Source organism: Nitratidesulfovibrio sp. D1, from assembly GCF_051133415.1.
Taxonomy (GTDB): Bacteria; Desulfobacterota; Desulfovibrionia; order Desulfovibrionales; family Desulfovibrionaceae; genus Cupidesulfovibrio.
Map to the genome: position 1 here is coordinate 113,914 of NZ_JBPGNZ010000008.1, position 57,671 is coordinate 171,584.

General features: G+C 68.9%; 47 protein-coding genes (2 of these 47 only partly in view). 24 read left to right on the forward strand and 23 right to left on the reverse strand.

Features of this window, described 5'->3' with window-relative positions; translation table 11 throughout:
- On the reverse strand, positions 1–149 hold the beginning of the coding sequence (rpsI, locus tag ACR4XJ_RS15285; protein ID WP_434756016.1) for a 30S ribosomal protein S9. Its footprint begins 244 nt before the window's first position; 149 of the gene's 393 nt are visible here — the first part of the coding sequence; the start codon lies at positions 147–149; its stop codon lies off the left edge, out of view.
- A 22-nt stretch (positions 150–171) separates the two neighbouring features.
- Complete coding sequence (gene rplM / locus ACR4XJ_RS15290) at positions 172–606, reverse strand: 50S ribosomal protein L13 (protein ID WP_333506384.1); 435 nt, start codon at positions 604–606, stop codon at positions 172–174.
- A 510-nt stretch (positions 607–1,116) separates the two neighbouring features.
- Between rplM and ACR4XJ_RS15295 the strand changes: the two genes are divergently transcribed.
- Both ACR4XJ_RS15295 and ACR4XJ_RS15300 read left to right on the forward strand, forming a co-directional pair.
- Positions 1,117–2,376 carry an HD domain-containing protein gene (locus ACR4XJ_RS15295; protein WP_434756017.1) on the forward strand — a complete coding sequence of 420 codons (1,260 nt, stop codon included), beginning with the start codon at positions 1,117–1,119 and terminating at the stop codon, positions 2,374–2,376.
- A 639-nt stretch (positions 2,377–3,015) separates the two neighbouring features.
- Positions 3,016–3,513 carry a CBS domain-containing protein gene (locus ACR4XJ_RS15300; RefSeq protein WP_333506382.1) on the forward strand — a complete coding sequence of 166 codons (498 nt, stop codon included), beginning with the start codon at positions 3,016–3,018 and terminating at the stop codon, positions 3,511–3,513.
- 115 nt (positions 3,514–3,628) lie between these two features.
- Here ACR4XJ_RS15300 and ACR4XJ_RS15305 read toward each other — a convergent pair whose 3' ends face one another.
- Both ACR4XJ_RS15305 and pyk read right to left on the reverse strand, forming a co-directional pair.
- Positions 3,629–4,675 (reverse strand): HD-GYP domain-containing protein, encoded by a 1,047-nt coding sequence (locus ACR4XJ_RS15305; protein WP_434756018.1) that lies wholly within the window; start codon positions 4,673–4,675, stop codon positions 3,629–3,631.
- Between the two features lie 91 nt (positions 4,676–4,766).
- Positions 4,767–6,179: a pyruvate kinase gene (gene pyk, locus ACR4XJ_RS15310; RefSeq protein ID WP_434756019.1), complete on the reverse strand. Its 1,413-nt coding sequence runs from the start codon at positions 6,177–6,179 to the stop codon at positions 4,767–4,769.
- A 559-nt stretch (positions 6,180–6,738) separates the two neighbouring features.
- Here pyk and mraZ point away from each other — a divergent pair.
- The 16 genes from mraZ to ACR4XJ_RS15390 all read left to right on the forward strand — a co-directional run bounded on the left by mraZ (position 6,739) and on the right by ACR4XJ_RS15390 (position 25,369).
- A complete protein-coding gene (gene mraZ / locus ACR4XJ_RS15315; RefSeq protein WP_434756020.1) occupies positions 6,739–7,188 on the forward strand; it encodes a division/cell wall cluster transcriptional repressor MraZ in 450 nt (149 codons plus the stop codon).
- Between the two features lie 39 nt (positions 7,189–7,227).
- Complete coding sequence (gene rsmH, locus ACR4XJ_RS15320; RefSeq protein ID WP_434756021.1) at positions 7,228–8,313, forward strand: 16S rRNA (cytosine(1402)-N(4))-methyltransferase RsmH; 1,086 nt, start codon at positions 7,228–7,230, stop codon at positions 8,311–8,313.
- The gene (locus tag ACR4XJ_RS15325; RefSeq protein WP_434756022.1) at positions 8,310–8,597 is read left to right on the forward strand and encodes a hypothetical protein; all 288 of its coding nucleotides are present in this window, start codon (positions 8,310–8,312) and stop codon (positions 8,595–8,597) included. Before rsmH ends, ACR4XJ_RS15325 begins: the two co-directional genes overlap by 4 nt.
- A gap of 14 nt (positions 8,598–8,611) precedes the next feature.
- Complete coding sequence (locus ACR4XJ_RS15330; RefSeq protein WP_434756023.1) at positions 8,612–10,732, forward strand: penicillin-binding transpeptidase domain-containing protein; 2,121 nt, start codon at positions 8,612–8,614, stop codon at positions 10,730–10,732.
- Positions 10,733–10,744: 12 nt separating this feature from the next.
- The gene (locus ACR4XJ_RS15335) at positions 10,745–12,256 is read left to right on the forward strand and encodes a UDP-N-acetylmuramoyl-L-alanyl-D-glutamate--2,6-diaminopimelate ligase (RefSeq protein WP_434756024.1); all 1,512 of its coding nucleotides are present in this window, start codon (positions 10,745–10,747) and stop codon (positions 12,254–12,256) included.
- 126 nt (positions 12,257–12,382) lie between these two features.
- Positions 12,383–13,459 (forward strand): phospho-N-acetylmuramoyl-pentapeptide-transferase, encoded by a 1,077-nt coding sequence (gene mraY, locus ACR4XJ_RS15340; RefSeq protein WP_434756025.1) that lies wholly within the window; start codon positions 12,383–12,385, stop codon positions 13,457–13,459.
- Positions 13,460–13,474: 15 nt separating this feature from the next.
- Positions 13,475–14,824 carry a UDP-N-acetylmuramoyl-L-alanine--D-glutamate ligase gene (gene murD, locus ACR4XJ_RS15345; protein WP_434756026.1) on the forward strand — a complete coding sequence of 450 codons (1,350 nt, stop codon included), beginning with the start codon at positions 13,475–13,477 and terminating at the stop codon, positions 14,822–14,824.
- Positions 14,821–16,020: a putative lipid II flippase FtsW gene (ftsW, locus tag ACR4XJ_RS15350; RefSeq protein WP_434756027.1), complete on the forward strand. Its 1,200-nt coding sequence runs from the start codon at positions 14,821–14,823 to the stop codon at positions 16,018–16,020. Before murD ends, ftsW begins: the two co-directional genes overlap by 4 nt.
- 52 nt (positions 16,021–16,072) lie before the next feature.
- A complete protein-coding gene (gene murG, locus ACR4XJ_RS15355; RefSeq protein ID WP_434756028.1) occupies positions 16,073–17,221 on the forward strand; it encodes an undecaprenyldiphospho-muramoylpentapeptide beta-N-acetylglucosaminyltransferase in 1,149 nt (382 codons plus the stop codon).
- A 312-nt stretch (positions 17,222–17,533) separates the two neighbouring features.
- Positions 17,534–18,901, forward strand: a complete 1,368-nt coding sequence (gene murC / locus ACR4XJ_RS15360; RefSeq protein ID WP_434756029.1) for a UDP-N-acetylmuramate--L-alanine ligase — start codon at positions 17,534–17,536, stop codon at positions 18,899–18,901.
- A gap of 1 nt (position 18,902) precedes the next feature.
- Entirely contained in the window at positions 18,903–19,823 is a 921-nt protein-coding gene (gene murB / locus ACR4XJ_RS15365; RefSeq protein WP_434756030.1) for a UDP-N-acetylmuramate dehydrogenase, read from the forward strand.
- Positions 19,814–20,653 (forward strand): cell division protein FtsQ/DivIB, encoded by an 840-nt coding sequence (locus tag ACR4XJ_RS15370; RefSeq protein WP_434756031.1) that lies wholly within the window; start codon positions 19,814–19,816, stop codon positions 20,651–20,653. Before murB ends, ACR4XJ_RS15370 begins: the two co-directional genes overlap by 10 nt.
- Positions 20,654–20,723: 70 nt before the next feature.
- Positions 20,724–21,950, forward strand: coding sequence for a cell division protein FtsA (gene ftsA, locus ACR4XJ_RS15375; protein ID WP_333506366.1), 1,227 nt, complete (start codon positions 20,724–20,726; stop codon positions 21,948–21,950).
- Between the two features lie 43 nt (positions 21,951–21,993).
- On the forward strand, positions 21,994–23,286 hold the full coding sequence (gene ftsZ, locus ACR4XJ_RS15380) for a cell division protein FtsZ (RefSeq protein ID WP_434756032.1): 1,293 nt from the start codon (positions 21,994–21,996) through the stop codon (positions 23,284–23,286).
- Between the two features lie 313 nt (positions 23,287–23,599).
- Positions 23,600–24,427, forward strand: coding sequence for a DUF4851 domain-containing protein (locus tag ACR4XJ_RS15385; protein WP_434756033.1), 828 nt, complete (start codon positions 23,600–23,602; stop codon positions 24,425–24,427).
- A gap of 147 nt (positions 24,428–24,574) precedes the next feature.
- Complete coding sequence (locus ACR4XJ_RS15390; protein ID WP_434756034.1) at positions 24,575–25,369, forward strand: DUF4851 domain-containing protein; 795 nt, start codon at positions 24,575–24,577, stop codon at positions 25,367–25,369.
- Between the two features lie 50 nt (positions 25,370–25,419).
- Here ACR4XJ_RS15390 and ACR4XJ_RS15395 read toward each other — a convergent pair whose 3' ends face one another.
- From ACR4XJ_RS15395 to ACR4XJ_RS15440, 10 genes are all read right to left on the reverse strand, one after another.
- Positions 25,420–25,845 carry a PaaI family thioesterase gene (locus tag ACR4XJ_RS15395; protein ID WP_333506362.1) on the reverse strand — a complete coding sequence of 142 codons (426 nt, stop codon included), beginning with the start codon at positions 25,843–25,845 and terminating at the stop codon, positions 25,420–25,422.
- 137 nt (positions 25,846–25,982) lie between these two features.
- The gene (locus ACR4XJ_RS15400) at positions 25,983–26,840 is read right to left on the reverse strand and encodes a zinc metalloprotease HtpX (protein WP_434756035.1); all 858 of its coding nucleotides are present in this window, start codon (positions 26,838–26,840) and stop codon (positions 25,983–25,985) included.
- Between the two features lie 233 nt (positions 26,841–27,073).
- The gene (locus tag ACR4XJ_RS15405) at positions 27,074–28,081 is read right to left on the reverse strand and encodes a 4Fe-4S binding protein (protein WP_434756036.1); all 1,008 of its coding nucleotides are present in this window, start codon (positions 28,079–28,081) and stop codon (positions 27,074–27,076) included.
- 274 nt (positions 28,082–28,355) lie between these two features.
- Positions 28,356–29,201 (reverse strand): EamA family transporter, encoded by an 846-nt coding sequence (locus ACR4XJ_RS15410; RefSeq protein WP_434756037.1) that lies wholly within the window; start codon positions 29,199–29,201, stop codon positions 28,356–28,358.
- 656 nt (positions 29,202–29,857) lie between these two features.
- Complete coding sequence (locus ACR4XJ_RS15415; protein ID WP_434756038.1) at positions 29,858–30,652, reverse strand: phosphoribosylanthranilate isomerase; 795 nt, start codon at positions 30,650–30,652, stop codon at positions 29,858–29,860.
- The gene (locus ACR4XJ_RS15420) at positions 30,649–32,319 is read right to left on the reverse strand and encodes an ATP-binding cassette domain-containing protein (RefSeq protein WP_434756039.1); all 1,671 of its coding nucleotides are present in this window, start codon (positions 32,317–32,319) and stop codon (positions 30,649–30,651) included. Before ACR4XJ_RS15420 ends, ACR4XJ_RS15415 begins: the two co-directional genes overlap by 4 nt.
- Positions 32,320–32,535: 216 nt before the next feature.
- Positions 32,536–33,360 carry a histidinol-phosphatase gene (locus ACR4XJ_RS15425; protein ID WP_434756040.1) on the reverse strand — a complete coding sequence of 275 codons (825 nt, stop codon included), beginning with the start codon at positions 33,358–33,360 and terminating at the stop codon, positions 32,536–32,538.
- A gap of 81 nt (positions 33,361–33,441) precedes the next feature.
- Positions 33,442–33,732, reverse strand: a complete 291-nt coding sequence (locus ACR4XJ_RS15430) for a late competence development ComFB family protein (RefSeq protein ID WP_434756041.1) — start codon at positions 33,730–33,732, stop codon at positions 33,442–33,444.
- Between the two features lie 225 nt (positions 33,733–33,957).
- A complete protein-coding gene (gene gltA / locus ACR4XJ_RS15435) occupies positions 33,958–35,403 on the reverse strand; it encodes an NADPH-dependent glutamate synthase (protein WP_434756042.1) in 1,446 nt (481 codons plus the stop codon).
- Between the two features lie 4 nt (positions 35,404–35,407).
- Positions 35,408–36,256 carry a sulfide/dihydroorotate dehydrogenase-like FAD/NAD-binding protein gene (locus ACR4XJ_RS15440; protein WP_167123006.1) on the reverse strand — a complete coding sequence of 283 codons (849 nt, stop codon included), beginning with the start codon at positions 36,254–36,256 and terminating at the stop codon, positions 35,408–35,410.
- A gap of 246 nt (positions 36,257–36,502) precedes the next feature.
- Here ACR4XJ_RS15440 and ACR4XJ_RS15445 point away from each other — a divergent pair, with 246 nt between their 5' ends.
- Positions 36,503–36,988 (forward strand): hypothetical protein, encoded by a 486-nt coding sequence (locus tag ACR4XJ_RS15445; protein ID WP_434756043.1) that lies wholly within the window; start codon positions 36,503–36,505, stop codon positions 36,986–36,988.
- Positions 36,989–37,118: 130 nt separating this feature from the next.
- On the opposite strand, the gene ACR4XJ_RS15450 is transcribed toward ACR4XJ_RS15445, so the two are convergent.
- Complete coding sequence (locus ACR4XJ_RS15450; protein ID WP_434756044.1) at positions 37,119–39,527, reverse strand: DUF3536 domain-containing protein; 2,409 nt, start codon at positions 39,525–39,527, stop codon at positions 37,119–37,121.
- A 151-nt stretch (positions 39,528–39,678) separates the two neighbouring features.
- Here ACR4XJ_RS15450 and ACR4XJ_RS15455 point away from each other — a divergent pair, with 151 nt between their 5' ends.
- Positions 39,679–40,542: a tetratricopeptide repeat protein gene (locus tag ACR4XJ_RS15455; RefSeq protein ID WP_434756045.1), complete on the forward strand. Its 864-nt coding sequence runs from the start codon at positions 39,679–39,681 to the stop codon at positions 40,540–40,542.
- 115 nt (positions 40,543–40,657) lie between these two features.
- Here the strand turns inward: ACR4XJ_RS15455 and ACR4XJ_RS15460 are convergent, their stop codons facing one another.
- The 5 genes from ACR4XJ_RS15460 to ACR4XJ_RS15480 form a co-directional block, all read right to left on the reverse strand.
- Positions 40,658–41,497: a DmsC/YnfH family molybdoenzyme membrane anchor subunit gene (locus tag ACR4XJ_RS15460; protein ID WP_434756046.1), complete on the reverse strand. Its 840-nt coding sequence runs from the start codon at positions 41,495–41,497 to the stop codon at positions 40,658–40,660.
- Positions 41,498–41,499: 2 nt separating this feature from the next.
- Positions 41,500–42,087 (reverse strand): 4Fe-4S dicluster domain-containing protein, encoded by a 588-nt coding sequence (locus tag ACR4XJ_RS15465; protein ID WP_434756047.1) that lies wholly within the window; start codon positions 42,085–42,087, stop codon positions 41,500–41,502.
- A gap of 10 nt (positions 42,088–42,097) precedes the next feature.
- Complete coding sequence (locus tag ACR4XJ_RS15470; RefSeq protein WP_434756063.1) at positions 42,098–44,329, reverse strand: molybdopterin-dependent oxidoreductase; 2,232 nt, start codon at positions 44,327–44,329, stop codon at positions 42,098–42,100.
- Between the two features lie 101 nt (positions 44,330–44,430).
- Entirely contained in the window at positions 44,431–45,240 is an 810-nt protein-coding gene (locus ACR4XJ_RS15475) for a TorD/DmsD family molecular chaperone (RefSeq protein ID WP_434756048.1), read from the reverse strand.
- Between the two features lie 262 nt (positions 45,241–45,502).
- Complete coding sequence (locus ACR4XJ_RS15480) at positions 45,503–47,038, reverse strand: LuxR C-terminal-related transcriptional regulator (RefSeq protein WP_434756049.1); 1,536 nt, start codon at positions 47,036–47,038, stop codon at positions 45,503–45,505.
- Between the two features lie 217 nt (positions 47,039–47,255).
- Between ACR4XJ_RS15480 and ACR4XJ_RS15485 the strand changes: the two genes are divergently transcribed.
- The 4 genes from ACR4XJ_RS15485 to rnr all read left to right on the forward strand — a co-directional run bounded on the left by ACR4XJ_RS15485 (position 47,256) and on the right by rnr (position 52,936).
- The gene (locus ACR4XJ_RS15485; RefSeq protein WP_434756050.1) at positions 47,256–47,822 is read left to right on the forward strand and encodes a hypothetical protein; all 567 of its coding nucleotides are present in this window, start codon (positions 47,256–47,258) and stop codon (positions 47,820–47,822) included.
- A gap of 246 nt (positions 47,823–48,068) precedes the next feature.
- The gene (locus ACR4XJ_RS15490) at positions 48,069–48,776 is read left to right on the forward strand and encodes a Bax inhibitor-1/YccA family protein (protein WP_333506345.1); all 708 of its coding nucleotides are present in this window, start codon (positions 48,069–48,071) and stop codon (positions 48,774–48,776) included.
- A 237-nt stretch (positions 48,777–49,013) separates the two neighbouring features.
- Positions 49,014–50,147 (forward strand): tetraacyldisaccharide 4'-kinase, encoded by a 1,134-nt coding sequence (gene lpxK, locus ACR4XJ_RS15495; RefSeq protein WP_434756051.1) that lies wholly within the window; start codon positions 49,014–49,016, stop codon positions 50,145–50,147.
- A gap of 131 nt (positions 50,148–50,278) precedes the next feature.
- Positions 50,279–52,936: a ribonuclease R gene (gene rnr / locus ACR4XJ_RS15500; RefSeq protein WP_434756052.1), complete on the forward strand. Its 2,658-nt coding sequence runs from the start codon at positions 50,279–50,281 to the stop codon at positions 52,934–52,936.
- A gap of 93 nt (positions 52,937–53,029) precedes the next feature.
- On the opposite strand, the gene ACR4XJ_RS15505 is transcribed toward rnr, so the two are convergent.
- From ACR4XJ_RS15505 to ACR4XJ_RS15515, 3 genes are all read right to left on the reverse strand, one after another.
- A complete protein-coding gene (locus ACR4XJ_RS15505) occupies positions 53,030–54,571 on the reverse strand; it encodes a hypothetical protein (protein WP_434756053.1) in 1,542 nt (513 codons plus the stop codon).
- Positions 54,572–54,683: 112 nt separating this feature from the next.
- Complete coding sequence (locus ACR4XJ_RS15510) at positions 54,684–56,321, reverse strand: DNA repair protein RecN (RefSeq protein WP_434756054.1); 1,638 nt, start codon at positions 56,319–56,321, stop codon at positions 54,684–54,686.
- Between the two features lie 13 nt (positions 56,322–56,334).
- A protein-coding gene (locus tag ACR4XJ_RS15515) for a glycosyltransferase family protein (protein ID WP_434756055.1) crosses the window boundary here: on the reverse strand, positions 56,335–57,671 show its 3' portion. Its footprint extends 439 nt past the window's final position; the window shows 1,337 of its 1,776 coding nt (coding positions 440–1,776); the start codon falls outside the window, past its right edge; its stop codon occupies positions 56,335–56,337.

Here is a 57,671-nt window from a genome sequence, read left to right on the forward strand (position 1 = left end):
TGGCGGATGATCATTTGCAGCGACTTGCGCGGGAAGTAGTCTTCGAACGGACGGCCGTTCACCACGATCTGGCCGGAACCGGCGTACAGACGGGTACGGGCCGTGGCGGTCTTGCGGCGACCGGTGCCGTAGTTGAATTCGTTGGTCATGATTCTCTCCGGCTCGATCGGGTTAGTACTTGATGACCAGCGTCTGCGGGTTCTGGGCGGCATGCGGATGCTCGGGGCCAGCGTAGACCTTGAGCTTCTTCAGCATGGCGCGACCGAGCCGGTTCTTGGGCAGCATGCCCCGCACGGCGTTCATCAGCACGCGTTCCGGATGGGAGGCGAGCATCTTCTCGAGGGTGATCTCGCGAAGGCCGCCGACGTACCCGGAGTGACGGTAGTATTTCTTGTCGGCAAGCTTGTTGCCGGTGACCTTGATCTTTTCGCAGTTGACCACGACGATGAAGTCGCCGTTGTCCATGTGCGGGGCGAACTCGGGCTTGTGCTTGCCACGCAGGCGATGCGTGATCTGGGTGGCAAGGCGGCCGAGAACCAGGTCGGAGGCATCGACCACGAACCATTCGCGGTTGATGTTCTCGGGCGTGGGGCTGAACGTTTTCATCAGAGCGTACTCCTGTGCGAGCTCGAAAGAACGGTCTATGTATTGGGTTCCCCGCCCCCTGTCAACAGAAAAAGGGCGTGGGAACGCGCGACGGACGACGCCCGCCCAAAGGCTGGCGTCATGCGTGCGATGCTTGCCGTACCGGACGGAACCGGACTGGCCAGGCTGCACTGGGCCGGGCTGCCACATCGGCCTGACGGACAGGCGTCGATGATGGCGGCCCCTGGCGCATGTCGCGGTGACGCGGGGTTCGCCTGGCGGCCGTCCGCACTTCGGTTCCCACTGGCGCGCCTAACGGGGCGGCTGGCCTGGGGAGCGGACGGCTGGCCCCGCCGGATTGCCGGAAGCGGCAGGGCGGGGCTGCACCGGGCAGGCGCCGGAAGGTTGGCTTGGACCGTCCGGCGGGCTTCCGTGGCGTGAACCCGAAGCGTATCGCTTCAAACTCTTGAGCTTTACACCACGACCGCATACATTGCCAAGAGCTTTTCTTGAACCCCGGCGGGAGGCCCCATGCCCAGCATTCGCAAGAGCTTGCTCCAGTTCGTCTTTTCCGGTGCGTACATGAAGCGGTGGAACGACAAGCTGCGGCCCGTGGAACTGATGGAGGTGGACAAGCAGGCCCACAAGATGATCGTCGCGTGGCTGCTGCTGCAACTGAACACCCGCGGCCTGCCCGCCGAGGAACGGTTGCGCCTTGGCGCTGAAGTGGTGGAAGGCGGGCTGTTCGACTACTTCTACCGCTTGGTCATCACCGACGTGAAGCCGCCGGTGTTCTACCGCATAAAAGAGAACGAGGCCCACTACCGCGAGCTCACCGAGTGGGTGGCGGACGAACTGGAGCACATCGTGCGCCCGCTGGACGAGGATTTCTGGCAGCGGCTGCTGACGTACATCCGCCGCCGCGAAAAGGACACCCTGGCCGACCGCATCCTGACCGCGGCGCACCTCTACGCCAGCGGCTGGGAATTCAACCTCATCAAGCCGCTGAACGGGTTCGACGACGAGATGCCCGACATCGACGGCTCGTTCCAGAGACGCCTGACCGCCATGGCCGACCTGGCCGGGGTGCCCGAACTCATCGGCGGCTCCAGCAACGCGCTGGGGCGTTTCGCCAACCTGTGCGGCCAGTTGCGTTTCCAGAAGCGCTGGTCGCAGACCCCGCGCATTCCCGAAACCTCGGTCATCGGCCACATGTTCATCGTGGCCTGCTACGCCTATTTCTTCAGCATCGCCGTGGGCGCGTGCCCGGCCCGCCGGTTGAACAACTTCTTCTGCGGCCTGTTCCACGACCTGCCCGAAGTGCTGACCCGCGACATCATTTCGCCGGTGAAGCGCTCCGTGAAGCAGCTTCCCGAGCTCATTCGCCAGTACGAAGAGCAGGAGATGCAGGAGCGGGTGTTTTCGCTGCTGGACAAGGCGGGCTACGGCGACGTGGCCAGCCGCCTGGGCTACTTTCTGGGGCTGGCCACCGGCTCGGAATTCGACGAGACCGTGCGCGAACCCGGCCCCGACGGCGCTCCGGACGCGGTGCGCAAGGTCACCTTCGACGAGTTGCAGAACACCTGCAACATCGACGAACTGGACCCCAAGGACGGCCGCCTGGTGAAAGCCTGCGACACCCTGGCCGCGTTCATCGAGGCGCACACCTCGGTGCGCAACGGGGTAACCTCCAGCCACCTCCAGGAGGCCATCGCGCGGCTGCGCGGCGAGTACCGCCGGGTGACGCTGGGGCCGTTGCATGTGGGGGCGCTTTTCGCCGACTTCGATTAGGGGCCGCCGCCAAATTGTCCTTTTGCCCGTTGGCTGACCGACCCGAAGGGCGCGAAGCGTGCCCGTTACGCGAGTTTGCGAGCGTTACGGGCATCGAGCGCAACGCGGTCAAACTTCGCCTGCCATGGCTTTGCTGTCCTTATCCGTAAGACTCGCGCTGCGCGCTCGCCTAACGGCTAAGGCTCGGTCGAATACGATAAGAGTACGCTCTGCGGTCGCCATCCGTAAGGTTCGCAAGCTCGCCTAACGGCTGCCGCGCTCTGCGGTCCTCATCCGTAAGACTCGCGCTACGCGCTCGCCTAACGGCTGAGGCACTCCCTCATGGCAGGCTCGTTTTCCTTGCCAACGAACAAAAATCCTAATTTGGCAACCGTCCGGCGAGCGCCGGGGGAAAACCCCCGCTTGCACCGGCATCGCCTGTAGCGCTGGCTTGGCCGAGGGGCTTCCTTTTTCCGTGGGGCATGAAGCCGCGCCGCATGCGCGGAGTGCCGCCGCGTTTCCCCTCCGTATCCATCCGCAGGGCTTGTGAAAGAGAAGACAAGCGGGGCGGATTTTGCTATCGGTAACGCCATGCCCGATCCCGGCCCGAGGCGGGAGACGAGACCCATTGCCCCACCACACACCGCGAGGAGAGTACACATGCTGTTGCGAAAGCGTGCCTGGGACATCGTGCGGGAGGAATTCCCCAAGCTGCGCGAGGACGATTCGCTGGCCGAGGCCATGCGCAAGCTCAGTTCCTGCGTGGGGCCCGGCGGCGGGGGCGGGGCGGGCTGCCTGTGCGCCCTGGTGTATGACGAGCGCGACATGCTGCGCGGTGCGCTTTCGGTGTGGGACACCGTGCGCTTCATGGAGGATTCGCTGCTGCGCAGCGGTTCCCTGCGCGGCATCGAGGAGGACGGCTTCGACCGCATCTACCGCAATGCCTGCAAGGTGGCGGGGTCCACCAAGGTGCGCGACGTCATGGACCGCGACATGACCCAGGTGGCCCCCGACGACCCGCTGCTGGTGGTGCTGGAGAGCTTCGTGAAGAAGGGCCGCAGCTACGCCGTGGTGACCGAGGCGGGCAAGGTGCTGGGCGTCATCATGATCAACGACGTGTTCCGCGAGATCAGCGGCGAGATCATCAGCCGCGCCTGAATCCGCAACAGATGCATGCCGACGAACAAGGGCCGCTCCCGGAAGGGGGCGGCCCGTTTGCGTTGCGCGTGGGTCGGGTGGCGAGAGGGGCGACTGCACCGCCACTCCCCGGACGTCACCCCCTGGCCGGGGTCTCGGTCTTGGGCGCTTCCCCCCTGGGCTTGATGGCGGCGCCGAAGGCGTTGGTCACCAGCGCGTTGAGCAGCAGCGAGGTGTAGCGCGTGTCGTAGCGCGTCTTGTCCGCCGCCAGTTCCTGCGCCGCGGGCACCAGGTCCTTGGCCGGGGCGTGGGGGCGTGCGCTGATCATGGCCGAGAATGAATCGGCCACGGCGCAGATGCGGCCCAGGCGGCTGATCTGCTCGCCCTTGAGCTTTTGGGGGTAGCCCGAGCCGTCCAGCCGTTCGTGGTGCTCCAGGGTGCACTGGCGCAACTCGTCGAAGGCCAGTCCCATCTTGTGCATGATCTTGGCCCCCACCAGCGGGTGCAGGGGAATCTTGTCCTTTTCGTCGGGCTTCAGCGGAGAGGTTTTGGACAGGATGAACGCGGGCACCTTGGCCATGCCCAGGTCGTGCAGCAAGAGGGCCAGCGCCGAGCGGTCCATGTCCCGGCGCTTCAGGTTGTCGCCCATGGAGGTGACCAGCAGCCACAGCCCCACCGAAAGGGTGTTCAGCGAGTGCCTGGCCAGCGAATGTTCGCGGTACAGGCGGCGCATGAACTGCTTCACCCGGTGCCTGTCCTGCCACAGGTATTCGGTGAGGACCATGACGTCGCGGTACAACACCTCGAACACCGGCTTCACCGGCTGCTCGATGAACCCGTTCACCCGCAGGGTCAGGGCCTGCTGGAAGATGTCCGCGACCTCGCCTTCCTTCAGGTTCTTGTCCACCAGCACGAGGTCGAGCTGGTGGACGATGTGCTGTGAATAGATGGGGTGGTCCGACCGCGACACGAACAGGTCGCCCGCCTCGCACAGCCGCTGCACCTCTTCCACCTGCTCGTTGGAAAGCCGCGCGCCCTTGCGGGTGTACGGCTGCAACTGCGCGATGTCCTCGCGGAAGCGGAACAGGTCCACCGGGGGACGGTATTTGGGGAAGCTCGACAATATCTCCGTGCTGATCTGGTAGTATTCCTCGGAGATATTGTCGGGGATGGTTGCCTTCACCGTGGGTAGCTCCCTTGTGGCGCGCGCGTCGTGGGCGGCGGGGGCGCGGCGGAGCCCGGCCCGCACGGGAGCCCGGCGCCGCCGCCTGCCGTCATTTCCTGTAGATCTTCACCATGTTGGTGCCGCGCGGCTTGCGGCCCGACTTGGGCTGCCCGGCGGTGATGACCACGTTGTCGCCCTTTTCGAAGTCGGGCGCGGTGTCCACGAAGCGCTCGGCCCGGGCCACGTGGCTGGGGATGTCCTGCGGGATGTCCTGCGGCACGATGCCCCACGAGAAGTTCAGGGCGCGCAGGGCCGCCGGGTCGGGCGTCAGGGCCCAGACCATCTGGCGCGGGCGGCGCGACGAGATGAGCCGGGCCGATGCGCCGCTCATGCTGTGCGAGACGATGCCCTTGGCCCCGGTCTTCTCGGCCAGCAGGCACGCCGCGTAGGCCAGGAATTCCGCCGTGCCCTTTTCCTCGGCCGGTTCCACGAGGCGTTGCGTCTCGAAGTGCAACTCTTCCGCCTTGGTGGCGATTTCCTTCATGAATTCCACGGTCTCCACGGGAAAGTTGCCCATGGCCGTTTCTTCCGAAAGCATCACGCAGTCCGCCCCGTCCAGCACCGCGTTGGCCACGTCGGTGGTTTCCGCGCGGGTGGGCGAAGGGCTGTTGACCATGGACAGCAGCATCTGGGTGGCCACGATGACCGGCTTGGCCGCGCGGTTGCAGGCGCGGATGATGCGCTTCTGCATGGCGGGCAGGGCGGGCAGGGGGCATTCCACGCCCAGGTCGCCGCGCGCCACCATGATCACGTCGGCCTCGGTCAGGATGTCCTCCAGCCGGTCCACGGCGTTCTGCCGTTCCAGCTTGGCGATGACCGGGATGTGTTTGCGGCCGCTGGCCGCGATGATTTCCTTGGCGTCGCGGATGTCTTCCGGCGTCTGCACGAAGGACAGGGCCACGGCGTCCACGCCCAGTTCCAGGCCGTCGGCCAGGTCCTTGCGGTCCTTTTCGGTCAGGGCGGGCAGGCGCACCGACTTGCCGGGCAGGGCGAGGCCCTTGCGCGAGGTGATGATGCCGCTGTTGTCGGCCTCCAGTTCGAAGCACCCCTCCGGCGCGGTGCCCAGTACGCGGAACTGCAACCCGCCGTCGGAAAGCACCACCCGGTCACCGGCTTCCAGCCCGTTCAGCACGGCCTGGTTGGAGAAGGGGATGAGCGGCAGCACCGCTCCCGCCGGGGCCTTGGGACCCAGCAGCACGCGGTCGCCCTTGCCCACGGAGACGGCGCCGTCGGGAATCTCGCCGATGCGGATCTTGGGGCCGGAAAGGTCCTGAAGGATGGTCACCGGGCAGCCGCATTCGGCTTCCAGTTCGCGCAGCGTGCGCACCAGATCCACGAACATGGATGCGCCGCCGTGGGAAAAGTTGAGGCGAAAGATGCGCACTCCGGCGGCGATGAGGCGCGAAAGCACCTCCCGCGAGCGCGAGGCCGGTCCTATGGTGGCGATTATCTTCGTTCTCATGCTCCACCCCTGTGCAATAAGTTGTATCTTGTCAAGCCGTTTGTGCGTCGCGGAGGGGGCCGACGGCCGTACGGGGGCGCCGTGGCGGATACACCGGTATATCGTGCCGACACCCTTCGTGTCCCCCTGCATTCCGTAAAAATATCAGGGCAGGCCATGTCCCGGTGCGCCGGAGCGGGGCGCATGCCGTAGCGCGGCGCCGCGAATCCCGTGCGGCAGCGCACGCGCGGCCCGTGCCGCGGGTGCCGGACTGTGGTGGCGCGGCATCCCGCAGCATGCCGGTTATATGTTGGAATCATGTGATATTGTTGTGCGGTTGCCTGTGCGTCGGTTGCCGTTAGAAATTTTCTAGACTCGCCTGGCGGCCACGGCTTGACAGTGCCAAACATATCATAGAGAAAGTGGGAAATTGTGGTAAAAGGTGGTAGAGTCTTCTCAGGAAAGGCCCCTTCCCCGGACGGAAAGCACCCCGCGCGCCACGCGGGGGAAACGGCGGAAGCGGGCGCGCATCCTCGACGCTTCGCGCAACAGCGCGAGATGAAAGGCAAGTGGTGTTCCCGTGTTGTTCAGAGGCCGTTCCCACCGCAGTCTCGACCCCAAGGGCCGACTGATGCTGCCGCCGGATTTCCGCGACATCCTCGTGTCGCGCGCCGAGGGCGGCAAGCTGGTGCTGACCAGCTTCGACGACTGCGTCATGGGCTACCCCCTGCCGGACTGGGAAGACTTCGAGCGCAAGTTCTCGAACCTCAAGAACCCCTCGCGCAAGATGCGCGACTTCCGTCGCCTGGTCATCGGCAGCGCCGAACTCATGGACCTGGACGGGCAGGGGCGGGTGCGCATTTCGCGTTCGCACATGGACTACGCGGGCATCACCAAGGACGTGGTGCTGCTGGGCCAGGGCAGCCGCTTCGAAATCTGGGACCAGGGCCGCTTTGACGGCATCGTGGCGCAGGACTTCGACGACGTGGCCGCCGAACTGGCCGACAGCGGCATAGAACTTTCCCTCTAGCCAGCAAGGCACGGCCCCCAGGGGCCGCAGGACACCGCAATGACCGGCGCACCCGTTCCCACCGCACCGCAGGCCGCCACCGCCCCCACGGAAGGGGCGCGCGCCGCCGCGCTGCACGTGCCCGTGCTGCTGGACGAGGTGCTGGAGGCGTTGGCGCCCCGCCCCGGCGGCCGGTACCTGGACGGCACCGTGGGGCTTGGCGGCCATTCGGCGGCCATCATGGAGCGCATCGGCCCGGACGGCGAGCTGTGCTGCCTCGACCGCGACGCCACCGCCCTGGAACTGGCCCGCCAGCGCCTGGCCCCGTGGGGCGGCCGCGTGCACTTCTTCCACACCCGCTATGCCGACTTCGAAGCCGCGCTGGACCAGCTGGGCTGGGACAAGGTGGACGGCGCGCTCATCGACATCGGGGTGTCGTCCATGCAGATCGACACCGCCGGTCGCGGCTTCAGCTTCCATGCCGACGGCCCGCTGGACATGCGCATGGACCAGGGCGGCGACGAGGACCCGGCCGCCAGGCTGGTGAACCGGGCCACAGTGGACGTCCTCAAGGACATCATCCGCCGCTACGGCGAGGACCCCATGGCCGGGCGCATCGCCCGCGCCATCGTGGACGCCCGCGCGGCAGGCCCCATCGAGACCACGGCCCAACTGGCGGCCATCGTGGACAGGGCCTACCCGGCCAAGTGGCGCGCCACCTCGCGCAACCACCCGGCCACCCGCACCTTTCAGGCCCTGCGCATGGCCGTCAACGACGAGTTGGGCCAGCTGGAACGCTTTCTCGACCGCATCCTGGACCGGCTGAGCCCCGGCGGGCGGCTGGCGGTGATCACCTTCCATTCCCTGGAAGACCGCATCGTCAAGCACCGCCTGCGCGACGAAGCGCAGGGCTGCGTGTGCCCGCGTACCGTGTCCCGCTGCGAATGCGGCCACACGGCCCGCGTGGACGTGCTGACCCGCAAGCCGGTCACCGCCACCGAGGCGGAACTGGCTCGCAACTCCCGCGCCGCCAGCGCCAAGCTGCGCGCGGCCGTGCGGCTGGCCCAGGGGCAGGCCCCGCGCCCCCGGCGGCGCAACAAGTACGCCCCCGGCGACCGCGATGCAGAGGAAGGGGGCGCGTCATGAGCCACGGCGTGGGAAGCTGGGTGCTGGCCATGATCCTGTCGGTGCTGACCAGCCTGGTGCTGGGGCTGTCGCTGGTGTGGCTGAACATCGAACGCATGGACATGGCCTACACCCTGCGCAAGTTGCAGGGCGAACTGGACGGCAGGGCGGCCCTGACCGCCAAGCTGGAAGTGGAGCGGGACCGGCTGATGTCGCCGTATGAACTGGGAAGGAAGGCGGAGACCATGGGCATGCGGGGGGCGCGCCCCGGCCAGATCCGCCGCATCGAGGAGGCGGGGCGCTAGCGCCCCGGAGCGTCATGCTGCGAGCAGACAGGAAGTCACGCATTCTCGGCAGGCCCGCGCCGCGCACCGCGCGCGACGCGCGTCCCTCTTTCGAGGCGCGCGCCCCCCGCGCCGCACGCGCCCTGCGCAACAGGAAGGCCCCCGGCTCGTCGTTCGGCGGCGGCTTGCGCTTCAATCCCTTTGCCCGCTTCGGCGGGACGGACTGGAGCAAGGTGCGCCTGTACGGCGTGGGCTGCATGTTCGCGCTGCTGTGGGTGCTGCTGTGGTCGCGCGCCTGGTACGTCCAGGTCTACGACGGCGAACGGCTGGCCGGGCTTGCCCGGCGCCAGCACATGGCGGCGGAGACCGTTTCCGGCAGGCGCGGGGCCATCCTTGACCGCAACGGGCAGATCCTTGCCCGCAGCGTGGAGGTGCGCTCCGTCTACGTCCGCCCCGGCGAGGTGCGCGACGTGGACTCCACGGTCAACGCGCTGGCCGCCGCGCTGGAAGCCCCGGCCAAGCAGGTGCGCGACGCCGTTGTCGCCAAGCGGGGCTTTTCGTGGGTGGCCCGCAAGGTGGACGACCTGGCCGCGGAGAACGTGCGCAAGGCCAGCCTGCCCGGCGTGTACCTGACCAGCGAGTACGAACGCATCTATCCCTTCAAGCAGATGGCCGGGCAACTGCTCGGCTTCGTGGGCATGGAGAGCAAGGGCCTGGAAGGCATAGAACTGGCCTTCGAGGAAGTGCTGAGCGGCGATTCCGCCCGCAACGTGGTGCAGCGCGACGCCGCCGGACGCCGTCTGGACATGGACGGCGGCGCGGGCCGCGCGTCCCTGCGCGGCCGCGACGTGCGCCTGACCATCGACACCCAGGTCCAGTTCTTTGCCGAAGAAGCCCTGGCCCGCTCCGTGGACCAGTTCGACGCCTCCTGGGGCGGCTGCCTGGTGGTGGACGTGGACTCCGGCGACATCCTGGCCTGGGCGCAATATCCGTTCTTCAATCCCAACGCCTACCGCGACTACAAGGCCGACCGCTGGCGCAACCGCCTGGCCGCCGACGCGCTGGAGCCCGGCTCCACGCTGAAGCCGTTCCTGGTGGCCGCCGCGTTGCAGGAAGGCGTGGTCAAGGGCGACACCTCCTTCAATTGCGAAAAGGGTCGCTGGAAGACCCGCTACATCACCATCCGCGACACGCACAGCTACGACGTGCTGCCCGTGAACAAGGTGCTGCGCTACTCCAGCAACATCGGCATGGCCAAGATCGGCCTGGAACTGGGGTCCAAACGCTACTGGGAATACCTGAGCCAGTTGGGGTTCGGCGACCGCACCGGCCTGCCCATCACCGAGAGCAAGGGCATCCTGCGCGACCCGCGCCACTGGTCCGAGCCGGACCTGATCACCACCTCGTTCGGCCAGTCCATCGCCGCCACCGGCGTGCAGATGGCCCAGGCCTACCTGACCCTGGCCAACGGCGGCGAACGCAAGCCGCTGCGGCTGATCGTGGATTCCGGCGACGACACCCCGGCCAACTCGGCCAGCCAGAAGGTGTACAACGACAAGACGGTGAAGCAGGTCATCTCCATGCTGCGCGAAGTGGTGGAGGAAGACGGCACCGGCACCCGCGCGCGCATCCCCGGCATCATGGTGGGCGGCAAGACCGGCACCGCGCAAAAGGCTGACGAGACGGGGCGTTACGGCCACGAACGGCTGGCTTCGTTCGTGGGTTTCGCCCCCATCGACCGGCCCAAGTACCTGATTTTGGTCATGGTGGACGAACCGCAGAAAAATTCGTACGGCGGCGTGGTCGCCGCGCCCGTGTTCAAGCACGTGGCCATGCGCACCATGGCCTACCACGGCCTGCTGCCCGACGCTCCCGACCCCGAGGCCCCCACCTACGCCACGCCCATGGGCAAGACCGGCCCGGTGGAAGTGCGCCGCGAGGTGGCCGAGGCCGTGCGCGAGGCCCCCGACGGGGTGCCCAACGTGGTGGGCAAGTCGGTGCGCCGGGCCGTGGAGGTGTTCGCCCGGCAGGGCATGGTGCCCGTGCTCAAGGGCGTGGGGCAGACCGTGATCCGCCAGACCCCGGAACCGGGCGCCGAATGGCCCAAGGGCCAGCCCGCGGGGCAGTGCGTCCTCTGGCTTTCCGAGAATTCGTAGGAGCATCGCCGCATGACCCGCATTTCCTTTGACGACCTTCTGGCCCGCGTCCGCCAGACCCGCACCGGCACGGACAGGCCGGAAATACGCACCGACTCGCGCAGGGTGGGCCGGGGCGACGTGTTCGTGGCCGTGCCCGGCGTCGCCGCCAACGGCGGCGCGGGCGTGGACGGCGCGGACTTCATCCCCAAGGCGTGGGCCGCCGGGGCCGGGGCGGTGGTCTGCCTGCCCGGCCGGGTGGATGCCGCCCTTGCCGATGCTCCGGAAGGTTCCGTGGTCGCCGTCCACGACGACCCGCGCGCGGCCATCGGACTGCTGGGCCAGGCGCGGTACGGCACGGACGCGCTGTCCTTTCCGGTGGTGGCCGTCACCGGCACCAACGGCAAGACCACCATCACCTATCTTTTGGAACACGTGTTTTCCGCCTTGGGCCGCCGGGCCGGGGTGCTGGGCACGGTCAGCTACCGCTGGCCGGGCTTCGCCATGGACGCGCCGCTGACCACGCCCGACTGCATCGAGACCCACGCCATGCTGGCCCGCATGCAAGCCGCCGGGGTGGACGTGGCGCTGATGGAGGTCTCGTCCCACGCGCTGGACCAGCGCCGGGTGGCGGGCATCCGCTTCGCCGGGGCTATCCTGACCAACCTGACGCAGGACCATCTGGACTACCACGGCGACATGGAACGCTACTACGCCGCCAAGGCCCGCCTGTTCACCGAACTGCCCGACGCGGACAAGGCCTGCGCCGTCAACGCCGACGACGCCTGGGGTCGCCGCCTGCTGGGCGAGGTTCCGCATGCCATCGGCTTCGGGCTGGAGGCGGCGCCCGATGGGGGAGAGGTCGTGCCGGGCCGCCGTCACCTGCACGGCGAAATGGTCCGCAACGACACCTCGGGCCTCACGCTGCGCATGACCTTCGAGGGGCGGCAGTGGGAGCTTTCCTCGCACTTCATCGGCGCGCACAACGCCTCCAACCTGCTGGCCGTACAGGCCGTGTGCCTGGGCATGGGCCTTGCGCCCGAAGATTTCGCCAGCCTGGCCGACTTCGCCGGGGTGCCGGGGCGGCTGGAGCGCATCGTGAACCCGCGAGGGCTGGACATTTTCGTGGATTACGCACATACCCCCGACGCGCTGGAAAACGTGCTGCGCGCGCTGCGAGCGGTGGGCTTTGCACGCATCGTCACCGTGTTCGGCTGCGGCGGCAACCGCGACCGCACCAAGCGCCCGCTGATGGGGCAGGCGGTGGCGCGGTATGCCGACGTGGCCGTGCTCACGTCCGACAACCCCCGCCACGAGGACCCCGAATCCATTATGGCCGACGTGCTGCCCGGCCTTGCCGGTGCGCGCGAGGTGGTCAGCGACCCCGACCGGGCCAGGGCCATCGGCAAGGCCCTTGCGCTGCTGCGGCCGGGCGACGCGCTGCTGGTGGCGGGCAAGGGGCATGAAAGTTACCAGCAGATCGGCGACCGCAAGGTGCCGTACAGCGACCAGCAGGTCATCCGGGAGATACTTGGGTGCAATTGATGTCCACCACCACGCGCCACGCCGCGCGGGTCCGCGCCGTGTCCCATGAGGCCAGCCGGGCCAGTTGGGCCAGTTGGGCCAGTCGGGCCGGTCAGGCCGGTTCCTCACGCACCACCGGGGGGCGCCATGCTGTATAACCTGCTGTTTCCCCTCAGTTCCGAATTCACGGTCCTCAACGTCTTCCGCTACATCACCTTCCGGTCGGTGTGGGCGCTGCTGACGGCGCTGCTGCTGTCCATCCTCATGGGACCGTGGTTCATCGGATGGCTGCAACGCATCAAGTGCGGCCAGCACATCCACGAGGACGTCACCTGCCACGTGCAGAAGGCGGGCACCCCCACCATGGGCGGCCTGCTCATCGCCTTTTCCCTGTCCGTCAGCGTGCTGCTGTGGGCCGACCTGACCAACAAGTACGTCTGGCTGACCATGCTCATCTTCCTGGGCTTCGGGCTGGTGGGCTTTCTGGACGACTACATCAAGATCCGCCGCCGCAACAACAAGGGCCTGTCCGCCCGCGCCAAGTTCGCGGGGCAGGTGGCGGTGGCCGCCGTGGCCATGTACCTGGTGGTCAGCGAGCCGGTGTACTCCACGCGGCTGGCCTTTCCGTTCTTCAAGGGCCTCGCGCCCGACCTGGGCTGGCTGTACATCCCCTTCGCGGTGACGGTCATGGTGGGTTCGTCCAACGGGGTGAACCTCACCGACGGGCTGGACGGCCTGGCCATCGGGCCCACCATCATCGCGGGCATGGTCTTCGCCGTGTTCATCTACGTGGCGGGCAACGTGCAGATGTCCGGCTACCTGCAGGTGCCCTACGTGCCCGGCGTGGGCGAGGTCACCGTGTTCTGCGGGGCGCTGGTGGGGGCGAGCCTGGGCTTTCTGTGGTTCAACGCCTATCCCGCCCAGGTGTTCATGGGCGACGTGGGCTCGCTGGCCCTTGGCGGCGCGCTGGGCTTCCTGGCCGTGCTGTGCAAGCAGGAACTGCTGCTGCTCATCGTGGGCGGGCTGTTCGTGGTGGAAACCCTGTCGGTGATCCTTCAGGTGGGCTACTTCAAGTTCACGGGCGGCAAGCGCATCTTCCGCATGGCCCCGCTGCATCATCACTTCGAATTGCAGGGCATCCCCGAGTCGAAGATCATCATCAGGTTCTGGATCATGTCGGCGCTGCTGGGGCTGATGGCGCTGTCGGTACTGAAGCTGCGCTAGGACAAGGATACGGCAATGACCTGCGACAAGCACATGGCGCGGACCATCGGCAAGGGCGACCTTGCGGTGGTCGTGGGCGCGGGGCGCTCCGGCATGGCGGCCGCGCGGCTGCTGCACCGCATGGGCGCGCGCGTGCGTCTGCTGGAACGCAACGCCGGCGGGGTGCCCGCCGACTTCGCGCACTGGGCCGCCGGGGCCGGGGTGGAAATCGCCACCGGCGACCATTCCCCGGCGCAGTTCGAGGGCGCGCGGGCCGTGGTGCCCAGCCCCGGCATGGCCGTGGCCGCGCTGCACCCCCTGCTTGCGACAGGGCCGGACGCGCCCGAAGTGCTGGCCGAGATGGAGCTTGCCTGGCGGCAGCTTGCCGACGAGCCGGTGCTGGCCGTCACCGGCACCAGCGGCAAGACCACCACGGTTTCGCTGTGCGCCGCCATGCTGCGCGCGCAGGGCCTTTCCGTGTTCCTGGGCGGCAACATCGGCACCCCCCTCAGCGAGTACGTGCTGTCCGTGGCGGATGGCGGGCCGCGCGTGGATGCGCTGGTCATCGAGATTTCCAGCTTCCAGTTGCAGGCGTGCACCACCTTTCGCCCGCGCGTGGCCATGCTGCTGAACATCAGCGAGAACCACCTGGACTACCACGCCGACATGGCGGAATACATCGACGCCAAGTTCCGGCTGTTCCGGTGCATGGAAGAGGGCGACCTGGCCATCTTCGGCGAGGGCGTGCGCGACCTGGTGGCCGCCCGCGCGCCCAAGGCCCGCACGCTGTTCTTCGACGTCGGGGCCAGGCGCTTTCCGCGTACCCGCCTGCTGGGCGGGCACAACCAGGCCAACATCGAGGCCGCATGGCAGGCCTGCCGCGAGTTCGGCGTGACGGCCGAGGCGGCGGAAAGGGCCGTGGCGGACTTCGCCCCGCTGGAGCACCGGCTGGAGGCCGTGGCCGAACGGAACGGCGTGCTGTGGGTGAACGATTCCAAGTGCACCACGGTGGAGGCGTTGCGCGTGGCGCTGCAAGCCTTCGACAGGCCGGTGGTGCTGATGGTGGGCGGCAAGTTCAAGGGGGGCGACCTTGCGTCCCTGCTGCCGCTGATGCGCGGGCGGGTGCGGGCCGTGGTGGGCTTTGGCGCCAGCCGTGAACATTTCGAGGCCGCGTGGCTGGGGCAGGGGGATTTCCCCATGTCCTGGCCCATGTCCTGGCCCATGTCCTGGCATGACACGCTGGAGCCCGCCGTGGCCGAGGCCGCCGTACTGGCCCGGCCCGGCGACGCGGTGGTGATGGCCCCGGCCACTTCCAGCTTCGACCTGTTCGCCAACTACAAGGAGCGCGGCCACGCCTTCCGCCGCGCGGTGGAGGCCCTGCCATGAGGTTCGGCGCGCAAGCGGACGCCCATCCCTCGGCCGCGCTGGCCGACCTGCGGCACGACGGGTCCGGCCATTACGGCAGCTTCGGCGGCATCGCCCACGGCGAGCACGGCCCGCAGAACGGTGTGGACTGGTGGCTGTTCGCCATCGCCCTGACCCTGCTGGGCATCGGTCTGCTGATGGTGCTGTCCGCCAGCGGCATCGTGGCCGAGCGCTTCAACGGCGACAAGTACTACTTCTTCAAGCGCCAGCTGATGTTCGCCTGCGTGGGCGGCGTGGCCCTGTTCACCGCCGCGCTGATGCCGCGCAACCTGCTGTACAAGCTGCAATACCCCATCCTGTTCGGGGTGCTGATCCTGCTCATCCTGGTGCTGACGCCGCTGGGCAACAAGGTCAACGGCGCGCGCCGCTGGATCCAGGTGGGGCCCGTGGCCGTGCAGCCCATGGAGTTCACCAAGATCGCCCTGGCCCTGTACCTGGCCTACTTCATGAGCACCAAGCAGGAGATCATCAAGACCTTCAGCCGGGGGGTCATACCGCCGTTCGCCGTGACCGGGGTGTTCTGCGCGCTGCTGTTGCGCCAGCCCGACTTCGGCGGGGCGGCGGTGCTGGCCATGATCCTGTTCTTCATGTGCCTGGTGGGCGGCACGCGGTTCTTCTACCTGGCCGTGTCCGGGGCGGCGGCCGTGGCGGGCGCCGTCATGCTGGTGGTGCATTCGCCGTACCGCTTCCGCCGGTTCACCGCCTTCCTCGACCCCTTCGCCGACGCGCAGGATTCCGGCTACCAGCTGGTGCAGTCGCTGTTCGCGCTGGGGTCCGGCGGCATCACCGGCGTGGGCATCGGCGCCAGCCGCCAGAAACTGTTCTACCTGCCGGAAGCGCACAACGACTTCATCATCGCCGTGCTGGGCGAGGAATTGGGCTTCATCGGCATGTCGCTGGTCTTCGTGCTGATGGGCATGCTGTTCTGGCGGAGCTTCCGCATCGCCGCCCGGCAGGACGATCTGCGCGACCGGTTCACCGCCTTCGGGGTGACCCTGGTGCTGTTGCTGGGGGCCGTGCTGAACATGGCGGTGGTCATGGGCGTGGCGCCCCCCAAGGGCGTGCCCATGCCCTTCCTGAGCTACGGGGGCAGCAGCCTGCTGACCACCCTGACCTGCGTGGGGCTGTTGCTGAACTATTCGCGCACGGCACGCTGACGGCGTGCCTTCGCGCGTTTTCACCACCGCACGAGACACCGGAGGAAACACCATGCGCCGCGTCATCCTCACCACGGGCGGAACCGGGGGGCACATCTTCCCGGCGCTGGCCGTGGCCGAGGAGATCACCCGCCGTCATCCCAAGGCCCGCATCCTGTTCCTGGGCGGCAAATACGGGCCGGAGGCCGACCTTGCGGCCCGCGCCGGGCTCGAGTATGTGGGCCTGCCGGTGCGCGGGGTGATGGGGCGCGGCCTGCGCGCGGTGGCCGCCGCCGGGGCCATGGCCCTTGGCGTGTGGCGCGCGGTGTCCGTGGTGCGCCGGTTCGACCCGGACATCGCCGTGGGCTTCGGCGGCTACGCCGCCTTCGCCGGGGTGCTGGCCGCGCGGCTGTGCGGCAGGCCCGCCGCCATTCACGAGCAGAACGCCATCCCCGGACTGACCAACCGCCTGCTGGGCCACGTGGTGCAGCGGGTGTTCCTGTCCCTGCCGGACACGGCGGGCGTGTTCCCCGCGCGGCGCTGCGTGGCCACCGGCAACCCGGTGCGCGCGGCCATCGTCGCGGCCGGGGCGCAGGGTGCGGCCCAAGGTGCCGGGGACGAGGCCCACGGAGCCGGGGACGCCCCGCGTTCCGCCCATTCGCGCCGCCTGCTGGTCATGGGCGGCAGCCTTGGCGCCCGCGCCGTCAACGATGCCGTGGTGGCCGCGCTGCCCGCCCTGCGCGACGCCGGAGTGGAACTGTGGCACCAGACCGGCACCGCCGACTGGGAACGGGTGCGCGCGGGCTACAAGCAGGCCGGGATTTCCCAGGCCCGCGTCGAGGCGTTCATCGACGACGTGGCCAGCGCCTACACCTGGGCGGATCTTGTCCTGTGCCGCGCCGGGGCCACTTCCGTGGCCGAACTGGCCGTGGCGGGCAAGCCCTCGGTGCTGGTGCCGTTTCCCTTCGCCACCCACGACCACCAGTTGCACAACGCCCGGCATATCGCCGACGCCGGGGCCGCGCTGGTGGTGGAGCAGAAGAACGTCACCCCCGGCCCCGACGGCAGGCCCGCCGTGGCTCTGGACCGCGTGCTGGTGGAACTGCTGTCCGACCGCCAGCGTCTGGCCCGCATGGGCCGCGCCGCCCGCGCCATGGGCAGGCCGCAGGCTGCCGCCGCCGTGGTGGACGGCATGGAAGCCATCCTCGCGGGGCGCAAGTAGGTTGGAGTTTTTCGTGTGTTCATCGCGAGGGGGGAGTCGGTTTTTTTGTTTGCCTCCGGCGGGCAAGGGGCTTCGCCCCCTGCACCCCGATGAGAAAGTTTTTTTCAGCATTCGTTGATAGCTCGGATGCACACTGCAAGGCGTAAGAATGGCCCATTGAAGGGGGTGCAGGGGGCGAAGCCGCGTTGCGATCGCCATCCGTAAGACTCGAAGACTCGTCTAACGGCTGCCGTCCTTGCCCGCCGGAGGCGTAAAAAACAGAACCTGCCTTCGCCAGCGGCCGCAATAACGCGAAAGGCAACATGAAAAATTATGAATAACAACAAGATCAAGAAAATACACATGGTCGGCATCGGCGGCTCGGGCATGAGCGGCATTGCCGAGGTGCTCTTGAACCTTGGGTACGAGGTGTGCGGTTCGGACATGTCCGACGGCACTGTGGTGCGCCGCCTGCGCAAGCTGGGGGCCGAGATCTACATCGGCCACGGCGAGGGCAACCTGACCGACGCGCAGGTGCTGGTGAAGTCCACGGCCATCGGCGACGACAACCCGGAGGTGGCGGCCGCGCGCAAGCGGGGCATTCCCATCATTCCGCGCGCCGAGATGCTGGCCGAACTGATGCGCCTGCGCACGGGCATTGCCATTGCGGGCACGCACGGCAAGACCACCACCACCTCGCTCACAGCGGCCATCTTCGACGAGGCGGGCACCGACCCCACGGTGATCATCGGCGGGCGGCTGAACGCCTACGGGGCCAACGCGCGCCTGGGCGACGGCGCCTACCTCATCGCCGAGGCGGACGAATCGGACGGCTCGTTCCTGTGCCTGTTCCCCATCGTCACCGTGGTCACCAACGTGGACATGGACCACATGGACCACTACCCCTCGCAGCAGGCCATCGACGACGCCTTCGTGGACTTCATGAACAAGGTGCCGTTCTACGGCATGAACGTGGTCTGCGGCGACGACCCCGGCGTGCGCCGCCTGCTGCCGCGCGTGAAGCGCCCGGTGGTCACCTACGGCTTCGACGAGCACAACGCCATCCGGGCCGAGGTGCTGGCCTGCGCGGACACCAGCCTGTTCAACGTCATCGTCGACGGCGAGGACATCGGGCAGGTGCGCCTGGTCCAGCCGGGCCGCCACAACATCCTGAACGCCCTGGCCGCCATCGGCGTGGCGCTGGAGTGCGACATCGCGCCCGAGAAGATCGTGTCGGGCCTGGCCCGGTTCGGCGGGGTGGGGCGGCGCTTCGAGCGCAAGGGCGAGCGCGACGGCGTGCTGGTGGTGGACGACTACGGCCACCATCCGGCGGAAATCGCGGCCACCCTGGCCACGGCGCGCCAGTGCTTCCCGCACCGGCGGCTGGTGGTGGTGTTCCAGCCGCACCGGTTCACCCGCACCCAGGCCCTGTTCGGCGAATTCTGCAAGGTGTTCGACGGGGTGGACAAGCTGCTGCTGACGGAAATCTACCCCGCGTCGGAAAAGCCCATCCCCGGCGTGAGCGGGCAAAGCCTGGCCCAGGGCATCCGCCAGGTGTCGAAGACCGACGTGACCTACCATCAGGATTTCGATTCCGTGCTGGCGGCGCTGCCCGAAGTGCTGCAACCCGGCGACCTGCTGCTGACGCTGGGCGCGGGCAACGTGACCACCATCGGTCCCCGCTACCTGGAAGGGGAATAGCATGCTCAAGGTTCTCGACGGCCCCGTGCTTGCGCACCGCACCACGCTCCGCCTTGGCGGCAGGGCGCTGGCGGAGGCGCGCGCGGCCGGGCCCGGGGACCTGGACGGCCTGCCCGAAGCGCTGGCGCGCCTTGGCGGCGAGCCACGCATGCTGGGCTGCGGCAGCAACATTTTGGCCGACGACGGCGAACTGCCCGTGGTGGTGGTGACGCTGGCGGACGGCGGCCCCTTCGACGCCGCGCCGGAAGTGACCGGCGAGACGGAGGACGGCCGCGTGCTGGTGCGCGTGGGCGCGGCGCAGCGGCTGCCGCGCCTGGTGTCGCGCCTGTCCGCGTGGGGCCTTTGCGGCATGGAAGGGCTGGCGGGGATACCCGGCGCGGTGGGCGGCGCGGTGGCCATGAACGCCGGTTCCTACGGCTGCGAATGCGGCGCCGCGCTGCATTCCGTCTCGGTGTTCTCGCCCGCGCTGGGCCATGTGACCCTGGGCCGCGAGCGGTTCCGGTACGGGTACCGGCAGTTCGAGGTGCTGGACGCCTCGGGCGCGCCGCTGGGCGGCTGGTTCCTGGTCACTTCGGCCACCTTCGCCCTGGCGCGGTGCGACAGCGCGGTGGTGCATGCGGCCATGCGCGGCAATTACCTGAAGAAGAAAGCGACGCAGCCGGTGCTGGCCCACAGTGCGGGGTGCGTATTCCGCAATCCCTCGGCGGAGAACCCCGCTGGAAAGTTGCTGGATGCGGCGGGCTTAAAAGGATACCGTATCGGCGGAATGGCATTTTCGAAAATGCATGCCAACTTCATGATCAACGAAGGAAACGGCACTGCAAAAGAGGCCTTCAGTTTATTGCAGTTGGCAAGAGTTGCCGTGAGTGAACGTTTCAGAGTCGATCTTGAACTTGAAGTGAAGGTCTGGTCATGGTGGTAGCATTGTCGCGCGGAAAGAAGGGCGCGAAGAATGCGTACAGCAGAAAAAGCGTGAAGCCGCAGAAGCCTACGCTGAATCCGAGCAACGGAGTGCTGTCGTTCGTCAAATGGATCTTCACCATGCTGCTTTCCGTGTCCCTTCTGGTCGGAATAAGCATAGGTTTGCTGTATGTCTACAGATATGCGACGAGTTCTGAATATTTTGCAGTCAAATCTATTGAAGTCTCCGGCAATTTGAGGTTAAGACAGGAGGAAATCCTGGCGTTGGCGGGCATTGCCCCCGGCTCGAACAGCCTTGCGGTGAACATCGCGGACATGGAGTCGGGCCTGCTGCGCAACCCCTGGATTACGGAAGTATCCGTAAAAAGGTTGCTTCCGGACGGATTTGCGATAAAAGTCGCTGAACGGGAGCCGAAGTTCTGGGTACAGCGCGGAGGAGAGCTTCTCTACGCCGACGAACACGGCAACATCATCGCCCCGGTGGGGGCGGGCCGGTTCACCTCGTTGCCCACGCTGGAAGTGGAGACGGGGGCAGAGGAAGCGCTGGAGCGATTGCCCGAGATAACCGGCGATCTGAAGCGGGCCAGGCTGCCCGTGGACATCGCCCTGGTTTCGTGGGTGCGCCTGAGCCCCGGCAAGGGCGTGGAACTATATCTGGAAAACAGCGACCTGCGGCTCAGCGTCGCGCTGGAAGACTGGCGCGGCAACCTCGACAGGCTGGGTAAGGTGCTCGACGACCTTGCCCGTCGGGGCGAACTGAAGCAGGTGCGCGAGGTGAAGGCGGGGGGCGTCAACGTCTGGGTACAGAAGGACGCCGCCCTCGGCGGCTGACCCGGCAGTGCGAAACCGCACGGGCAGCCCCCATGGCACCCGTTCGGCATCGCGTAAACAGGAGTAGCAGATGCCCAAGTCGGATCTGATTGTCGGCCTTGATATCGGTACCACCAAGATCTGCGCGGTCGTGGGCGAAGCCACGCCCGACGGGGTCGATATCGTCGGCATCGGCACCAGTCCCTCCACCGGCCTGCGCAAGGGCGTGGTGGTCAACATCGAGCAGACCGTCCAGTCCATCAAGAAAGCTCTCGAAGAAGCCGAGCTGATGGCCGGCTGCGAAATCCGTTCGGTCTATGCGGGTATCGCGGGCAGCCACATCAAGGGCTTCAACAGTCATGGCGTCATCGCCGTCAAGGGCGGCGAGGTGGGCCCGAAAGACGTCGAACGCGCGCTGGACGCGGCGAAAGCCGTGGCCATTCCGCTGGACCGCGAGGTCATCCACATCCTGCCGCAGGAATACATCGTGGACGACCAGCGCGGCATCGCCGACCCGCTCGGCATGGCGGGCGTGCGGCTCGAGGTCAAGGTGCACATCGTGACGGGCGCCGTGACGTCCGCCCAGAACATCGTGCGTTCCTGCCACAGGAGCGGGCTCGACGTGTCGGACATCGTGCTCGAGGCCCTGGCCTCCAGCAAGGCCGTGCTCACCGAGGAAGAGAGGGAGATTGGCGTCGCCCTCGTGGACCTTGGCGGCGGCACCACCGACATCGCCGTGTTCTCCAACGATTCCATCAAGCACACGGGCGTGCTTGCGCTGGGCGGACAGAACCTGACCAACGACATCGCGTTCGGGTTGCGCACCCCCATGGTCTCGGCCGAAAAGATCAAGGTCAAGTACGGCTGCGCCATGGCCGACCTTGTGCGCAACGACGACCTCATCGAGGTGCCGAGCGTGGGCGGGCGCGATCCGCGCCGCCTGTCGCGCCAGGTGCTTGCCGAAATCTGCGAACCCCGCATGGAGGAAATCCTGTCGCTGGTGGACCAGGAACTTGTCCGCTCCGGCTTCAAGAGCATGATCGGGGCGGGCGTGGTGCTGACCGGCGGCACGGCCCTCATCGACGGGTGCCAGGAACTTGGCGAGCAGATATTCAACATGCCTACCCGCATCGGCTACCCCCGCAATGTGGGCGGGCTGCGCGACGTGGTGAACAGCCCGAAGTTCGCCACCGCCGTGGGGCTTCTGCGCTACGGCGCCGAAAAGGAGGGCCTCGAGCTCAAGTTCCGCATCCGCGACGGAAACGTGTTCAACCGCGTGCTGTCGCGCATGCGCAAGTGGTTCTCCGACATCTCGTAAACCGTGGGTCCAGCGGACCAGTCATTCGGACAAGGAGAGGCGTATGGAATTTCACGAGATCGATGCCGAAAGCACTGCGAAGATCAAGGTCATCGGTGTCGGCGGCGGTGGCGGCAACGCGGTCCAGAACATGATATCCTCCGCGCTGAAGGGCGTCACCTTCATCGCGGCCAACACCGATATCCAGGCCCTCAGCCGGTCTTCCGCCGAACTCAAGATCCAGCTCGGCGACAAGCTGACCAAGGGCCTCGGCGCGGGCGCCAACCCCGGCATCGGCCGCGACGCCGCCCTTGAAAGCATGGGCGCCATCAAGGACGCCATCGGCGAGGCCGACATGGTCTTCGTCACCGCGGGCATGGGCGGCGGCACCGGCACCGGCGCGGCCCCCGTCATCGCGCAGGCCGCCAAGGAAATGGGCGCGCTGACCGTGGGCGTGGTAACCAAGCCGTTCTTCTTCGAAGGCAAGAAGCGCCTGGAAGCCGCCGAACTCGGCATTTCCGAATTCCGCGAGCACGTGGACAGCCTGATCACCATCCCCAACGACCGCCTGCTGTCGCTGGCCCCCAAGAAGGCCACCTTCGTGGAAATGCTGAAGAAGGCCGACGAAGTGCTGTACTTCGCGGTGAAGGGCATTTCCGACCTGATCATGGTGCCCGGCCTCATCAACCTGGACTTCGCGGACGTGAAGGCGGTGATGGGCGAATCGGGCCTGGCCATGATGGGCGCGGGCATCGCGCGCGGCGAATCGCGCGCCCGCGAGGCCGCCATGAAGGCCATCACCAGCCCGCTGCTGGAAGACGTGTCCATCGACGGCGCGCGCGGCGTGCTCATGAACATCACCTGCGGGCCCGACCTGACCATCGACGAGGTCAGCGAAGCCGCGGGCATCATTCAGGAAGCGGCGCACGAGGACGCGCGCATCTTCTTCGGCACCGTGTTCGACGACGCGGCGGGCGAGGAAATGCGCATCACCGTCATCGCCACCGGCATCGACGCGGGCATCGTGGGCGTGGAAGGCGCGGGCAAGTCGGGCACGGTCACCCCGTTCCGCAAGGGCGGCTCGCTGGCCCAGCCCGCACCCCGTTCGGCCGCGCAGCCGCGCGCCGAGCACGCGCAGGCCAAGCCCGCCGCGCAGTCGGCGCAGCCGATGACCCAGCCGCGTGGCCTGGGCGGCTTCTCGGACGACGACCGCAACATTCCCGCCTACCTGCGCAAGCAGGGCCAGGTGCAGACCACGGTGAACCGCGTCAACAACCACGCTCCCGGCGAAGAGGATTTCATCTTCGACGAGGACGAGTTCGAGATTCCGTCCTTCATCCGCAAGCAGGCGGATTAGCGGGAAAAAGCTCCACGGCCCGCGTCCCTTCTCCGCGCCGCGCGGAAAGGGCGATGCGGGCCGCCCGGCCCAGCGGAACCGGCGTTGCAAACCGGGGGGGACTCTGCGGGCGCCGGGTGTGCACGCGCCCTGCTCGCACGATACGCACGATAGACCCCGCGCACGGGACGAAGAAGACGCCTCTCCATCCCGGGCACGGTTTACGGGAGGGCCGCCCCCAACGGGGCGGCCTTTTCTCGTTGCGGGGGCTGGATTTTTTCACGGCAGTGGTTACGCTGTATGCCGTGCGTGACTGCCCGCAAAGGAGACAACCATGCTGACGCAACGTCTTTCCGGGGTTCGCCCCACTACCCATGCCTCACGGCCTTCATTGGTTCTCCCGTTGCTTCTGCTGGTGGCGGCCCTGCTGGCCACCGCTTGCGCCCCGCTTGTCCGGGGGCTGAGCGGCGACGCCGTGGTTTCATCGTCGCGTCCGCCGGTGCTGGTGCGTCCGGCCGCCGGGTTCACCCTGCTGGGCAACGGGGCGGCATCGCCCCTGCTGGATACCGAACTGGGATTGCGCCACGTTGACGCGGGCTGGGCGTTCTACGCCGATGCCACGCGCGAGCGGCAACTGGCCGTGCTGCTGAGCGAGGTGCCCAGCGGCTGGCAGTGGGAACTGGACGTTTCCAGCCCCTGGCGAGAAGTGCGGCGCGACGGGTACGCCACCGGCCCCGCCCGTTTCGCCGGAGCCACCTTCCTGATGCCCGCCTCGGCCGACCCGTTCGCGGCCATGCTGCCCGCGCCTCCGAAGCTGGCCCCTGACGAGGGCGAATGGCGCTGGCTGGTGCGGCGCTATATCCAGTTGTCCGACTTCCGCGCCGTGAAGCTGGTGGTGGAATACCGCGAGCCCGTGCCTGCGGGCGCTGGCGAACAGTTGGCCGATGCGCTGGATGCCGGGCAGCAGCCCTCGGGACGCGCCGCGGCCCTGCTGGGCGAGTTCGAGGCGCGGTCGCGCGCGGCCTTCTCGGTGGTGGCCTATCCCGAGGGCGGCGTGACGGCGGATAACTTCGTGTTCGACGCCAGCAAGGTGCACGTGCGCAATCTGGCCGGCATGGCCGGGCGCATGGAGCCCATCCGCAACCTGCCCAGCGAAAAGTAACCGAGGGCGGCAACCGGGGCAGGGACGGCCGCGCGCCGCATCCTGCCCCCGGATATTCTCCGGCGTTCTCCGCCGCCAGCCTCGTCCGCCGCCGATTCTTTTGCCTCCGTGCGCCTCGCGTGCGCCCGGAACCGTCAGGGGAACCCCATGCCCAAGCTGATAGCCCTCGCCGTCGTCCTGCTGCTGGCCGGATTCGTCTACGCGCTCATGTATCGCAACCCCGTCCGGCGGGGGCTGGCGGGCGACATGCTGGCCTCGTCGGCGCGGCCCGCGCTGCTGGTGCGTCCGGCGGCGGGGCTGGCGTCCGCCGGGGCGGGCGTGGCGGACATCGCGCCGGAAACGGCCAGCGCCACCGGTTCGGCCAGGGTGTACTACGCCCTGCACGCCGCGCCGGGCAGGGACGGCAGCGGTGAACCGGCCCGCCTGGCGGCCCTGCTGGCGGAAGCCTCCAGCGAATACCGCTGGCCGCTGGACGTGTCGTCGGGCCTGACCGAAGTGCGCACCGCCACCGGCGAACTGGCGGGCATGACCATGCGCGCCGCCACCTTCGCGCTGCCGCCGGACAGGGACGCTCTGGCCCCGGCCTTCGGCGACGATCCCGCCCCCTGGCGTTCCGGCGCGCTGGTGCGCAGGTTCACCGGGCTTGCGGAACTGCGCCACGTGAAGGTGGTGGTGGAATACCGCGAACCGCTGGAGGGTGCCGGTGAACTGGGAGGCGAGGGCGCGCCCCGCTTCGGCCATCCGGCGGTGCTGGACGACCCGGCCGCGCTGGCGGCCTTCGAGGCGCGGGCGGAACGGGCCTTCCAACTGGAGCGGCCCGGCGGGGACTGGGCCAAGGGCAGGGACATTACCCGGCTGGACGCCGCCCCGGAACAGGTGAAGCGCCGCGAGATCACCCGCATGCTGGGGATACTGGAGCGTGACAGGGGGGACGACCGCTGACGCGGAGAGGGGGGACGACCGCTGACGCGGTCTGGCGGAGGGCGGAAGGGCTATTCGGCGCGCTTCACGTAGCAGACGATGCGGCCTTCGGCCACGGCCACGCCGGGCGCGGATTCCGACGCGATGCGCACGAAGATGTTGCCGATGCGGTAGCCCTGCAAGCGCACGTCGGCCTCGGCGATGAGATCGGCGAAGGGCGCGGGGCGCAGGAAGTCCACGCGCATGTCCACGGTGGAGACCATGTCGTTGGGGCCGAAGTGGGTCCACAGGGCCACGTTGCCGCAGATGTCGGCCAGGGTGGAGATGACCCCGCCGTGCAGCGCCCCGCGCGACTTGTTGCCCGCGAATTCCTCGCGGAAGGGCAGGCGCAGCCGGGCGTAGCCGGTGCGCACCTCCTCCACCCGGATGCCGAGGTGGCGGTGCCAGTCCACGTGCTGCTCGACGAAGGACACGAGGTCTTCATGGACGGTGCTCACGGGGCCTCCAGAGGACGTTGGCAGGAAAAGGGGCGGGACCATGTCCCGCCCCTTTGTATATCCGATGCGTGCCGCGCGCGCCACCGGGTGGCGGTCCTGTCAGCGCCGGGCGGTCCTGTCAGCGCCGGGCGGTCCTGTCAGCGCCGGGCAGCCATGGCCTGCAGGCGGGCGATGCGCTCCTCCATGGGCGGGTGGGTGCTGAACAGGCTGGCCATGCGCGCGCCGCTGAACGGGTTCACGATGAACATGTGCGCGGTGGCCTGGCTGCCGTGCTGCATGGGCACCTTTTGCGACCACGCCTGGAGCTTGCCCAGCGCCCCGGCCAGGTACAGCGGGTTGCCGGACAGCGAGGCGCCCGTCTCGTCGGCCAGATATTCGCGCGAGCGCGAGATGGCGAACTGGATCAGCGAGGCGGCGATGGGCGCCACTATGGCCATCATGATGGCCACCAGCGGGCTGGTGCCGCCTTCTTCGTCGTCGCCGCGGCCAAAGCCGAAGATGGCCGCCCACTGCATCATGTTGGCGATGGACACGATGACCGAGGCCAGAACCCCGGCCACGGTCTGCACCAGGATGTCGCGGTTGGCGATGTGGCCGATCTCGTGGGCCAGCACGCCCTTCAGTTCTTCCGGCGAGAGGATGCGCATGATGCCGTGGGTTACCGCCACCACGCCGTGGGCCGGGTCGCGCCCGGTGGCGAAGGCGTTGGGGGCGTCTTCGGGAATGACGCACACGCGCGGCTTGGGAATGCCCGCGCGGGCGGCCAGTTCCTCGACCATGGCGTGCAGCATGGGGGCGTCGTGGGGGGCCACCTCCTGCGCGCCGTACATGGAAAGGACGATCTTGTCGGAATACCAGTAGCTGCCGACGTTCATCACCAGGGCCAGGATCAGTGCGATCATGATGCCCGTCTTGCCGCCCATGGCCCCGCCAAGGACGATGATGATGCCCGAAAGAAGGGCAAGCAGCATGGCGGTCTTGATCTGACTGGTCACGGTCTGTGCTCCTTGCGTGGGTAGGCGCGGGATGCTCCGCGCGGTTGGATGTCGGGCGGCTGGTCCGGGACCGGCCGGTGGTCTGGAAAAGTCCGGTGGCCGATACGGGTGGACGCGCCGGGCCGCATGGCCGCGCGGCACGTCCTGCCGCCTGCGCAACTATGTAATATCGCAGCGGGAGATGGCAAGGGGGGGGAGCACCGGCATGCCGCACGGATGCGCCGCAACATCATCTAGTGGGTGATCATGCCCACCTGCAACATCATGTGGAAGCGGCGCACCATGGCCTGCGGCAGGGGAGATTCCCACATGCCCAGCGCCTGCGCCACGCCCCACGCGCCCAGCAGCGCCAGCACGCACCCGGCGGCGATGGACCACGCGGGCATGCGCTGCCTGCCGGGCAGGGTCACCGACAGGCAGCCATCCACGGGGCAGGCGGCGATGCATTCGGTGCAGCCCACGCATTCGCCGGACGACACCCGCTCCAGCCGCTGCACGGGCAGGGCGGCAGGGCAGGCGCGCGAGCAGCGTCCGCAGTCCACGCAGGATGCCGCGTCGCGCCGCACCGCCACCGGAGAAAGGCGCGCCAGCAGCGAAAGCAGCGCGCCGTACGGACACAGCACCCGGCACCAGAAGTAGGGCAGCACCAGCGAGCCCGCGCCCAGCACGGCGAACACCGTGAGCGCCGTGGTGCTGGGTGCCAGGAAGAACTGGAGCATCCGGGTGTCCGCCACGAAGTTGTAGGGCGAGAGCAGGAAGCCCTCTATGGATTCCACATCCATGGACACCACGGAAATCCACGCGAAGCCCGCCAGCAGCAGGTACTTGGGCAGCGAGAGCAGGCGCGACGCGCGCGGTCCGGTGCGCCGGGCGATGCGAAGCCGCGCGCCCAGCCGGGCCAGCAGCGACGACACGAAGCCCACGGGGCAGATGTGCCCGCAGAAGCCCTTGCGCAGCAGCAGGGCCATCAGCAGTACGGCAATGAAGATGAACAGCCCGGCCGGGTGCACCGGGTCCCACTGGCCGGTGAACAGCAGCCGCTTGAAGGCGATCAGCGCGCTGATGGGCAGAAAGCCCTCCACGGAGGGGGGCTTGGGCGTGAAATCTTCGGTTTCGCCCATGGCCCAGCGCACGTACAGGAAAAAGCGCCATCCGGCGTAGAGCAGGAACAGGGTGTAGGCGGCCTGCACGCCAAGGCGGACACGGGCGGGGGACAGCAGGCGGGACCGGGAACGCGGCACGGAATGCTCCTTGGGGCTGCGACTGGCGAAACGGGGCCGTCTGGCCTCTGGATTGGCGGGCGGGATTCACCCCGCGCGGCCATTCTGCGCCTTGCGGGCGGGGGTGTCCGTCGGGCAGGCGACAGTTGCGGCGCGCGACAGGACGTGGCAGGGCGGATGCCCGCCGCTACCGTGACCCGTGGGGGAGGAAACGTCCGTGACCTGGGTCACGGTGGACCGCGCGGAGCGTTGCGTCCACCGGCTTTCGCGCTGGAGCCTTTGGAAAATGGAGCGCCTATCCCGCGCGGGTCAGAACCACCCCGGCCACGATGATGCAGGCCGATACGGTGCGCCAGCGGGTCAGGGGTTCCTTCAGCACCACCACCGAGAGGGCGGCGGCGAACAGCACGCTGGTTTCGCGCAGGGTGGCCACCAGGGCGATGGGGGCCAGGGTCATGGCCCAGATGACGATCCAGTACGCCCCCACGGACATGAGGCCCGCCGCCGTGCCGCCGCGCCAGTGGGCGCGCATGGCCGCCAGCCCTTCCCGGCCGCGCCGGGCCAGCAGGATGGTCAGCATGACCAGGCCGTCGAACAGGAACAGCCACACGGAGTAGCCGTGCGGCGATCCGCTGGTGCGCGCGCCGATGCCGTCGGTGATGGTGTAGCTGGCGATGAACAGCGAGGTGCCCAGGGCGAAGGCCAGGGCGCGCAGGTCGGGCCTGGCCTGCGCGCGCCCGCCGCGCAGGGACATGAGCCAGATGCCCGAGGCCAGCAGGCCCACGCCCGTGGCCGCTGACGGCGAGAGCGTCTCGCCGAAGGCGATGGCCATGACCACGGCCACCACCAGCGGGGCGCTGCCTCGGGCGATGGGGTAGACCTGCCCCAGGTCGCCCGTGCGGTATGCCTGGGCCAGAAACAGCTTGTACCCGGTGTGGAACAGCAGCGAGGTGCCTAGCCACGGCCAGGCCGATGGCGGCGGGGGCGCGACGAAGGGCACGGCCAGCAGCGCGGCGGCCGCACCGGACACGGCCACCAGGGTTATGGCCAGAAGGCGGTCCGCGCCCACCTTGACCACCGCGTTCCACCCGGCGTGCAGTATGGCCGCCGAGAGTACGGCGACGAACACCAGCGGTTCCATGGGGGCTCCCGATCACGTGGCCTGTTGTGCGCGGCGTGGCCCGGCTGGTCCGGCATGCCGCGCGGCAGTGTGCGCTCACGCTGTCTTCTACCAACAGCCAAATCGGCCCGCCGTCAAGCGTGCCGAAAAACGTCGGCTGAAGCCGCAGGGCAAGGGGGCAAAAGAGAAACCGGAGGGCGGGGCGAAGTTGAACCAGGCTGGGGCGGACCGGACGGAAAACGCGAAACGGACGGCCGGGGCCGTCCGTTTTCTGCGCGCGCCGTGGCCGGGGGTGAGCCCGCCGCAGGCCGCATGCCCGTTGGGGTGAAAAACGTGTCCTAGGGGCTGTTTCTAAATTGTCCTTTCGCCCGTTGGCTGCGTCAAACTTTGCCTGCCATTTCGGTCAAATACAATAAGAGTATGTTCCCTCATGGCAGGCTCGCTTTCCTTGCCAACGAACGAAAACCCTAATTTAGAAACAGCCCCTAGTGGTGGTGCGGATCGTTGGGGGTGGTGCACTTGATGTAGCGCAGACCGATGGCCACGCCGATGATGCCCGCGAAGAACCATGCGAAATCCATGACAGCCTCCTTCTGGTGCCCCGGCGCGGAACGCGCGCGGGTTGTGCGCAATTTCCCAATCCTCGGTTCGAGGTGTACCGGAAAGAATCAGGAAGTTCAAGGGGCTTGCCGCAAGAGAAGGCTATGGGCCGCGCGGCGTGGGCCGTGGGCCGTCACTGCCTCCGCGAAGCCCCGCCGGGCCTCGTCCACGAAGCGGCGCAACCGCTCGGGGCACTTGCGCCCGTCCGGGCCTTCCACGCCGGTGTGCGCGTCCACCCCGGCCGGGCGCACCCGCAGGATGGCCGCGCGCACGTTGTCCGGGGTCAAGCCCCCGGCAAGGATCACCGGGCGGGGCGAACGGCGCGCCAGTTCCGCGCTCACGGCCCAGTCGTGGGTGCGGCCGGTGGCCCCGTCCGCGCCGGTGGCCGGGTCGTGGGTGTCGGTGATGAAGGCGTCGGCCAGCGGAGCCAGTTCGCGCACGGTGTCCAGCAGTTCCGGCAGGTTGCCTTCCGCACGCACCACCAGACTCTTGATCAGGAACAGGTCCGGAAGCTCGCGCCGCAGCCGGGCCAGTTCGGTGGCCGCCACCGGGCCGTGCAGTTGCAGGCGGCGCAGGCCCAGCACGCGGCAGAATTCCGCCGCTTCGGCCCCGTCGGCAATGTAGGTGATGCCCACGGGCAGCAGGGGCGGCGCGGGCAGGCGTTCCACCTCGGCCACCAGCCGGGCGGCTTCGGGCTCGGTCAGGTCTTCCGCGTTCACCGGCAGGCGCAGGGGCAGGCCCATGGCGTGGACCCCGGCCGCGCGCAGGGCCAGGGCTTCGGCCAGGTCGTGCACGCCCGCCACCTGGATCAGCCCGGAAAAGGGCGCGCCGCGCTCCAGCCGGGGAGGGGCGGAAGACGGGGCCACGGTCATGCGGGCTTGTCCCGCGCGGCATCGCCGCCGTCGCCCCCACCATTGCCGTCGTCGCGCCCGCTGTTGCCATCGTCGCGCGGCCCGCATCGGGTGACGCGGCCGTCCGCCAGGCGCAGCACGTGGGTGATTTCCGGAATCATGTCGCCCTCGTGGTGGGTGACCAGCACCATCTGCACGCCCGCGCGGGCCAGTTGCCCCAGCAGGGCCAGGAACGCGGGGCGGCTGGCCGGGTCCAGCCCGGAGCAGGGCTCGTCCAGCAGCAGGAGGTCCGGCGCGCCCGCCAGGGCGCGGGCCAGCAGCACCCGACGCAACTGCCCGGTGGACAGGGTGCGGATGCGCTGCCCGGCAAGGCCCGCCGCGCCCAGCATGCGCAGCCAGTGGGCAGCCTCGGCCCGCTGGTCGTCGTCGGGTTCCTCGTACAGGCCGATGGTGCCGGAAAAACCGGTGAGCACCAGTTCCTCGGCGGTCAGGTCGTAGCCGTAGGTGGCCTGCAACTGGTCGGACACCAGGGCCACGCGGCGGTGCAGCAGGGGCAGGTCGCGCAGGGAGGCCTGCGCGGGCGGTTCACGCCGGGCCACGCCGCAGGATGCCTCGTCCGCGAACCACACGATGTCGCCGCCCACGGCCACGTTTTCCTCGCCGTGCAGCAGGCGCAGCAGGGTGGACTTGCCCGAGCCATTGGGGCCGATGACGCACCAGTTCTCGCCGCGCCGGATGGTCCAGTCGATGGCGTGCAGCACGTGCGTGCGCTCCACGTACACGTCGGCGCGCTCGATGCGGGCCAGCACCGGGGCGGGTTCGCCGGGCTGGCGGGCCGGTACGGCACTGCCGTTGGCGGCTGCGGCGATGTCCGGGGTGTCCAGGCCATCCCCCTCGCATACGCCGGAGTCGGCGGGCAGGTTGGCCATGACCTCGGCCAGCGGGCCTTGCGCCGTGATGCGTCCGCCCTGCACCAGCAGGGCGCGGGTGAGGCAGGCGGGCAACTGGCCGGTGCGGTGGGTGGCGAACAGCACGGTCACGCCCAGCGCGGCGGCCTGGTCCACGGCGCCCAGCACTGCGGCGCGGGCCGTGGCGTCCAGCCCTTCGCACACCTCGTCCAGCAGCAGCACGGCGGGCTGGCGCACCAGGGCGCGGGCCACCAGCATCAGCCGCAACTGCCCCTGCGACATGGCGGGCACCTTGACGTCCAGCAGGTGGGCGGCCCCCAGGCTGCGGGCCAGGTCGCGCGCGGCGGTAATCCGTTCCGCGCCGGGGTCCTCGTAGAGCAGGGGGGTGTCGAAGTAGCCGGTGAGCAGCAGTTCCTGGCCGGTGAGCAGCCAGCCCTGGCGCACGTAGCGTTCCTGCTGGGCCGAGGACACGCTGGCGCACAGGGCGCGCCCGACGAGGGGGGATGTTTCCGGGTGCGGCGCGGTTCCGTCAGCGGTCGCGGGGGGGAACCAGGTCACCCGACCGCCGTCGATCTGGTCCGGCCGGGTGGTGCCGCGCACCACGCGCAGCAGGGTGGACTTGCCCGCGCCGTTGCGGCCGAACACGGCCCAGCATTCCCCGGCGCGCAGGGTCCAGCTTGCGCCGTCCAGGGCGCGGCGTCCGGCGAAGCTGACGCGGACGTTGTCCAGCACCGCCAGCGGGGCGGCATGGTCGGCAGGGGGTAGATGTGTGGTGGTCATGATGATTGGGGATAATGGGAGAAATGGAACATGGTGCAGGAAAAGCTGGAAACAACGGAACGTCGTTTGGTCACAGGGGCACGCCGAATGAGGTTTTTCGTTCGTTGGCAAGGACAACGAGCATGCCACGGAGGGAGTATACTTTTGTGGTATTCGACCGGAGTGGCAGGCGAAGTTGGACGTAGCCAACGGGCGAAAGGACCATTCGGCGCGTCCCTAGAACGGCCTCTGATGCATCACGCCCTTCCGGAACCACACGCTGTGCGTGTAGCCGAAGCGGCGGGCGTATTCCTCCAGCTGGTCGAAGCCCCAGGCCACGGTGGAGGTGCAGTGCGCGTCCGAGCCGAAGGTGATGGGCAGTTCCAGTTCGCGGGCCATCTCCATGATGGCGGGGCAGGGGTAGATTTCCTTGCACAGCTTGCGCAGCCCGGCCGAGGAGATTTCCATGGCCATGCCCGCCGCGCGCAGGGTGGCCAGGGCGTCGCGCACCTGCTGGCGCGATTCGGGCCGCTCCAGCCATTCGTGGAAGGCATCCACCGCGAAGATCTTGATGATGTCCGGGTGGGCGGCGATGTTGAACATGCCCGACGCCCCCATGCGGCGCAGGCTGTCGAAGTAGCGTACGAAGGCGTCGTGGGCCTGCTCGGGCGAAAGGTCCTTCCAGTCGTCCAGGGTGCAGTCGAAGCCCCAGGTGCCCAGAAAATGGATGCCCCCGATGATGTAGTCGAAGGGGTAGCGGTGGATGGTTTCCGCCGTGAACGGCTCCTGCCCCGGCAGCCAGTCCATTTCCAGGCCCAGCAGCACGGTGCGGCCGTCCTGCCGTGCATCGGCCAGGGCGCGCACCTCGTCCACGTAGCGGGGGAAGCCCGCCGTCAGCTTGTCGCGGTAGTCCCTGGGATAGGAATAGGCGAGGGGACGGGGCGAGTGTTCGGAAAAGCCGAAGATTTCCATGCCGCGATCCATGGCGGTGGCGAACATCTCTTCCACGGTGGCCTGCCCGTGGGAATGGCTGGTGTGGGCGTGCAGATCGACGGTGATCACGGCGGTGTGTCCATGGCCGCCCCGCGGTGCCGGGGCGGGTTGCGGTGAAAGGCCGTCCGGACGGAGCGGGCGGGCGGCGGGTTATTCCTTGGGACGTTCCATGACCCGCACGAAGGCGTTGCGCACGGCCTCGACGATCTGGTCGTCGCGCACCGGGTCGCGCAGCACGATGGTGCCGGTCTGGGCGTAGCGCGGGGCCAGGTTGTTCAGCGCCAGCGCGTAGATGTCCTGGATGTCCTTGGGGTCGGGGGTGTACACGGGGGGCTCGCGCAGCACCTGCTCGATGGCCTTGATGACCCGCAGTTCGTTGCGGTTGCGGATGTCGGTCAGGTCGATGTCGCCGATGCGGTGCTTCTCGCGTCTGGGCGCCATGGGCGGGCCTCCTGCGGGGGGGGGATGGGTGTCCGGTGGCGGGGCTGGCCCCTCGCCATGCGGGCGGCGCGTGCCGCCCCGAAGAACATAGCAACGGCGCGGGCCGCTCGCAAGCATGCGTGCCGTACGCCGCATGTGAAACCGCCGCCCCTCCGGCCCGTGCGGGCGGAAGGGCGGCGGCGTGCGTTTCGTGCGGGCGAAGGGGCGGGCCGGTGGATGCCGGTGCTAGCCGTCGCCCTGGATGCGGCGGCGAATTTCCTTGGCCGCCCTGCGGCCCGCGCCCATGGCCAGGATGACCGTGGCCGCGCCGGTGACGATGTCGCCCCCGGCGAACACGTTGGGGATGGAGGTCTCGCCGGTTTCCTCGTCCACCTCGATGTAGCCGCGCCTGCTCAGCTTCAGCTGCGGCGTGGCTTCCAGCAGGATGGGGTTGGGCCGGGTGCCCACGGCGATGATGGCGAGATCGGTGGGCAGGTCGTAGGTGTCGCCTTCCACCGGCACCGGGCTGCGGCGGCCCGAGGCGTCCGGCTCGCCAAGCCGCATGCGTTGCAGGGTCACGCCGGTCAGGCGGCCCATCTCGTCGCCGTGGAAGGTCACGGGGTTGGCCAGCAGTTCCAGGATCACTCCCTCTTCCTCGGCGTGTTCCAGTTCCTCGTGCCGGGCGGGCAGTTCGTCGCGGGTGCGGCGGTAGACGATGCGCACCGATTCCGCGCCCAGGCGCTGGGCAGTGCGCGCCGCGTCCATGGCCACGTTGCCGCCGCCGTACACGGTGACGTTGCGGCCCTGGTAGACCGGGGTGTCGTAGTCCGGAAACGCGTAGGCCCGGCCCAGGTTGACGCGGGTAAGGTATTCGTTGGCGGAAAACACCCCGGTCAGGTTTTCGCCGGGGATGCCGAGAAAGCGCGGCAGGCCCGCGCCCACGCCGATGAACACGGCGCGGTAGCCTTCCGCGAACAGGTCGTCCACCGAGAAGGTGCGGCCGCCCACCCAGTTGGTGACGAAATCCACCTCCTGGGTGCGCAGGGCCTGCACTTCCTTTTCCACGATGGCCGATTTCGGCAGGCGGAATTCGGGAATGCCGTACACCAGCACCCCGCCGACCTCGTGCAGGGCCTCGAACACGGTCACCTTGATCCCGCGCGAGGACAGGTACCCCGCCACGGTCAGGCTGGCCGGGCCGCTGCCGATGCAGGCCACGCGCAGGTCCGGGTCCACCGCCGGGCAGGTCAGCTTGGCCGAAAGATAGTTGCAGGCGTCGAGAGCCATGTAGGTGTCGGCCACGTAGCGCTCCAGGCGGCCGATGGCCACGGGCTGGCCCTTGGCGTTCAGCACGCAGGCGCCCTCGCACTGGTTTTCCTGCGGGCACACCCGGCCGCACACGGCGGGCAGGCTGTTGGTGGACTTGATGGTGCGGTACGCGCCCTCAAGGTCGCCCTTGGCAAGCTGGCCGATGAAGTCCTTGATGGGCACTTCCACCGGGCAGCCCTTGACGCACTTGGGGTTCTTGCATTGCAGGCAGCGTTTGGCCTCTTCCGTGGCCATCTGCTGCGTGTAGCCCAGGGCCACCTCGTCGAAGTTGCGGATGCGTTCCCCGGCGGGCTGGCAGGGCATGTCCACGCGCGGGGCGATTTTCCTGCCCCCGGCGGGCTTGCGTTCGGCGGTCGCGCTCATGGCGTTATTTCTCCCCCGCGCAGGTACACTTGCAGTGGTGGTCGTACGATGCCTTCTCTTGCGGCTTGAAGGCCGCCAGGCGCTGGCGCAGTTCGTTGAAGTCCACCTTGTGGCCGTCGAATTCGGGGCCGTCCACGCAGGCGAAGCGGGTTTCTCCGCCCACGCTCACGCGGCACGCGCCGCACATGCCGATGCCGTCCACCATGATGGAGTTCAGGCTGACCGTGGTCTTCACGCCGAAGGGCTCGGTGGTTTTCGCCACCGCCGCCATCATGGGCACGGGGCCCACGGCCACCACCTCGGACACGGTCTTGTCCGTTTCCAGCCGCTGGCGCAGCAGGTCGGTGACCAGCCCCTTGTGGCCGAAGCTGCCGTCGTCGGTGGACACGAGCACCTCGGGGCAGAAGGACGAAAGTTCGTCGTAGAACAGCAGCAGGTCCTTGCTGCGCGCGCCGATGACCGCCACCACGTGGTTGCCCGCCTTGTGGTGCCCCTTGGCGATGTGGTGCATGGCCGCGATGCCCGTGCCGCCGCCCACGCAGATGACCGTGCCCGCCTTCTCGATATGTGTGGGCTTGCCCAGCGGGCCGCACAGGTCGAGGATGGAGTCGCCCGCGTCCAGGGTTTCCAGCAGGGCGGTGGACTTGCCCATGACCAGGTAGACGATGGTGATGGTGCCGCGTTCGGGGTCGGCGTCGGCGATGGTGAGCGGGATGCGTTCGCCCTTTTCGCAGACGCGCAGGATGACGAAGTTGCCCGGCTGCGCCTTTTTGGCGATGTGCGGCGCGTCGATGACCAGCTTGCTGGTCTGGCCGGGGATCAGGCGCTCTTTTTCCAGTATCTTGCAGGGCATGCGCGTGCTTCCTTCCTTGCGGGGATTGGCGGATGACGGTTGCCGGGGCGCCGCGCGGGAACGGCCGCAACCGGCTGAACGGTCAGCGACCTTCGTAAGTTCTGCGCCCGCGCAATGCAAGAAAAATGCGGGTTGCGCGGGCGCGAATACGTATGTAAATTACTGTATCAGACCAGCAGCGCATTGCGGCGCGCACGGCACCAGTTGCCAAGACCCAGTTGCCCAATATCTGCACAGGGACCGGCCATGGACATCGGCGACGCAACCTCGTCACGCGGCCTTGCCGCGTACAGCCGCGCACTGACCCGCGATGCGGGCGATGCGCTGGGGCTGCTTGCCGCCAAACGCACGAAGACGGCCTTTTCCCTTGGCCCGCTGACGGTCAGCTACGAGACCGAAACCGCCCCCACCGCGGAGGACGCGGGCGTACAGGCCGCCGAATCGCTGCAACGGATGCGGGCCTTCAACTTCGCCGACAGCCTGCAAACACAGCAACTGCTGGCGGAACTGACACCCGCCGATGCCTTGGCGCAGCCCTCCGCCCCCACGGCGCAACTCGATGGCGGGACTGCCGGGATTGCCGGAGCTGGCGGGACTGCCGGAGCTGGCGGCGCGCAGGCCGCGCTGGCCGGAGAAGCCGCCCCCACCCGCACCCCCGCCGCTGGTGCGCGCGCCTATGCCCGCTCCGCCTCGCTGGTGAAGCGTCCGTCCATGATCCAGGCCGCCGTGTAGGGGCGACTTGCCCTTGTCATGGGCTGCGTTGCTTTATTCTGCAATTGACATTCGTTATCAACTGAGCCACAACGGCCTTGGCGCACGCATGGTGCCCCAAGGCCGCTCCGTTGTCCGGCGAAAGGATACGCTACACCCGGAAACCCAGCAGGGCCGCGCATTGCCGGGCCTGTGCCCCTTCCGCCGCGCCGTTGTATTGCAGGCGTTCCCACATCCGGTTCTGCACGGTCCACCAGTCGAAGTCGGACGCCACTTCGCGGGTGCGTTCCACGGCCCCGCACAGTCCGGTCCAGTCCGGCGCGGGGGCCGCCAGCAGGTCCAGCAGATGTTCCTGCACCAGCAGGTGCAGCCCGCGCCGCTGCCTGGGCGTCGGTTGCAGCGAGCGCAGCAGTTCCAGGCCCTGCCGCCATGCGGTTTCGCCGCCGCCGGGAAGGCCGGGAGCCGGGGCCTCGGCCACCAGCGCCAGCCCCAGTTGCGGGGCAAGGTCGGCCCACAGGTGGCTGGCGGGCATGTCGTGCTGGGCCTCCTCCCACGGGTCCACCAGGGCCAGGGCCTGGCGGGCCAGGGCGGCGCGCCGGGGGGCCTGATGTTGCTCCTCGCCGCGCAGCAGGGCCAGCAGCAGGGCTTGCCGGGCGTTCACCGGCAGGTCGGCCACGGAAAGGGATGTTTCGGCGGCGTCGGGTTCCGTGGCCGGACGCACCGTCACCCGCGAGGCGCGGGCGGGCGTGTCCGGTCCCGGCGGCTGCCAGGTGAAGCGCACGGCGCGGCCTTCCGCCTCTTGCGGCAGGCGCAGCGCGGCGGTGCCGGTGACGGGCCCGGCGGCGTGCGCGGCGTGCGCGTCGGGAGCGTCAGGGGTATCGGGGGCGTTGGAGGCATCGAGGGTCACGTCCACTTCGGCGCCCGGCCAGGCGTGGGTCGCCGTGCGGCCCGGAGCGGGCAGGCCGTGTTCCGCGCGCAGCCGCCACAGGGCCTGGAGCACCAGGCTGGCGTCCGTGCCGCGCCGGGGCAGCACGGTGCGGGACAGGATGTCCGCCCCGGTGCCTTCCTCCGGCTTGTTGGAGGCGGCGCGGGCCAGGTGTTCCGCCAGGCGCGGCAACAGGTCCGGCCCGCCGGTGGCGGTGCACAGGTCCATGGCGCGCAGGGCGCAGGTCATGGCGTTCACCGGCTCGATGCGCGAGATTTCGTCGAAGAACCAGGCGCAGCTGGCAAAGGACGCCAGCCCCGCTTCCTGCATGGCCAGCAGCTTCCACGCCGCGTCGGCCTGCCGCCCGGCGACGCCGGGGGCCAGATGCGCGGCGGCGAAGGCCTCGCGCGCGGCCGGGTCGCCGCTGTGGGCCAGCACCTGGCCGTAGGCCGGCAGGGCGGCTGCGGGATCGCGGAACAGCGCGGCCCCGGCGACGGCGAAATGGGCGTCCAGCCCCTGCTTGACCGCGTCCAGGCCCTGGCGCAGGGGGCCGCGCCAGCGCTGGTTCCAGCCGGGGTGGCCGCCGTCGGTGCAGCCGCAGTCGGACCGCCAGCGTTCCACGCCGTGGGCGCAGCTCCACGACGAGGGCTCGTGCAGCAGCACCCGCATGCGCGGCGGGTTGCGGTGCAGGAACGCCGCGAAGTTGGTCAGCGCCACCCCGTCGCGCCCGGCGTAGCCCTGGGCCAGCACGTGGGCCAGGGCCATCTCGCCGAAGGTGAAGTGGTGGCCGTAGGTTTCGCCGTCGGTGCACACGGCCAGCAGCCGGTCGCCGGGGCCGCTTTCGCCCCGCTCCCCGCCGGGGGGCACGGGCAGGGCGCGGGCCGCGTCGGCCAGCCGCCGCCAGAAGATTTCGCCGTCGCGCAAAAGTTGCTCGAACGCCACGGCCCGCGAGATGGGGCCGTCGTAGAAGAAGATGTCGATATACCGGCCCGAGGGCAGTTCCGCCCGGTAGGGCAGGCCGATGTCCAGCGAGCCTTCGTGCACCGGCTGCCACGCGGCGTTGGCCGGGGCGATGCCGTCCAGCGCGGCCACGGCCCGGGCCTGGCGCGGGGCCAGCACGGTGAAGGCGATGCCCGCCGCGGCCAGGGTTTCCAGCGTGGGCGTATCCACGGCTGCCTCCGGCAGCCACATGCCCTCGGGCGCGCGGCCGAACCGCGCCGTGAAGTCGGCCACGGCCCACGTGGTTTCCACCTCGCGGTCCAGCGGCGTGGCCAGGGGCATGATGAGGTGGTGATATATCTGGGCCATGGCGTTGCCGTGTCCCCAGCGCGCGGCGCTTGTCCGGTCGCCCTCCACCATGCGGCGCAGGGTGTCGGGGGCGTGGCGGTCCATCCAGCGCAGCAGGGTGGGCCCGGCGTTGAAGCTGGTCCATTCGTAGCAGTTCAGGATGTCGCCGATGCGCCCCTCGCGGTCCAGCCTGCGCGCCCAGCCCAGCGGGGCGTAACTTTCCCGAAGGATGCGGGTGTTCCAGTCCGGGGCGGGGGCTGCGCTGCCCTCGGGCAAGATATCATCCAGCCACGGGTCCTCGCGGGGCGGCTGGTAGAAATGGCCGTGGATGCACAGGCTGCGGGACATGGGAACCTCCTGGTTTCCGGCAGGATACACCGCCCGGTCGAACGGGGAAAGGTGCCCCACCCCCCGATTGGTTGATGATGGGGGTGCAGGCAGGGTTTACGGGGGAACGATGCGAGGCTATCATCATGCCGTAGTCAACCGGGGGGTTGCCGTGAACGTCGATACGGAAATGGTGAAAGATTTTCCCGTGATGGGTGAAAAGCCCATGCGCGGGGTCTTTTCCACGACGGCCGACATGAAGATCGGTTTCGGCGGTACGCGGCGCACCGTGCAGCAGAACGTGATGATCTACGTGGTTCGCCGCGACGACGGGTGCTACGACGCCCAGGCGCTGAACGACAGCCACGTGCCCACCGGAGAGTCCACCATCCTCACCTACGAGGACCTGGTGCTGGACTACATCCCCGAACCCGCCATTTACCACGAGAAGGTGTATCCGGCCATGCGCGAGTTGGCCGGGCACATCGCGCGCGGCGAACGCCACCGCGAGCGGGGCGAGACCTGGAGCGCCGAGTTCGAGTTCCAGAACGCCCTGGCCATCGACGAGCAGAACGTGCGCGCCACCTTCGGGCTGGGACTCACCTACCTTGCCCGCGAAGACCTGGACAAGGCCCGCGAGGTGTTCCAGCGGCTCATTGCCCTGCCCGGCGCCTTCGACCCGCGCCACAAGCACATGTTCAACGACTTCGGCATCAAGCTGCGCAAAAGCCGCATGTTCGGCGAGGCGTTGCGCTTCTACGCCCGCGCCGCGCAACTGGCGCCCAGGGACGACCACCTGCTGTACAACATCGCCCGCACCCTGTTCGAGTCCGGCGACTACGAGCGGGCCAACGGCTTTCTGTGCCGCGCCCTGACCCTGAATCCCCGGCTGGAGGAAGGGCAGCAGTTGCGCGCGGTCATCGCCGTGCGCAAGGGCCGCGAGGTGGGACACCCCACGGACATGCCGCAGGAACTTCTGCTGAACGACCCGTGCGATGTGCCGGAGGTTTTGGCGGATTCCGTCGAAGGCTACTAAGGGCTGTTGGCCCAGGATATTTTGCCTGCGAAAATACATGTCACGGGGCGGCGTTCTTCGGAACGCCGCCCCGTTTTCATTCAGGCGAGGGAATCGCCCGGTCTGGTCACCCGGCCTAGTACGGCGCGCCCAGGTTCACGGCCGCATGCACGGTGGCCGCGAAGAACACGGCCCGGCCCGCCAGTTCGCCCAGCAGCAGCAGCGGCCCCATCCAGCGGGGGATGCGCGGGCTGCGCGCCAGCGCCACCAGCGGCACGAGGATGCCCAGCACCAGCCGCGCCCAGTACAGGGGCGACGCCAGCCACGCGCGCGAGGTCATCTGCATCACCGTGCCGCCCGACGCCCACACGCAGGGCACGATGACGTACACCGCCAGCGCCGCCGCAAGGCTGCCCAGCAGCACGGTGCGCAGCATGGGCTGGCTGGCCTCGCCCGCAAACCAGCTGCCGAAGGATGCCCCCAGCAGCAGCGCCGACAGCAGGAAAAACCCCAGCGGCGCGGCGTTGTGCAGGGCGGGCATGGCGGGCGGGGCATAGGTCATGCCCGAGGTGTACAGGGCGGCCAGGCCCGCCAGCGCGGCGGCGGCGCGCAGGCCCGCGCCCGCCTTGCCGGTGAAGGCGGCCACGGCCAGCAGCACGGCGAACGCGCCGAAGGCAAGGATTTCGCGGCTGAGCCACGCCTTTTCCAGATGGGCCAGGGTGCGCACCGCCCCTTCCGGATGCCCCAGGTGGAACAGCGAGGCCAGCAGGGCCACGGCCATGGCGGCGGTGGCGGCCAGCCATTCCGTCCGGTTGGAGGGCGCGCCGTTGTCCGCGCCCGTGCCGGGGGTGGCCGCGCAGGCCCCGCCCGCGCAGCCGCACGAACGCACGGCCCGCAACGCCAGGAACAGGGCAATGCCCACGGCGGCCTGCGACAGCACGGTGAACAGCACCAGGGGAAGTTCGATGTTCTGCATGGCTACCTCCTCACCACGCGGGGTGTTCTGGGCATGATGAAGCGGGTGGACGGATTGACCTGCGGCATTTCCGGGTACCCTGCCGGGTACTGCACGGCGTTGGCGGCATCGGCCGTGGACATGGCGGCGATGTCCACCAGCCGCAGCGCCCGCACCGGGCAGCTCTGCACGCAGGCGGGCTGCTCCCCGGCGTCCAGCCGTTCGTGGCACAGGCTGCACTTTTCCGCCTTCTTCAGCACCGGGTTGTAGCGCGGCGCGCCGTAGGGACAGGAGCGGATGCAGTTGCCGCAGCCGATGCAGCGGTCCTGATGGTGCACCACCACGCCGTCCTCGCGCTTCTCGTAGGCTTTCACCGGGCAGGCGTTGAGGCAGGCGGGGTTTTCACAGTGGTTGCAGGCCAGCGAATAGAAGGCCCGCTCGCGGTGGGGGTAGATGGCCTCGTCCAGCGGGTACAGCTGCCGCCAGACCACGCCGGTTTCCTGATGGTAGTAGTTCTTGCAGGCCATGGCGCAGGTGAAGCAGCCGATGCAGCGCTCCACGTCGACAAGAAATGCGCGCTTCTTGGGAAGAGGTGCGTGTTGTGTGGTCATGGGCCGCCTCCTACGCTCTCGCCACGTCGGCGAACTGGTCGTGAATGGCCACGCCGGGCGCGCCGGTCTTGTAAGCGCCCATGTCGGCCGGTTCGTCATCCACAAGGTTCTGCACGTTGAAGTCCAGCTTGCGGAACCACGCCTCGTACATCAGCAGGCAGTCGCCGGGCACCGTGTCGGTGATCTTGGCGCGCAGCTTCACCTCGCCGACGGGGTTGAACACCCGCACGGTGTCCAGGTCGGCGATGCCCTTGGCCCTGGCCAGCGCGGGGCTCAGGTAGACGAAGGGTTCCGTCTGGAACTCCTCCATCCAGTCCAGGTTGGCGAACTGCGAATGGATGGCGAACTTGCTGTGCGGGGTCAGCAGGCGGTAGGGGGCGTAGGCCTTGCGGCCTTCCTTGTACTCCGGCAGGGCCTTGTGGCCGTGGCTGGCGCACAGGTCGGACCTGAACTCGTACTTGCCCGACGGGGTCTTGAACGTGCGGTCGCTCCACGAGGCGGACGAGGCCAGCTTCGCCTTGGCCGGTCCCTTGCGCAGGTCCTGCCAGTGGCTGATGCCGAGCAGGTCGTACACGCCCTTGTTGAACTCTTTCTCCATCCATTCCTTGGTGTCGATGTCCTGCGGGTAGGTGCAGGAACCGGGCGACAGGCGGTTCATGTGCCGGGAGAGCAGCGCCGCGATCTCGATGTTCGACTTGGCCTCGTGCAGGGGGGCGATGGCCTGCTCGTTGAGCGATACCCAGTAGTGCCAGTAGGATGCGTTGACGGTCCATTCCTCGAACAGGGTGGTCACCGGCAGCACGATGTCGGAATGGCGCACCGTCTCGGTGAAGAACTGCTCCACGCTGACCACCATCTCCAGCTTTTCGAAGGCCCGCAGCATCTTGTTGCGGTCGAAGTCCTGCGCGAAGGGGTTCTTGCACGACGACCACAGCACCCGCACCGGCGGGTTCTGTGCGTCCAGCAGTTCCTGCGCGGTCCTGTTGATGTTCAGGGCGCGGTCGGTGTAGGCGGCGGGGGCCGCCGACCCGGCGGTGACGTCGAATTCGCCCTTGGGGCCGGACTTGCCCGTGAAGCCGGTGGACCCCGCCGGGGCCTTCTGGATCATGGCGTGGTAGTTGAAGCCCCAGGTCTGCAAATGGCCGTAGCGCGCGCCGCCGCCCACCTTGCCCACGTTGCCGGTCATGGCCACCAGCGCGTCGATGGCGCGCACGGAGGCCCCGCCGTTGACGTGGCGCTGCATGCCGTAGCCGATCCAGATGGTGGCGGGTTTGGCGGTGGCGAATTCCTCGGCCACGTGGCGGATGTCGTCGGCGGGGATGCCGGACTTTTCCGCCGCCCATTCCACGGTGACGTTGCCGCGCAGATAGGCGGCGAACTCCTCGAAGCCCACGGCGTTGTTGGCCACGAAGTCGCGGTCCACAAGGCCCAGGTCAAGCACGTGCCGGGCCATGCCCAGGGCCAGCGCGCCGTCGCTGCCTGTTTCCGGCTGCCAGGCCACGTCGCCCTTGGCGGCGGTCTGGGTCAGCACCGGGTCGATGACCACGATCTTGGCCCCCCGGTCGCGGGCGGCGTAGACGTACTTCATGGAATGCACCGAACACCACGCGGGGTTGGCCCCCCAGATGATGATGTAGCGCGACTTTTCCATGTCTTCCGGGTCGTTGCACCACATGTCGCCCAGGTCGTAGTTCTGGGCGTCGATGCCCGCGGGCCAGCAGGGCGTGCCCACCAGACGGGTGGTGTAGCCCAGCGAGGACATCATGCCCTCCACCCCGTAGTTGGTGATGCCGAAGTTGCCGGAATACTTGGTAAGGGCAAGGCCCAACAGGTTGCCGTCCTTTTCCTTGATCTCCAGCAGCTTGCGGGCGATGCGCTCCATGGCCTCGTCCCACGAGACGCGCCGCCAGTTGCCGCTGCCGCGCCCGTCCTGGACCATGGGGTACTTGATGCGGTCCGGGCTGTAGACGCGGCGGGGGTAGCTGTAGCCTTTCACGCACAGCCCGCCCGCCGTGAAGGTGGATTCCGGCGCGCCCTCCACGCACTTGACCACCCCGTCCCTGACGTAGGTGACCATGCTGCACGTGTCGTAACAGTTGCGCGGGCAGGCGTTGCGGAAGATCTGGAAATCGGACTTGCTGAAGGGCGCGGCGGACGCGTTGCGGGGCAGCAGCAGCCCGCAGGGCAGCGTGGCCAGCGCGCCGGATGCGATGAGCCCCTTGAGGAAGCTCCGCCTGCTCATGGAACAGGACGGCGCCCCGCGCGAGGGGATGCCGCCGGGGCCGTTGGGGCCGGTTTTGCCGGTTGTGCCGGTTCTGTTGGACATGATGACCTCCGTGGGTTTCATGATCTGCGGGAATGGGTTGCCGGTGCGTCCGTTGCATGGGCGGCGTGGCGGGCGCAGGCGGCGGCTGCGCCTTCCTGCCAGCGCAGCAGCAGGGCCAGGGCGCGGGCGATGGCCGGGGGCACGCCGGGTTCGGCCAGGGCCCGCTGTACGAAGCGGGGGATCCACGCGCCCATGTGTTCCGCCACCAGCCAGCGCCAGGCGTCCTCCACGGCCAGTCCGGGCTCTTCGCCTCCTTCGGCGGGCACGGCGGCGGGGTCGGCGGGGTCGGCGGAGTGGTCCGCGCCGCGCAGGGCCAGCAGGGCCAGCGCGGCGTCCAGTTCGAAGCTCAGGTGGTCGTCGGGCGTGGTCCCTTCGCCGGGTACGGCATACCCGAGGGCGTGGTACAGGGCGCGCACGTCCATGGTGGATTCGCCCATCAGGCGGGGCTCGGCTTCCAGCCATGCGGAGGCGTAGGGCGGAGCGGGCACGGCCATGGGCCCCACGAACAGCCGGTTGAAGGCGTATTCGGCTTCGCTCCACGGGTCCGCGCCCGGCGGGCATGCATGTTCCGGGGCCGGACCATGCTGGGCGGAAGCGTTGGGCGGAAGGGAGGCGGGGCCGCCATGTTCCGCGACGTAGGCATCCAGCGCCAGCGAGGCCGCGCGCAGGCCGTCCGCGCCACGCGCGGCGAACAGGTCGCGCAGGCCGCGCAGCAGGCATGCCTGGCGCGCGCCGCCCACGGGGTGTCCCTCCGGGATGGCGAGGGCGTCCCGTGCGTCCCCCGCGTCGGGCGGGGCCGAACCGGTCTGGGTAGGGCTGATGTCCATGGTGTCTCCTCGGACCGTCCGCGCCGCCACGCGGGCGCGCGGACAGTGGCCTGTTTTTGGATATATGCAGGCTAGTCGAGGAGCACGGTTGCCACAAGGCTATGAAATGGGGTGATAATGGGTAGTGCTGCCTACCCGATGCGGAGTGGAAACGTCCGGATGGAGACGCGGCGGGTTTCGGGCGTGGAGCCTGAAGGCATGGCGGAAGGAGGATGAAGTCCGGTTCGCGGGGCGTCGCCTTTCCGGGGGAATCGGCCCGGAGCTATTCTCCGGGCGGGGCGGAGCGGGGGCCGGGGGCGCTGCGCAGGAAGGCGCACAGGCTGGCGTCCTTGCCGTGCAGGCCCAGCTTGCGGCGGATGTTCTTGCGGTGGGTCTGCACCGTTTCCACGGACAGGTTGAGGGCGCTGGCGATTTCCTTGGTGGGGCTGCCCGCCTGGATGAATTGGCAGATGCGCATTTCCGCCGGGCTCAGGCGCAGCAGCAGCGGGTCCGGCCCGGCGTCGTCGGGGGCCAGGCGCATCAGCTGGTCGCGGATCACGGTCAGGTAGCCGCGCCGCACCTCCGGTTCCATGTCCGCCTCCAGATGGTCCAGCGCGGGCAGCAGCATGGCGTGCACCTTGCGCGCCACCTCGCGGTTGATCTCGGCGCGTTCGCCGTCGATGTTGCGCAGCACCGTGCGCAGGGTGATGTTCATTTCCTCCAGGTGGGTCTTTTCCTCGCGCAGGGCTTCGGTGCGTTCGGCCACCACCCGTTCCAGCGCCTCGCGCTGGTGCACGTGGCTGGTCACGTCGGTGAGCATGACCAAGTACCCGTCGCTGGCCAGGCTGACGGCGTTGAGCGGCGAGATGCGCATGCGGAAGACCTGCGCGGCGTGGGGCGGCCCCACTTCCGGCTGGCCGGGAGCGGCTGCGGGAAGAGTCATGTCCGCCGGGACCACGTCCACGGGCGCGGCGGGGGTGATCTCGCACGACACCCCCAGCGGGTAGAAGCGCAGCAGGTCCTGCATGCTTTCGCCCTCCAGCCCCAGCGCGGCCCAGATGGGCAGGCCCGGCACCGCGCGCCCGGCCAGGTGCTGGCGCGCGGCGCGGTTGACGCTGGTGATGATGCCCGAGGCGTCGATGGCCAGCACCATGTCCGAGGTGGAGTTCAGGAAGTTCTCGACCTTGCACTTTTCCAGCGTGAGCAGGCGGTTGGCCTCGTCCAACTGCGAGGTGTCCACCTCTGCCCGGCGGGTTTCCCAGTGGCGGGTGAACAGCACCGAGAAGGCGTCGCCGTAGAGGCGCACCACCTCGACCGCAGCGTCGCGGGCGCGGCGGGGGGCGGACATGACCTCCACCACGTCCAACACCGCGTGGATCAGGGTATGGAAGCAGCCCAGGAACATGGCCTCGGTGACGCCGCGCATGCGGTGGCGGCGGGCCGAGGCCAGCAGTTCATGGCCCCAGCCGTGCGGGGCGCCGGTGGTCGCGCCGTTTTCGATCTCGCGCACCAGGTCGCCGAAGGAGGGGGCAAGCCCGGCGTGCAGCGCGGCGCGCAGGGGGTGCAGGAAGCCCAGCAGCGAATCGATGCAGTCCTGCCGTTTGGCCGTGGTGTGGCGCAGGTAGCCCGCCTCGCGCATGTGCTCGGACCAGCGGGCCAGGAACAGGTCCATCTGCCCTTCGATGCCCAGCAGCACCGGGCGGGCCGCCGCGAAGAGGGCCGACGTGCCCGGACCGGGGGAACGCCCGGCTTCGGTGGTGCGCCCGGTCTCGGGAATGGCCGGGGCGGCGATGGAGGTACGGGGGGTGCGGACGGCCATGGGAACTCCGGAAGGTCTGCGCCCGTCATGCTGCCGGACGGATGCCGGGCGGAGTGGCGGACAGCGGGGGAGGAATGCGCCGCGTTGACGCCGGGAAAGCGCGTGGCATACCCGATGGGTACCCGGTGCGTTGCTTCCCCGTGCGGCTATGCTATTCTTTACCCGAGTCACGCGTGGACACAAGGGCGTGTCTGGCGGAAATCCTTCGGAGGCCATGATGGCGGAACACGGTGAGCGTGGCGGCGCGGGGCGCGCCTCGAACGCGGCGGAGCGGTGGGGCGTCCGGCGGGCATCCGTTGTTTCGTTGCCGCTGGTCTGGCTGTTTGCCGGGCTGCTTGCAAGGGTGCTTGCCGGGCTGCTTGCGGTGGCGCTCATCTGGGCGCCGGGCGGGGTTGCGCCTGCCGCCGCCAATCCGGCAGTCGAGCCGTGTCCGCTCACTTCGCCGGAACACACCGCCCGGCTGGTGGCCCCCGCCGTGGCGGAACACGGCGGCACAGCCGTCGCCACCGCCAGCGTGGGCACCCCCCTGCCGGTGGCGGTGGCGCTGGAGGGGCCGCCCCTGCCCTCCGGCGTGTTCCCCGTGGTGAACATCGACGGGGCAGTCGGGCCGGACGGCGGGCGGGTGTCCTCCACCACCGGGTACCCGGAGTCGGAGGTGCGCTTCAGCGCGCCGGGCCGCTACGAACTGGATGTGACGGTGACCCTGGTGGCCCGGTCCAGTTGCGGCGGGGCCAAGGCCCGCACGGTGATGGAACGGCGCGTGGCGGTGCAGGTGGCGCCATAGGTCGCTGCGGGGCGCTGGCGTCCGGCGTCATGCGGCGTGCCCGGCCGGTGCGGGGAAAGGCAGGGGGCATGGGGCGACTCACGGATGCGGCGGGGAGGAGTTTCCGCGTGGAGATGGCGTCCGCGCCCTTGTCAGGGCAGCAAAGGATTGTTATTTATCTTGGCTGGAGCGGCGTACTATAATCTGGATGCTTCACCGGCCCCGCCGGAACGGCCGTTCCGCACAAACGTTACAGGAGGTTTCGACATGCTCGGACGCACGGTCTCCGCACCCACGAGGGCGCGGGCAGAAACCGTCAACGCCTTCATGCGCGGTGTATACAACTGGATGTTCGTGGGGCTTGCCGTGACGGCCGCCGCCGCGTGGTTCACGGCGTCGAGCCCGGCCATGCTGCAACTGGTGTTCGGCAACAGCTTCGTGCTGATCGGCCTGATCATCGCCGAAATCGGCCTGGTCATGGGCATCAGCGCGGGCATCGCGAGGCTTTCCGCCGGCGCGGCCACCGGGCTTTTCGTGCTGTACAGCGCGCTGAACGGCATCACCCTTTCCGCGGTGCTGCTGGCCTACACCATGAGCACGGTGTTCCAGGCCTTCGCTACGGCGGCGGGCATGTTCGGCGCCATGTCCCTCTACGGCCTGACCACCAAGAAGGACCTCACCTCGTGGGGCAGCTTCCTGTTCATGGGCCTCATCGGCATTCTCATCGCCAGCGTGGTGAACATTTTCGTGGGCAGCTCGGCCATGTCGCTGGTCATCAGCGCCATCGGCGTCATCGTGTTCACGGGCCTGACCGCCTACGACAGCCAGAAGCTGCGCATGATGGGCGAAACCGCCCCCATGGACGACGCCACCGCCATCCGGCGCGGCACCATCCTGGGCGCGCTGACGCTGTACCTGGACTTCATCAACCTGTTCCTGATGCTGCTGCGGCTGTTCGGCTCCTCGCGTGACTAGCCGCACGCATGGCTTGCGTGACCGAAAGTGACTGCCAAGGGGGGGCGCAAGCTCCCCTTTTTCGTGGCGGCGGTGCGGGCCCCGGCCCGTCCGCCCGACCCGTCCGCCCGGCAAGCCCCACCCCGTCCCGCCCCGGCCCCCCGCCCGCATTCCCCCGGCGACAAGCGCGCCCGCGCATGATAGACTTGTGTGCATGTGCACACCGTTGCCTGTTTCCGGATCAGTCCGGGTGGCGTCATGAACGCCGCCGCCGTGCAGAAGGCCCTCGCCCCCCTGCTGCGGCCCCTGGGCGCGGCCTACGCCGCGTGCATGGCCGCGCGCCGCGCCGCGTACGAGGCGGGCCTGTTGCCGAGCTTTTCGCCGCCGCGCCCGGTGGTGTCGGTGGGCAACATCTGTTGGGGCGGCACGGGCAAGACCCCGCTGGTGCACTGGCTGTTGCGCTGGTGCGGCGCGCACGGGCTGTCCGCCGCCGTGCTCACGCGCGGCTACGGCGCAAAACCGTCCCGACTGCCCCTGCTGGTGCGGCCCGGCCACACGGCGGCGGAGGCGGGCGACGAACCGCTGATGCTGGCCCGCCAGAACCCCGATGCGGCCGTGCTGGTGGACCCGGTGCGGCGGCGGGCCGGGCACTGGGCGGAAGCGCGCCTTTCCCCGCATCTGTACCTGCTGGACGACGGGTTTCAGCACTTGGCCGTGCGCCGCGACCTGGACATCGTGGTGCTGCGCCCGGCGGACCTCACCGGCGAGTGGGGCCGGACCATCCCGGCGGGCTCGTGGCGCGAGGGCGCGGGGGCGCTGGCCCGGGCGCACGCCTTCTGCGTGAAGGCCGAGCCGGAACTGTTCGACGCCCTGGGCCCCCAGATGGAACGCCGCCTGATCCACTATGGCGTGCCGGTGTTCGGCTTTCGCCTTGCGCCGCGCGGCCTGGTGCGGGTGGGGCGGGGGCTGGACCCGCGCCCGGCGGAGCAGGGGGCGGCCACCCGTGCGCATCTGGACGGCGCGCCCTACGTGCTGGCCTCGGGCGTGGGCGAACCGGCGCAGGTGCATGCCACGGCCACGCGTTTCTTCGGCTATCCGCCGCTGCGCCACCGCATCTTTCCGGACCATCATCCGTACGGCCCCGGCGACGTGCGTTCGCTGGCGGCCGAAGGGTGCGCGGTGGTGTGCACCCCCAAGGACGCCGTCAAACTGGCGCCGTTGTGCGGCGAAGGTGACGGTCGTCATGACGGTTCGGGGGAGGGCGCGAGCCCGCCGGACCTGTGGGCCTTCGACCTGGTGACCGAATTCGGACCGGCGCTGTGGTCCGCGACGAATTTTCCCGAATGGTGGGCCGCCCGCTGGACCGGGCTTTCCGCCGCCCGCCGGAACTGACCGCCCCTTGCCGGGGGCGGCTGGTCCCGACCGGCCCCGGCTGGCTACAACCGGCCACGACCGGCCACAGTTTGCAGCCCGCCCGCATTCGACATCTTTCACTCCGGCCCGGCCGGAAAGGACATTCATACATGACAAAGAAGAAACGCGACGAAAGCCACGTGCTGCCCGACGCGAACGACCTGGCGACCCTGTTCCGCGAGGCGCACCGCCCGCTGAAGATCGACGTGCTGATGCGCATGCTGGGTCTGCACCGCCACATGAAGAAGGAACTGGAGGACCGCCTGGACGACCTCGTCCGGCAGGGCCGCATCATCCGCCTGCGCGGCGGGGCCTGGGGCCTTGTGGAGCAGTTGCGGCTGGTCACGGGCACCCTGTCCATCCAGCGTTCCGGCATGGGCTTCGTGCTGCCCGAGGAAAAGGGGCGCGACGACATCTACGTGCATCCCTATCAGATGGGCGACGCCTGGCACGGCGACAAGGTGGTGGTGGCCCTGCTGCCCGGCCGCCACGGCAAGAATCCGGAAGGGCGCATCGTGCGCGTGCTGGAGCGGGGCCGCAAGGAAATCCCCGCCCGCGTGGTGCGCCGCATGGGCAGGCACAGCTTGCTGTGCCGCCCGGCCGACCCGCGCATGGCCGTGAGCTTCGTGGTGGACATGAGCGCGGTGGAGGAAAAGGCCGAGAAGGGCGACCTTGTGGTGGCGGCCCCCGGCGAAAAGGTGGAGGACGGCCTGTGGGCTGCCACCGGGCTTGCCGTGCTGGGCGCCGACGACAACGTGCTGGTGCAGGAACGGCTGGTGAAGATCAACCACGACGTGCCCACCGACTTTCCGCCCGAAGTGCTGGAAGAGGCGCAGGCCCTGCCCGCCGCGCCCGGCCGCGACGACATGGAGGGGCGCATCGACCTGCGCCACCTGGAGTTCGTGACCATCGACGGGGCCAAGGCCCGCGACTTCGACGACGCCGTGTACGTGGAAGAGCAGGGCACCGGCTACCGCCTGTGGGTGGCCATCGCCGACGTGGGCCACTACGTGCGGCCCGGCTCGGCCATGGACCGCGAGGCGCAGGCCCGGTCCAACTCGTACTATTTCCCGCAGTCGGTGGAGCCCATGCTGCCCGAGGCCCTTTCCAACGGGCTGTGCAGCCTGAACCCGCGCGTGCCCCGGCTGGCCATGGTGGCGGAAACCTTCTTCTACGCCGACGGTAGCCCCGGCCGCAGCAAGTTCTACGCGGCGGTCATCGAGTCCAAGGCCCGCCTGACCTACGGCCAGGTGAACCGGGCGCTGTTCGAGAAGGACGAGAAGGAGCGCCGCCTGCTCACCCCGGTGCTGCCCCTGCTGGAGCGCGCCGAACGGCTGGCCCGCCTGCTGCACGAAAAGCGCGACGAGCGCGGCAGCCTGGACTTCGACCTGCCCGAGCCGGAGGTGATCTTCAACATCTACGGCGAGACGGTGGACATCGGCCGCAAGGTGCGCCACTTCGGCCACCAGATCATCGAGGAGTTCATGATCGCCGCCAACGAGGCGGTGGCCCGCTTCCTGACCGAGAAGAACGCCCGCTTCCTGTACCGGGTGCACCCGGAGCCGGACACCGAAAAGCTGGAAGGGCTGTTCAAAGTGCTGGCCCGCACCTCGCTGGCGCAGCACCTGCCCGGCAAGCCGTCGGCCAAGGCGTTGCAGGGCGTGTTGCAGGCGGCCAAGGGCTCGGACCAGGAATTCCTGGTCAGCCGCATGGCCCTGCGCACCATGATGCAGGCCCGCTATTCGCCCGAGCACGAAGGACATTTCGGCCTGGCCTCGGAATGCTACTGCCACTTCACCTCGCCCATCCGGCGCTATGCGGACCTGGTAGTGCACCGGGCGCTGCGCCGCACGCTGGGGCTGCCGGTGAACGGGCCGCTGCCGGGCGAGCGGGCGCTGCTGACCATCGCCGACACCCTGAACACCAACGAGCGCGTGGCCATGGAGGCCGAGCGCGAGATACTCAAGCGCATCACCGTGCTGTTCCTGTCCGAACGGGTGGGCGAGGAGTTCACCGGGGTCATTTCCGGGATCATCGACTTCGGCTTCTTCGTGGAATTCAACGAGGTGCTGGCCGAGGGAATGGTGCGCCTGTCGTCGCTGGACGACGACTACTACGGCTACCTGCCCGAGCGGCAGGAACTGGTGGGCGAGCGCACCGGCCGCAGCTTCCGGCTGGGGCAGGCCGTGACCGTGCGCCTGGCCGAGGTCAACGTGGCCCGGCTGGAAGTGAACCTGGCGTTGGCCGGTGCCGACGCCGTGGCGTCCACGGGCGCGAGGAAGCCCCGGCCCGCCGGACGCGATGGTGCCGGGCGTGATCGTGCCGGACGCGATCGTGCCGGGCTCGACGGGCGCGCGTCGCGCAAGGCCAAGGCCCGGTCCACCACCGACGCGAGTTGGGACGACCCCATGCCCACGGAATTGCCGGAACCGTTCGAGAACGCGCCGCGCAAGGGGCGGGGCGGCAAACCCGGCCCCCGGCCCGCCGCCCACAAGGGGACTGCCCCGAAGCCCTCTGCTCCGAAGAACGCCGGAGAGGAAAAGGCCGCCAAGCCTGCCCAGCCCGGAAAATCCGCCAAGCCCGGCAAATCCGGCAAATCCGGCAAGGCCGCCGCATCCGGAAAGGGCGGCACGGCCAAGGCTTCACCGAAGAAGACGGGCGGCGACAAACCCGCCAAGGCCAAGGCGTCCACATTCGGGCAGGGCAAGCCGGACCAGGCGAAGCCCGCCAAGGCCGGGAAGCCGAAGGACAGTGACGGCGCCGCCTAGATTTCGCCGTTCATACCGGACACATGAAGCCGCCCCGGAGGTTCTCCTCCGGGGCGGCGTTTCGTTGCGGAAAGGCGCGGGGGCATGCCCCGGCTACAGCCGGGTGATGCCGAAGCGGGCCAGCAGTTCGGCCAGGCGCTGGTTCAGGTTGGTGGTGGAGCGCGACAGCAGGTCCAGGCTGATGTACAGGGCGAACTCCACCCGGAACGAGGCGTCGGTCCACAGCGAGCCGATCTCGCGGGCCAGCTGCGGCTCGATCTGCAACAGGTGCAGCAGCGATTCCAGTTCAGTGGCCGTCTGGGGGCGGAACAGCAGCATGTTGGCCCGGCCGGGATCCTGCTGCCACAACTTGTTGCGCCGGATGCGCGTCATCCCGGAATCGAACAGCGTTTCCACGGCGGCCACCGAGGTGCGCCGCTCCTTGCGGGTGCGGATGTGGATCTTGCCCATGTCCTCGCCCGCGCGGCGTCGCAACAGGGTGACGAACTGGAATTCCAGCAGCGATTGCAGAGCCTTGCCCAGACAGGGCAGGGAAAAGTCGCCCAGGGTGCGGCGCACGATGGCCGTCTCCTTGGGAGAGAAGCCGTCCAGCGCCCGCAAAAAATCCTCGCGCAGCAGGTTCAGGGTGATGGCCACGCTGCACGCCATGCCCACCACCTGGTCGCGCAGGAACTGCACCTGCTCGGGGTTGACGTCGGGCGCGGGCGCGCCTTGCGCATCGGCTTCCGCCCCGGCCAGGTCAGCGGACAGGCCGCCGGACAGCAGCAGGGTCTGCAACTTTTCCATCTCGCGGGCGGCGGGGTCGATACACACGATCTGGCTGATGAAGTCGATGTCGCCTGCGGCAAAGGGGTAGTCCGGCCGGGCGGCCATGCCCTGCAGGATGTCGTGCACCAGCTTGCGCGCCTTGCGGCTGGCGAAGTCGCGCGTCTCGTACTCGAACAGGTTCTGCACCCGGGTCTTGTCCAGGGGCCTGGGCGTGCGGCACAACCGTTCCAGCAGGGCGTCGAAAGGGTAGCGGATGACCAGCAGCGAGCGTTCCTTGGCCAGGGTGAACGCCTCCTGCGCCATGATGGCGTCATAAGCCTCGTCCACCAGGCCCGCCACGAAGTGCGCGAAATGCTTGCGCCAGTATTGTTCGTCCAGTTCGGTGGATTCGGTGATGGCGTCGGAGGGGCCAAGGGCCTCTTCGCCGTAGGCGCGCACCAGGGTTTCGATGAAATTGTCGGTGCACAGCGCCGTGGTGTACACCACGCCCTGCACGCATTTCAGCAGCAGGGTTTCCGTGTTCACCAGGCCGGTGCGCAGCAGGCTGGAATCGGCCCCGCCGGGTTTGGCGTACTGCCCCAACTGGGCCACGAATTCGCCCACCAGCTTGCGGATGTGCTCGTGCAGCGGGTCCATCGCACCACGCGCGGCCACGATTTCGATGATGGACCGCTGCTGCGTTTCCAGCAGGGGATATTCGTTGATGCGCTCGCTGTTGGTGCGGATGAGGCACAGCAATACCTCGCGCTCCACCACCTCGCGCACGGCGCGGCGGTCCTTGGTGGCGGCCAGGCAGGCCACGTAGGCGGCCAGCCGTTCATCCGGCGGCGGGCCCTGTGTGGGATCATGGTTGCGCGCGTCGGTCATGGCAAGTTCCTGCGTGCGTCGTTCGGCGGTGCGAGACTGGGTGTAATCCCCCATTCGCACATGGGGGTGCTGTCCGTCTCTGTCCGCTGACGGGCGGATTGTCAACCAGATATCATGAAGTCAGCTCGCGGGCCATGGCTTCGCCCTGGCCGCCGCCCCCCGCCATGCGGGCCAGCTCTTTCCGGATGTCCTCCCCGTCCAGCCTGCGGCACAGGGTGAAGGTGGCGTTGTCCGCCACCTCCTTGCTGACCTGGAAGTGCCGGTCCGCGCGGGCGGCCAACTGCGGCCAGTGGGTGATCAGGATCACCTGCCTGCGTTCGGCCAGCGCGGCCAAGCGGTCCGAGACGCGGTTCAGGGTCAGGCCCCCCACGCCGGAATCCACCTCGTCGAAGATCAGGGTGGCGGCCTCGTCGCGGGCCATCAGCCCCACCACCGCCAGCAGAAAGCGCGAAAGCTCGCCGCCTGAGGCGATGCGGTCCAGCGGCTGCGGCGGCTGGCCGGGGTTGGGCACCCACAGCAGGCGCGCCCGGTCCTCCACGCAGCCCGGCCACGGCTCGTACGGGGTGAACTCGAAGGCCACGCGCACGTGCTCGGAAAAGCCCAGGCCCGTCAGTTCGCCCTCCAGCGCCTGGGCCAGCCGGGCGGCCGCCTCGCGCCGGGCGGGGTTCAGGCCGGCCAGCACGGCGCACAGCCGTTCCTTCAGAGCTTCCTCCTCGCGCTCCAGGGTGCGCAGGTCCAGGCGGCATGCGTCCAGAAACGAAAGATTCTCCTCGATCTCGCGGCGCAGATCCACGATCTCGTCCAGGGTGCGGCGCAGCTTGCGCCTCAACTGGGCCAGTTCGTACAGCCGCTTTTCGATGGATTCCACGTCCAGGTCGTCATCGGAATCGGACGCGGTGGGCGCCGGACGGCGGCGCAGGCGGCGTTCCAGGTCGGACAGCCCCTGCCGGAAGGCGGAAATGGCGGCCACGTCGCCAGACCAGCCGGAGGCGTCACCAGACGAGCCGGGGGCGGCGCCCAGGCGGGCCAGCCCGTCCAGCGACCGTTCCAGCAAGCCCAACGTCTCGGCCACGCCGGGGCCGCCCTCGCCGCGCAGCACGGCCAGGGCCCGTTCCTGCGCCTCCTGCGCCGAGGCCACGTCGCGCAGGGCGCGGCGGCGTTCCTCCAGCCGTTCCTCTTCTCCCGCCTCGGGGGCCACCTTGTCGATCTCGCGCTGCTGGAATTCCAGCACGTCGCGCCGGTCTTCCAGGCTGCGGGCGCGGGCGGCCAGTTCTTCGCGTTGCGCGGCCACCTCGCGCAGCCCCTTCAAGGCTTCGTCGCGGGCGGCCACCAGATCCGGCCGGTTCAGGAATTCATCCAGCAGCCGGGCCTGGAAGGCGGGTTGCAGCAGCTTCTGCTGGCCGTGCTGGCTGGTGTGCACCACCAGCGAGGCGCGCATGTCGCGCACCGCGTCCTGCGAACTCAGCCGGTCGTTGATGAACAGACGGCTGCGGCCGGTGTCGGCCGTCAGTTCGCGGCGCAGCACCATGTCGCCGTCGGGCAGGGCGAACAGGGCTTCCACGTGGGCCTTGTCCTTGCCGGGGCGGACCATGTCGGAGGCCAGGCGGTCGCCGATGAGGAAGTTGAGCGCCTTGAGGATGAAACTCTTGCCCGCGCCCGTTTCGCCGGTAAGGGCGTTGAGGCCGGGGGCAAAGTCCAGTTCCATGTCCTCAATGAGCGCGAGGTCCCGAATACGCAGGTATTCCAGCATGAGGTGTCCTTGCTCAGGTCCGGCCGTCGCCGTCCGCCGTGGGGGCGGAGGCGGCGTCCGGTGAAATGTCGGCTTCGGCGTCCGGTCCCGCATCCGGTTCCACGCCCCGCGCCGTGGGGGGCGCTGCGGCGGGCGGCGCGTCCAGCCCCCGGCGCAGGTGTCCGCCGGGGCCGTGTCCGCCCAGCAGCCGCTGGAAGGCCCGCTCCTGTCCGTCCGCCGTGGCGCGCCGTCCGGCTTCGGCCAGTTCGTGCAGCCCTTGCTCCACGCGGTAGGCGCGCAGGCTGGTCAGGCCGAATTCGGCCTGGGTGCGCCAGGGCGCGCCGGGTTCCAGCGCCAGGCGCGCAAGGATGCCGAGCCTGTAGAAGGTGAGCGCCTTGCGGCGTGAAGTCAAGCGTTCAACCCCCCGCATCCATTCAAGGTCGCCGCCGCCGAAGCGCTGGGCCAGGACCAGCATTTCGAAGGCGGCCTCGGGGCAGTGGCGCTGCGGATCGTAGGTGAACCCCGGCTGGGCGTCGCGGCCCTCGCGGCGCAGCAGTTCCGCCCACAGCAGGCAGGCGTGGTACACCGACTGCGGCTTTTCCGGCTCGCGCACCTGCCGTGCCTGATGCAGCCGGTACCAGAAGGGCTTGGCGGCCTTCAGGTCGCCGCGCACCAGCGCGGCCCCGGCGGCGGCCACGTTGACGTCCACGTCGCCGGCATGAACGCCGGTGGCCAGCAGCCGGTCCAACCGGGCCGCCAGCGCGGGCGTTTCGCGCACCGGCAGGGGCGGTTGCCCCTTGGGCGGTTCCGCGGCGGCGCGCAGCCGGGCGGCCAGGCTGGCGGGCGTTTCGGGCAGGGCGTCCAGCGCGGCGGCCAGGGCGCCGGGCGGCAGTTCCAGCATGCCGCCGCGCTGCTTATGGGACAGTGCCAGCCACAGGGCTTCCGCACCGTCCGCCCCGGTGGCGGCTCCATCCGGCGCTTCGTCCATGCTGTCCAGCACGGTCGCCGCCCGGTGGTCTGGCAGGTGTTGCGCCCGCACCCGTTCCCACGCGGCCCGGCCGATGCGTTCGGCCACGTCCGGCTTGCGCAGCAGGAAGCGCAATTTTTCCAGCAGGTCCACGCCGTCGGCGTAGACCACCATTTCGCGTCCGTCGTCGAACAGCGCGTCCTGGTCCGGCCCCACGTCGGGGGTGAGCACGCAGGCCCCGCACGAGGCCCCTTCCGTGAGCCGGAAATTGACCTCGAACCCGATGGATTCGTTGGGGATGAGCCGGGTGTCGCCGTACAGGCGCAGCATTTCGGCAAAGGGCACGCCTTGCCGGGCCTGCACCCCGAACCGGTCCCGCAGGAGTTCCGCCAGCCAGCCGCGCA

Coding starts and splice junctions, on each gene's coding strand:
- rplM (WP_333506384.1), bottom strand. CDS start 606: ATGAAAACGTTCAGCCCCACGCCCGAGAACATCAACCGCGAATGGTTC.
- ACR4XJ_RS15295 (WP_434756017.1), top strand. CDS start 1,117: ATGCCCAGCATTCGCAAGAGCTTGCTCCAGTTCGTCTTTTCCGGTGCG.
- ACR4XJ_RS15300 (WP_333506382.1), top strand. CDS start 3,016: ATGCTGTTGCGAAAGCGTGCCTGGGACATCGTGCGGGAGGAATTCCCC.
- pyk (WP_434756019.1), bottom strand. CDS start 6,179: ATGAGAACGAAGATAATCGCCACCATAGGACCGGCCTCGCGCTCGCGG.
- rsmH (WP_434756021.1), top strand. CDS start 7,228: ATGACCGGCGCACCCGTTCCCACCGCACCGCAGGCCGCCACCGCCCCC.
- ACR4XJ_RS15325 (WP_434756022.1), top strand. CDS start 8,310: ATGAGCCACGGCGTGGGAAGCTGGGTGCTGGCCATGATCCTGTCGGTG.
- ACR4XJ_RS15330 (WP_434756023.1), top strand. CDS start 8,612: ATGCTGCGAGCAGACAGGAAGTCACGCATTCTCGGCAGGCCCGCGCCG.
- ACR4XJ_RS15335 (WP_434756024.1), top strand. CDS start 10,745: ATGACCCGCATTTCCTTTGACGACCTTCTGGCCCGCGTCCGCCAGACC.
- mraY (WP_434756025.1), top strand. CDS start 12,383: ATGCTGTATAACCTGCTGTTTCCCCTCAGTTCCGAATTCACGGTCCTC.
- murD (WP_434756026.1), top strand. CDS start 13,475: ATGACCTGCGACAAGCACATGGCGCGGACCATCGGCAAGGGCGACCTT.
- ftsW (WP_434756027.1), top strand. CDS start 14,821: ATGAGGTTCGGCGCGCAAGCGGACGCCCATCCCTCGGCCGCGCTGGCC.
- murG (WP_434756028.1), top strand. CDS start 16,073: ATGCGCCGCGTCATCCTCACCACGGGCGGAACCGGGGGGCACATCTTC.
- murC (WP_434756029.1), top strand. CDS start 17,534: ATGAATAACAACAAGATCAAGAAAATACACATGGTCGGCATCGGCGGC.
- murB (WP_434756030.1), top strand. CDS start 18,903: ATGCTCAAGGTTCTCGACGGCCCCGTGCTTGCGCACCGCACCACGCTC.
- ACR4XJ_RS15370 (WP_434756031.1), top strand. CDS start 19,814: ATGGTGGTAGCATTGTCGCGCGGAAAGAAGGGCGCGAAGAATGCGTAC.
- ftsA (WP_333506366.1), top strand. CDS start 20,724: ATGCCCAAGTCGGATCTGATTGTCGGCCTTGATATCGGTACCACCAAG.
- ftsZ (WP_434756032.1), top strand. CDS start 21,994: ATGGAATTTCACGAGATCGATGCCGAAAGCACTGCGAAGATCAAGGTC.
- ACR4XJ_RS15385 (WP_434756033.1), top strand. CDS start 23,600: ATGCTGACGCAACGTCTTTCCGGGGTTCGCCCCACTACCCATGCCTCA.
- ACR4XJ_RS15390 (WP_434756034.1), top strand. CDS start 24,575: ATGCCCAAGCTGATAGCCCTCGCCGTCGTCCTGCTGCTGGCCGGATTC.
- ACR4XJ_RS15410 (WP_434756037.1), bottom strand. CDS start 29,201: ATGGAACCGCTGGTGTTCGTCGCCGTACTCTCGGCGGCCATACTGCAC.
- ACR4XJ_RS15415 (WP_434756038.1), bottom strand. CDS start 30,652: ATGACCGTGGCCCCGTCTTCCGCCCCTCCCCGGCTGGAGCGCGGCGCG.
- ACR4XJ_RS15420 (WP_434756039.1), bottom strand. CDS start 32,319: ATGACCACCACACATCTACCCCCTGCCGACCATGCCGCCCCGCTGGCG.
- ACR4XJ_RS15430 (WP_434756041.1), bottom strand. CDS start 33,732: ATGGCGCCCAGACGCGAGAAGCACCGCATCGGCGACATCGACCTGACC.
- gltA (WP_434756042.1), bottom strand. CDS start 35,403: ATGAGCGCGACCGCCGAACGCAAGCCCGCCGGGGGCAGGAAAATCGCC.
- ACR4XJ_RS15440 (WP_167123006.1), bottom strand. CDS start 36,256: ATGCCCTGCAAGATACTGGAAAAAGAGCGCCTGATCCCCGGCCAGACC.
- ACR4XJ_RS15445 (WP_434756043.1), top strand. CDS start 36,503: ATGGACATCGGCGACGCAACCTCGTCACGCGGCCTTGCCGCGTACAGC.
- ACR4XJ_RS15450 (WP_434756044.1), bottom strand. CDS start 39,527: ATGTCCCGCAGCCTGTGCATCCACGGCCATTTCTACCAGCCGCCCCGC.
- ACR4XJ_RS15460 (WP_434756046.1), bottom strand. CDS start 41,497: ATGCAGAACATCGAACTTCCCCTGGTGCTGTTCACCGTGCTGTCGCAG.
- ACR4XJ_RS15465 (WP_434756047.1), bottom strand. CDS start 42,087: ATGACCACACAACACGCACCTCTTCCCAAGAAGCGCGCATTTCTTGTC.
- ACR4XJ_RS15470 (WP_434756063.1), bottom strand. CDS start 44,329: ATGAGCAGGCGGAGCTTCCTCAAGGGGCTCATCGCATCCGGCGCGCTG.
- ACR4XJ_RS15475 (WP_434756048.1), bottom strand. CDS start 45,240: ATGGACATCAGCCCTACCCAGACCGGTTCGGCCCCGCCCGACGCGGGG.
- ACR4XJ_RS15480 (WP_434756049.1), bottom strand. CDS start 47,038: ATGGCCGTCCGCACCCCCCGTACCTCCATCGCCGCCCCGGCCATTCCC.
- ACR4XJ_RS15485 (WP_434756050.1), top strand. CDS start 47,256: ATGGCGGAACACGGTGAGCGTGGCGGCGCGGGGCGCGCCTCGAACGCG.
- ACR4XJ_RS15490 (WP_333506345.1), top strand. CDS start 48,069: ATGCTCGGACGCACGGTCTCCGCACCCACGAGGGCGCGGGCAGAAACC.
- lpxK (WP_434756051.1), top strand. CDS start 49,014: ATGAACGCCGCCGCCGTGCAGAAGGCCCTCGCCCCCCTGCTGCGGCCC.
- rnr (WP_434756052.1), top strand. CDS start 50,279: ATGACAAAGAAGAAACGCGACGAAAGCCACGTGCTGCCCGACGCGAAC.
- ACR4XJ_RS15505 (WP_434756053.1), bottom strand. CDS start 54,571: ATGACCGACGCGCGCAACCATGATCCCACACAGGGCCCGCCGCCGGAT.
- ACR4XJ_RS15510 (WP_434756054.1), bottom strand. CDS start 56,321: ATGCTGGAATACCTGCGTATTCGGGACCTCGCGCTCATTGAGGACATG.